At 63.1% G+C, this 56,587-nt stretch carries 53 protein-coding genes and 3 riboswitches (2 of these 56 running past the window's edge); of the genes, 38 read left to right on the forward strand and 15 right to left on the reverse strand.

The features are described 5' to 3' along the window. The 6 genes from B7H23_RS03730 to trxA all read left to right on the forward strand — a co-directional run. Nucleotides 1-463: the 3' end of a sensor histidine kinase gene (locus B7H23_RS03730; protein WP_158215756.1), read on the forward strand. Its footprint begins 1,991 nt before the window's first position; only the last 463 of its 2,454 coding nucleotides appear in the window; its start codon lies beyond the left edge, outside the window; it ends in the stop codon at nt 461-463. Then, a complete protein-coding gene (tsaE, locus tag B7H23_RS03735; RefSeq protein ID WP_094076016.1) occupies nt 460-2,010 on the forward strand; it encodes a tRNA (adenosine(37)-N6)-threonylcarbamoyltransferase complex ATPase subunit type 1 TsaE in 1,551 nt (516 codons plus the stop codon). Before B7H23_RS03730 ends, tsaE begins: the two co-directional genes overlap by 4 nt. After that, nucleotides 2,007-2,765 carry a nucleotidyltransferase family protein gene (locus tag B7H23_RS03740; RefSeq protein WP_094076017.1) on the forward strand — a complete coding sequence of 253 codons (759 nt, stop codon included), beginning with the start codon at nt 2,007-2,009 and terminating at the stop codon, nt 2,763-2,765. Before tsaE ends, B7H23_RS03740 begins: the two co-directional genes overlap by 4 nt. Nucleotides 2,766-2,886: 121 nt before the next feature. Then, nucleotides 2,887-6,006, forward strand: a complete 3,120-nt coding sequence (gene addB, locus B7H23_RS03745; protein WP_094076018.1) for a double-strand break repair protein AddB — start codon at nt 2,887-2,889, stop codon at nt 6,004-6,006. A gap of 2 nt (nt 6,007-6,008) precedes the next feature. Beyond that, on the forward strand, nt 6,009-9,542 hold the full coding sequence (gene addA / locus B7H23_RS03750; protein ID WP_094076860.1) for a double-strand break repair helicase AddA: 3,534 nt from the start codon (nt 6,009-6,011) through the stop codon (nt 9,540-9,542). A gap of 89 nt (nt 9,543-9,631) precedes the next feature. Further along, the gene (gene trxA / locus B7H23_RS03755; RefSeq protein WP_094076019.1) at nt 9,632-9,952 is read left to right on the forward strand and encodes a thioredoxin TrxA; all 321 of its coding nucleotides are present in this window, start codon (nt 9,632-9,634) and stop codon (nt 9,950-9,952) included. Between the two features lie 55 nt (nt 9,953-10,007). On the opposite strand, the gene B7H23_RS03760 is transcribed toward trxA, so the two are convergent. Together B7H23_RS03760 and hemA are read right to left on the reverse strand one after the other, a co-directional pair. Further along, nucleotides 10,008-10,295, reverse strand: coding sequence for a hypothetical protein (locus tag B7H23_RS03760; RefSeq protein WP_094076020.1), 288 nt, complete (start codon nt 10,293-10,295; stop codon nt 10,008-10,010). A gap of 162 nt (nt 10,296-10,457) precedes the next feature. Continuing rightward, entirely contained in the window at nt 10,458-11,675 is a 1,218-nt protein-coding gene (hemA, locus tag B7H23_RS03765; RefSeq protein ID WP_094076021.1) for a 5-aminolevulinate synthase, read from the reverse strand. A gap of 271 nt (nt 11,676-11,946) precedes the next feature. Here hemA and B7H23_RS03770 point away from each other — a divergent pair, with 271 nt between their 5' ends. Beyond that, nucleotides 11,947-12,660, forward strand: a complete 714-nt coding sequence (locus tag B7H23_RS03770; protein WP_094076022.1) for a hypothetical protein — start codon at nt 11,947-11,949, stop codon at nt 12,658-12,660. Nucleotides 12,661-12,741: 81 nt separating this feature from the next. Here the strand turns inward: B7H23_RS03770 and B7H23_RS03775 are convergent, their stop codons facing one another. From B7H23_RS03775 to B7H23_RS16285, 3 genes are all read right to left on the reverse strand, one after another. Next, a complete protein-coding gene (locus B7H23_RS03775) occupies nt 12,742-12,918 on the reverse strand; it encodes a CsbD family protein (protein ID WP_094076023.1) in 177 nt (58 codons plus the stop codon). A gap of 90 nt (nt 12,919-13,008) precedes the next feature. Then, nucleotides 13,009-14,157: an AI-2E family transporter gene (locus tag B7H23_RS03780; protein ID WP_094076024.1), complete on the reverse strand. Its 1,149-nt coding sequence runs from the start codon at nt 14,155-14,157 to the stop codon at nt 13,009-13,011. Nucleotides 14,158-14,251: 94 nt separating this feature from the next. Beyond that, a complete protein-coding gene (locus B7H23_RS16285) occupies nt 14,252-14,806 on the reverse strand; it encodes a tyrosine phosphatase family protein (RefSeq protein ID WP_094076025.1) in 555 nt (184 codons plus the stop codon). Nucleotides 14,807-14,897: 91 nt separating this feature from the next. Here B7H23_RS16285 and B7H23_RS03790 point away from each other — a divergent pair, with 91 nt between their 5' ends. From B7H23_RS03790 to B7H23_RS03800, 3 genes are all read left to right on the forward strand, one after another. Then, nucleotides 14,898-15,326: a DUF1636 family protein gene (locus tag B7H23_RS03790; RefSeq protein ID WP_240534959.1), complete on the forward strand. Its 429-nt coding sequence runs from the start codon at nt 14,898-14,900 to the stop codon at nt 15,324-15,326. A gap of 155 nt (nt 15,327-15,481) precedes the next feature. Next, nucleotides 15,482-15,587, forward strand: a riboswitch (glycine riboswitch). A 2-nt stretch (nt 15,588-15,589) separates the two neighbouring features. Then, nucleotides 15,590-15,704: riboswitch (glycine riboswitch) on the forward strand. 30 nt (nt 15,705-15,734) lie between these two features. Continuing rightward, entirely contained in the window at nt 15,735-17,057 is a 1,323-nt protein-coding gene (locus B7H23_RS03795) for a D-amino acid dehydrogenase (RefSeq protein ID WP_094076026.1), read from the forward strand. 65 nt (nt 17,058-17,122) lie between these two features. Then, a riboswitch (FMN riboswitch) is annotated at nt 17,123-17,286 on the forward strand. A gap of 111 nt (nt 17,287-17,397) precedes the next feature. Continuing rightward, nucleotides 17,398-17,880, forward strand: a complete 483-nt coding sequence (locus B7H23_RS03800) for a 6,7-dimethyl-8-ribityllumazine synthase (RefSeq protein WP_094076027.1) — start codon at nt 17,398-17,400, stop codon at nt 17,878-17,880. A gap of 78 nt (nt 17,881-17,958) precedes the next feature. On the opposite strand, the gene B7H23_RS03805 is transcribed toward B7H23_RS03800, so the two are convergent. Further along, nucleotides 17,959-18,765: a ferredoxin--NADP reductase gene (locus B7H23_RS03805; RefSeq protein WP_094076862.1), complete on the reverse strand. Its 807-nt coding sequence runs from the start codon at nt 18,763-18,765 to the stop codon at nt 17,959-17,961. A gap of 551 nt (nt 18,766-19,316) precedes the next feature. Here B7H23_RS03805 and B7H23_RS03810 point away from each other — a divergent pair. The 9 genes from B7H23_RS03810 to galE all read left to right on the forward strand — a co-directional run bounded on the left by B7H23_RS03810 (nt 19,317) and on the right by galE (nt 28,506). Then, nucleotides 19,317-19,667 carry a hypothetical protein gene (locus B7H23_RS03810; protein ID WP_143534720.1) on the forward strand — a complete coding sequence of 117 codons (351 nt, stop codon included), beginning with the start codon at nt 19,317-19,319 and terminating at the stop codon, nt 19,665-19,667. Between the two features lie 122 nt (nt 19,668-19,789). Further along, nucleotides 19,790-20,683: a LysR family transcriptional regulator gene (locus tag B7H23_RS03815; protein WP_094076029.1), complete on the forward strand. Its 894-nt coding sequence runs from the start codon at nt 19,790-19,792 to the stop codon at nt 20,681-20,683. Nucleotides 20,684-20,802: 119 nt separating this feature from the next. Next, nucleotides 20,803-21,276, forward strand: a complete 474-nt coding sequence (locus tag B7H23_RS03820; protein WP_094076030.1) for a formate dehydrogenase subunit gamma — start codon at nt 20,803-20,805, stop codon at nt 21,274-21,276. Then, complete coding sequence (locus tag B7H23_RS03825) at nt 21,276-22,832, forward strand: formate dehydrogenase beta subunit (RefSeq protein WP_240534960.1); 1,557 nt, start codon at nt 21,276-21,278, stop codon at nt 22,830-22,832. Before B7H23_RS03820 ends, B7H23_RS03825 begins: the two co-directional genes overlap by 1 nt. Beyond that, complete coding sequence (gene fdhF, locus B7H23_RS03830; RefSeq protein ID WP_094076031.1) at nt 22,829-25,717, forward strand: formate dehydrogenase subunit alpha; 2,889 nt, start codon at nt 22,829-22,831, stop codon at nt 25,715-25,717. Before B7H23_RS03825 ends, fdhF begins: the two co-directional genes overlap by 4 nt. A gap of 6 nt (nt 25,718-25,723) precedes the next feature. Then, complete coding sequence (gene fdhD, locus B7H23_RS03835) at nt 25,724-26,563, forward strand: formate dehydrogenase accessory sulfurtransferase FdhD (RefSeq protein WP_094076864.1); 840 nt, start codon at nt 25,724-25,726, stop codon at nt 26,561-26,563. After that, on the forward strand, nt 26,550-26,840 hold the full coding sequence (locus tag B7H23_RS03840) for a formate dehydrogenase subunit delta (RefSeq protein WP_094076032.1): 291 nt from the start codon (nt 26,550-26,552) through the stop codon (nt 26,838-26,840). The genes fdhD and B7H23_RS03840 overlap by 14 nt, the downstream gene beginning before the upstream one ends. A gap of 142 nt (nt 26,841-26,982) precedes the next feature. Continuing rightward, complete coding sequence (locus tag B7H23_RS03845) at nt 26,983-27,393, forward strand: c-type cytochrome (RefSeq protein WP_094076033.1); 411 nt, start codon at nt 26,983-26,985, stop codon at nt 27,391-27,393. A gap of 111 nt (nt 27,394-27,504) precedes the next feature. Beyond that, complete coding sequence (gene galE, locus B7H23_RS03850; protein ID WP_094076034.1) at nt 27,505-28,506, forward strand: UDP-glucose 4-epimerase GalE; 1,002 nt, start codon at nt 27,505-27,507, stop codon at nt 28,504-28,506. Between the two features lie 29 nt (nt 28,507-28,535). On the opposite strand, the gene B7H23_RS03855 is transcribed toward galE, so the two are convergent. Both B7H23_RS03855 and rocF read right to left on the reverse strand, forming a co-directional pair. Further along, nucleotides 28,536-29,597 carry an ornithine cyclodeaminase gene (locus B7H23_RS03855; RefSeq protein WP_094076035.1) on the reverse strand — a complete coding sequence of 354 codons (1,062 nt, stop codon included), beginning with the start codon at nt 29,595-29,597 and terminating at the stop codon, nt 28,536-28,538. After that, nucleotides 29,594-30,523: an arginase gene (gene rocF, locus B7H23_RS03860; RefSeq protein WP_094076036.1), complete on the reverse strand. Its 930-nt coding sequence runs from the start codon at nt 30,521-30,523 to the stop codon at nt 29,594-29,596. The genes B7H23_RS03855 and rocF overlap by 4 nt, the downstream gene beginning before the upstream one ends. A 126-nt stretch (nt 30,524-30,649) precedes the next feature. Between rocF and B7H23_RS03865 the strand changes: the two genes are divergently transcribed. Both B7H23_RS03865 and B7H23_RS03870 read left to right on the forward strand, forming a co-directional pair. Then, nucleotides 30,650-31,078: an Lrp/AsnC family transcriptional regulator gene (locus tag B7H23_RS03865; RefSeq protein ID WP_094076037.1), complete on the forward strand. Its 429-nt coding sequence runs from the start codon at nt 30,650-30,652 to the stop codon at nt 31,076-31,078. A gap of 37 nt (nt 31,079-31,115) precedes the next feature. Then, nucleotides 31,116-31,508 carry a GFA family protein gene (locus B7H23_RS03870; RefSeq protein ID WP_094076038.1) on the forward strand — a complete coding sequence of 131 codons (393 nt, stop codon included), beginning with the start codon at nt 31,116-31,118 and terminating at the stop codon, nt 31,506-31,508. Here B7H23_RS03870 and B7H23_RS03875 read toward each other — a convergent pair. The 7 genes from B7H23_RS03875 to B7H23_RS03905 all read right to left on the reverse strand — a co-directional run bounded on the left by B7H23_RS03875 (nt 31,505) and on the right by B7H23_RS03905 (nt 42,235). Beyond that, the gene (locus tag B7H23_RS03875) at nt 31,505-32,323 is read right to left on the reverse strand and encodes a peptidylprolyl isomerase (RefSeq protein ID WP_094076039.1); all 819 of its coding nucleotides are present in this window, start codon (nt 32,321-32,323) and stop codon (nt 31,505-31,507) included. The genes B7H23_RS03870 and B7H23_RS03875 overlap by 4 nt on opposite strands. 5 nt (nt 32,324-32,328) lie before the next feature. Then, complete coding sequence (gene narI / locus B7H23_RS03880) at nt 32,329-33,099, reverse strand: respiratory nitrate reductase subunit gamma (RefSeq protein WP_094076040.1); 771 nt, start codon at nt 33,097-33,099, stop codon at nt 32,329-32,331. A gap of 12 nt (nt 33,100-33,111) precedes the next feature. Then, complete coding sequence (gene narJ, locus B7H23_RS03885) at nt 33,112-33,816, reverse strand: nitrate reductase molybdenum cofactor assembly chaperone (RefSeq protein WP_094076041.1); 705 nt, start codon at nt 33,814-33,816, stop codon at nt 33,112-33,114. Further along, nucleotides 33,816-35,339 carry a nitrate reductase subunit beta gene (narH, locus tag B7H23_RS03890; RefSeq protein ID WP_094076865.1) on the reverse strand — a complete coding sequence of 508 codons (1,524 nt, stop codon included), beginning with the start codon at nt 35,337-35,339 and terminating at the stop codon, nt 33,816-33,818. Before narH ends, narJ begins: the two co-directional genes overlap by 1 nt. Continuing rightward, the gene (locus B7H23_RS03895; protein WP_094076042.1) at nt 35,336-39,076 is read right to left on the reverse strand and encodes a nitrate reductase subunit alpha; all 3,741 of its coding nucleotides are present in this window, start codon (nt 39,074-39,076) and stop codon (nt 35,336-35,338) included. The genes narH and B7H23_RS03895 overlap by 4 nt, the downstream gene beginning before the upstream one ends. A gap of 69 nt (nt 39,077-39,145) precedes the next feature. After that, complete coding sequence (locus B7H23_RS03900; RefSeq protein WP_094076043.1) at nt 39,146-40,756, reverse strand: MFS transporter; 1,611 nt, start codon at nt 40,754-40,756, stop codon at nt 39,146-39,148. 63 nt (nt 40,757-40,819) lie between these two features. Beyond that, on the reverse strand, nt 40,820-42,235 hold the full coding sequence (locus B7H23_RS03905; RefSeq protein ID WP_094076044.1) for an MFS transporter: 1,416 nt from the start codon (nt 42,233-42,235) through the stop codon (nt 40,820-40,822). 258 nt (nt 42,236-42,493) lie between these two features. On the opposite strand from B7H23_RS03905, the gene B7H23_RS03910 reads away from it, so the two are divergent. From B7H23_RS03910 to phnN, 17 genes are all read left to right on the forward strand, one after another. After that, nucleotides 42,494-43,189, forward strand: coding sequence for a helix-turn-helix domain-containing protein (locus B7H23_RS03910; RefSeq protein ID WP_094076045.1), 696 nt, complete (start codon nt 42,494-42,496; stop codon nt 43,187-43,189). A gap of 316 nt (nt 43,190-43,505) precedes the next feature. Further along, nucleotides 43,506-44,021: a hypothetical protein gene (locus B7H23_RS16320; RefSeq protein ID WP_158215757.1), complete on the forward strand. Its 516-nt coding sequence runs from the start codon at nt 43,506-43,508 to the stop codon at nt 44,019-44,021. 115 nt (nt 44,022-44,136) lie between these two features. Beyond that, nucleotides 44,137-44,604 carry a phosphonate C-P lyase system protein PhnG gene (gene phnG, locus B7H23_RS03920; protein WP_162787048.1) on the forward strand — a complete coding sequence of 156 codons (468 nt, stop codon included), beginning with the start codon at nt 44,137-44,139 and terminating at the stop codon, nt 44,602-44,604. After that, nucleotides 44,601-45,224, forward strand: coding sequence for a phosphonate C-P lyase system protein PhnH (phnH, locus tag B7H23_RS03925; protein WP_094076047.1), 624 nt, complete (start codon nt 44,601-44,603; stop codon nt 45,222-45,224). The genes phnG and phnH overlap by 4 nt, the downstream gene beginning before the upstream one ends. Before the next feature lie 2 nt (nt 45,225-45,226). Beyond that, on the forward strand, nt 45,227-46,360 hold the full coding sequence (locus B7H23_RS03930) for a carbon-phosphorus lyase complex subunit (protein ID WP_094076048.1): 1,134 nt from the start codon (nt 45,227-45,229) through the stop codon (nt 46,358-46,360). 17 nt (nt 46,361-46,377) lie between these two features. Next, nucleotides 46,378-47,274, forward strand: a complete 897-nt coding sequence (locus B7H23_RS03935) for an alpha-D-ribose 1-methylphosphonate 5-phosphate C-P-lyase PhnJ (RefSeq protein ID WP_094076867.1) — start codon at nt 46,378-46,380, stop codon at nt 47,272-47,274. Then, the gene (locus B7H23_RS03940) at nt 47,271-47,759 is read left to right on the forward strand and encodes a GNAT family N-acetyltransferase (RefSeq protein WP_094076049.1); all 489 of its coding nucleotides are present in this window, start codon (nt 47,271-47,273) and stop codon (nt 47,757-47,759) included. Before B7H23_RS03935 ends, B7H23_RS03940 begins: the two co-directional genes overlap by 4 nt. Before the next feature lie 32 nt (nt 47,760-47,791). Continuing rightward, nucleotides 47,792-48,574, forward strand: a complete 783-nt coding sequence (phnK, locus tag B7H23_RS03945; protein WP_094076868.1) for a phosphonate C-P lyase system protein PhnK — start codon at nt 47,792-47,794, stop codon at nt 48,572-48,574. Nucleotides 48,575-48,586: 12 nt separating this feature from the next. After that, nucleotides 48,587-49,300 carry a phosphonate C-P lyase system protein PhnL gene (gene phnL, locus B7H23_RS03950; protein WP_094076869.1) on the forward strand — a complete coding sequence of 238 codons (714 nt, stop codon included), beginning with the start codon at nt 48,587-48,589 and terminating at the stop codon, nt 49,298-49,300. A gap of 4 nt (nt 49,301-49,304) precedes the next feature. Next, on the forward strand, nt 49,305-49,919 hold the full coding sequence (locus tag B7H23_RS03955; RefSeq protein WP_094076050.1) for a DapH/DapD/GlmU-related protein: 615 nt from the start codon (nt 49,305-49,307) through the stop codon (nt 49,917-49,919). Nucleotides 49,920-49,997: 78 nt separating this feature from the next. Beyond that, entirely contained in the window at nt 49,998-50,867 is an 870-nt protein-coding gene (gene phnC / locus B7H23_RS03960) for a phosphonate ABC transporter ATP-binding protein (RefSeq protein ID WP_094076051.1), read from the forward strand. 99 nt (nt 50,868-50,966) lie between these two features. Continuing rightward, nucleotides 50,967-51,893 carry a phosphonate ABC transporter substrate-binding protein gene (gene phnD / locus B7H23_RS03965; protein WP_094076052.1) on the forward strand — a complete coding sequence of 309 codons (927 nt, stop codon included), beginning with the start codon at nt 50,967-50,969 and terminating at the stop codon, nt 51,891-51,893. A 97-nt stretch (nt 51,894-51,990) separates the two neighbouring features. After that, a complete protein-coding gene (phnE, locus tag B7H23_RS03970) occupies nt 51,991-52,965 on the forward strand; it encodes a phosphonate ABC transporter, permease protein PhnE (RefSeq protein ID WP_094076870.1) in 975 nt (324 codons plus the stop codon). Between the two features lie 12 nt (nt 52,966-52,977). Further along, nucleotides 52,978-54,498, forward strand: coding sequence for a phosphonate ABC transporter, permease protein PhnE (gene phnE, locus B7H23_RS03975; protein WP_094076053.1), 1,521 nt, complete (start codon nt 52,978-52,980; stop codon nt 54,496-54,498). Between the two features lie 9 nt (nt 54,499-54,507). Beyond that, nucleotides 54,508-55,227: a DUF1045 domain-containing protein gene (locus B7H23_RS03980; protein WP_094076054.1), complete on the forward strand. Its 720-nt coding sequence runs from the start codon at nt 54,508-54,510 to the stop codon at nt 55,225-55,227. Beyond that, on the forward strand, nt 55,224-56,363 hold the full coding sequence (locus tag B7H23_RS03985; protein WP_094076055.1) for an alpha-D-ribose 1-methylphosphonate 5-triphosphate diphosphatase: 1,140 nt from the start codon (nt 55,224-55,226) through the stop codon (nt 56,361-56,363). Before B7H23_RS03980 ends, B7H23_RS03985 begins: the two co-directional genes overlap by 4 nt. Continuing rightward, on the forward strand, nt 56,363-56,587 hold the 5' end (the start) of the coding sequence (phnN, locus tag B7H23_RS03990) for a phosphonate metabolism protein/1,5-bisphosphokinase (PRPP-forming) PhnN (RefSeq protein WP_094076056.1). 363 nt of this gene lie beyond the right edge of the window; only the first 225 of its 588 coding nucleotides appear in the window; the start codon lies at nt 56,363-56,365; its stop codon lies off the right edge, out of view. Before B7H23_RS03985 ends, phnN begins: the two co-directional genes overlap by 1 nt.

Consider the following 56,587-nt stretch of genomic DNA (forward strand, 5'->3'; position numbering starts at 1 on the left):
GCCGGCCCTTCTGGAGCAAAGCGGAACGGCGATTGCGCCGCGTCTGGACGAAGACGATCTGGGCCTCGTCATCGTGTCGAACCACGCGCCCGCGCAGATCAACGCCGATCCGGAACGGCTTCGGCAGGTCCTTCAGAACCTCCTCAGCAATGCCGCCAATCACGCGCCGGCGGGCAGCACGATCGAACTATCCTGCCGTCAGACGTCGAATGCCGTGGAGTTCTCGGTTCATGATGACGGACCGGGCGTCGATCCGGCCGTACTGGCCCACGTGTTCAAGCGCTTCCAAACGGGCGGACGGGCGGGCCAGAAGCATGGCGCCGGCCTAGGTCTCGCCATCGTCAAAAGTCTCGTCGAACTGCATGATGGCGAAGTGCGCGTCGAAACCGGCCCCGAACAGGGCACGACGGTAACGTGCCGCCTGCCCTACTCAGCCTCCGGCCTAACCCACGCTGCGGAATGAGCGCCGTCGTACCGACATTTCGAGCCGGTGAGAATAACGGGCCGGAGAGCTTTGCCATCGCCCTGCCGACCGAGGCGGCAACGGTGCGTCTGGCCGAGGATCTGGCGCTGTGCCTCGAACCGGGCGATCTCGTGGCCTTGTCGGGCGATCTGGGAGCCGGCAAATCCTTTCTCGCAAGAGCGCTCCTTCGAGCCCTTGCCGATGACGATTCCCTCGATGTGCCGAGTCCCACCTTCACGCTTGTTCAACATTATAACGGGCGTCTGCCGGTCGCCCATTACGATCTCTACCGGCTGGACGAGGAAGGAGAGCTGGATGAGCTGGGTCTCGACGAATGGCTGGAAGACGGCGCCGCGCTGGTCGAATGGCCGGAGCGCGGCGGCAAATCCTTGCCGCGTGCCGCGCTGGCCATCCAGATAGCCATCGAAGGAACCGGCAGGCAGGCTGTTTTGACCGCAACACCGGACTTTGCGCCGAAGCTGGAGCGAAGCCTTGGCATTCGCAGCTTCCTCAACGCAGGCGGGCGCAAGAGCGCCAAGCGCAGGTTTTTCTGCGGCGACGCCTCCACGCGATCCTACGAGTCGATCCGCCTCGACGGCGAGGAAACGGTTCTGATGAATGCTCCCGCCCAACCGGACGGGTCGCCGCTCGCCGACTATGGCGTGCCCTACAGCCAGGTGGCGCATCTGGCGGAAAATGTGCGCGCCTTCGTGGCCATTGCCGGCGAATTGCGCCGCTTCGGGCTTGCCGCACCCGCCATCTTTCAAAGCGATCTCGATGCGGGGCTCCTTCTGATCGAGCATCTTGGAACGGATGGTATTCGCAGCGCCGGCCCTTCTGGCGGGGAGCCCGTCGCCGAGCGCTACCTCGCAAGCGCGCAAATGCTGGCCCATCTGCATGCCCAGCCCGTGAGCCGGACAATCGCGCTTGATAAGGGCCACCCGTATGAGATTGCCGATTACGACCGCCGCGCCATGGTCGTGGAGATCGATCTATTGCCGCAGTGGTACATGTCCTACAGATTGCCTCAGGCCGACGCCAGCTCCTTCGCGGCAGCCTATCACAAGGCATGGGAAGCGGTCCTGAACGCCCTTTCGAAAGCCGAGAAGGGCCTCGTTCTGCGCGATTTCCATTCTCCGAACATCATATGGCGGCCGGACCGCGAGGGTCTGGGCCGGATCGGCCTCATCGATTTTCAGGATGCGGTGATCGGCCCCCTCGCCTACGATGTTGCGTCCCTTGCACAGGACGCGCGGGTGACGGTGCCGCCCGAACTGGAGCGCGCCATCATCGACGCCTATTGCGCGGCCCGCGGTCCAGACTTTGACCGGAACCGGTTCGAAACCGCCTATGCGATCACCGCCGCACAGCGCAACAGCAAGATCGCCGGCATTTTCGTTCGGCTCGACCGGCGCGACGGAAAATCGGGCTATCTGACCCATCTGCCGCGTATCGAAGCCTATCTGCGACGAAACCTGGCTCATGACGCGCTCGCCCCGCTCCGTCATATCTACGCCGAAATCGGCCTGTCGGTGAACGGCTCATGAGCGTTTCAACGCCCGCTCACGCCATCGTCCTGGCCGCTGGCCTCGGCAAGCGGATGCGCCCTCTGACCGAGACGCGGCCCAAACCGCTGGTCGAAGTGGCGGGCCGCAGCCTTCTGGACCGTGGACTCGACATGCTGGCCGCGGCGGGCGTGGAGCGCTGCGCCGTCAATGTCCATTATCTGCCGGACCAGATCATCGATCATCTGAACCGCCGGGGCGACATGGCATTCGTCGTTTCGGACGAGCGGGACCGTCTGCTCGATTCCGCCGGCGGGATCATCAAGGCCCTACCGCTGATCGACGATGCGCCTTTCTACCTGCTCAATTCCGATACGTTCTGGATCGACGCCGGAACGCCTGCTTTGTCGCTGCTGAGCCAGCGGTTCGATCCGGCGAGGATGGATATGGCGCTTCTTCTTGCCGACAGTCAGACCGCTACGGGTCATAGCGGCGGCCTGGATTTCGCCATGACCCCGGACGGCCGGCTTCTTCGCGCCGGCGCTGACGAAGCCGCCGACCTGCCAGCCTATATTTATGCCGGCGCGGCCATCGTGTCGCCAGCCATCTTCGCCGATGCCAAAGCCGAGCCGCACTCGCTCAACCTCTACTTCGACCGCGCCATTGAAGCGGGCCGCCTGTTCGGTGCCGTCCTGCAAGGGCGCTGGATTACGGTCGGCACGCCCGACGCCATTCCCCCGGCGGAAGAAGCCGTCACGGGTTCGGACAGCAAGGCGGCGCGCCGGGCCATCGGCTGAGTGCCCGCTTCGAACGGTTGTTGCAAGGATCGTGGATAGCGGGCCGAAAAGCACTCCGCGTCTGGTCCCCGCCGCCGTCACGTCCTAAGCATGAGGTCCGGCGAAGGATATGAGGCGAGGCATGGCGAACAGGGTTTTCACCATCGATGCCGGGCTGCCCTTTCTGCCGACGCTCGCCGAAGCGCTTTATGACGGCAGGCTGACGGGAGAGCCGCTCGACCCGACCGATCCGCTCGCACTGTCTGGCGTGACCCTGTTTCTGCCCACCCGGCGTGCAGCGCGTTCGCTGCGTGCCTATCTGCTCGAACGCGCCAATGGCAAGCCGGTCATGATGCCGGTCATCCGCACGCTCGGCGATCCGGATGAAGATGCAGGCCCGATCGTCGAAGGCGGTGCTCACGCGCTCGATCTGAAGCCGCCGGTCGATCCGATGCATCGAACGCTGATGCTGGCGCCGCTGGTGCAGAGTTGGCGCAAGCGGATCGCCGCTGAAGCTGCACAGCGCGGCGGACCGGCCGCACCCGTTCCGGCGACGCTGGCCGACGCCATTCATTTGGCCGGCGATCTCGGACGGCTGATCGACGAGGTCGAAACCGAGGGACTGGAGTGGGAACGGTTTCGCGACATCGTCCCGGAGGATCTAGCGGACTGGTGGCAGATCACCCTGCAATTCCTCACCATCGTCACCGAAGCCTGGCCTGCTTATCTGGAAGAGAAAGGCCGCTCCAATCCGGCCGATCATACCAACCGGATGCTCGATGCGCTGGCGGCGCGGCTCGTTGCAGCGCCGCCGCCAGGCCCGGTCATCGCAGCCGGGTCGACCGGCACGAACCCTGTTACGCGCCGGCTACTCGCCTCCATCGCCTCGCTGCCGAACGGTGCAGTGGTGCTACCGGGTCTCGACCGCCAACTCGACGACGACGCATGGTCGCTTCTTGCGACCGTTTCTGTCACGCCCGCGCTGCACGGCCACCCGCAGCAGGCGCTCGCAACCCTGATGCGCGCACTCGATACATCTCCGGAAGCCATCCGCCCGCTCGGCGAGACGGACAGGGCGCTTCATGCGCGCGGGCAGCTCGTATCGCTCGCCATGATTCCCGCGCCGCTGACCGACCGGTGGAAGGATCGCGAAGCGGACGCGGCCGGCTGGCTTGTCGCCGGTGCGCTCGACGACGTTTCGCTGATCGAGGCGGCAAGCGAACAGGAAGAGGCCATGGCCATCGCGATGGCGCTTCGGGCCGCGATCGAAGAACCAGACCATCAGGCCGCACTGATTACGCCGGACCGAGCTCTGGCGCGGCGTGTCTCGTCGGAACTGCTGCGGTTCGGCGTGGTCGCCAATGATTCCGGCGGCACGCCGCTCGAAACCACCCCGCCGGCCACGCTTCTGCTCCTTGCGGCGGAATGCGCGATGCGTCCGGGCGACGTGCTGCCGCTTCTGGCCCTTCTGAAACACCCGCTTCTGCGCCTTGGCGAAGCGCGCGCCCAGATGCGCGAAATGGCGGAGTTCTTCGAGCTTCTGCATTTGCGCGGCACGACGGCGCGGCCCGATGTCGCCCGACTGAACGATCTGCTCGACGAGATCGATGAGCGGCGGATGGACCACAAACACGAACGGCCGGACAAGCGCTACGAGGCCAGGCGGACCAGCGCCGGGCTTCCCTTCGCCGACGATGTGCTCGGCTTCAAGCTACAGGAAGCGTTCGAGCCGCTTACGGAGCTGCGCAACAGCAAAACCGTATCGCTGCACGATCTGCTGGTCGCGGCCGTCCGCGTCTTCGAAGCGCTTGGGCGCCAGAAGAGCGGCGCGCTCGACGTGCTTTACGAGGGTGAGAACGGCGCCATGCTGGCAGACAAGCTGCGCCGGCTCGTCGCCGAGAACAGCCAATTGCCAATCCAGCCCAGCGAATGGCCCGACGTTCTTGCTGCCCTCTTGGCCGGCGAAACAGTCAAACCGGCAGTCGGCGCAGACCAGCGCGTCTTCATCTGGGGGCAGTTGGAGAGCCGGCTGCAAGCGGTCGATACCGTTATTCTGGGCGCTCTGAACGAGAAAAGCTGGCCGGCCGCCGCGCGGGCCGACCGGTTCCTGTCACGCAGTATGCAGACCGAACTTTCGCTTCTGCCGCCGGAGCGGCGGATCGGCCTCGCCGCCCATGACTTTCAGCAGGCCATGGGTCATCCCCGGGTGATCCTGTCGCGGTCGGCCAAGGCCGATGGTGCACCGACCGTGCCGTCGCGCTGGCTGCAAAGGCTGGCCGTACTGGCCGGCGAGCCGGCCGCGGAAACCATGCGCAGACGCGGCGCCGCCTATCTCCGCTGGGGCGAGACGCTTGATCGATGCGGTTCGGAAGCGCCCGCCAGGCGCCCCTGCCCCGTTCCTCCGCTGGACGCACGGCCGACCGGCTTTTCGGTCACACAGATCGAGCGGCTGCGCCGCGATCCCTATGCGATCTACGCCGAGCGCGTTCTCGGCCTGCGTGCCCTACCCGAACTGATGCGCGATCACGATGCGCGCGACCGGGGCACGCTCTTTCACGCCATTCTGGAAGCCTTCGTCAAAGCGGAGGTCGACCCGTTCGCGGCGCAGGCCCCTGCCCAGCTGGAAGCCATCGGCCGAAAACTGTTCGCCGCCGAGAACCTGCCGGCCGATATCCATGCCGTCTGGTGGCCGCGCTTTGCGGCCATGGTGCCGCATGTGGTGGCGCTCGAACAGGAACGGCGGGCGCGCATTGTCCGCTCGCATGTGGAGGCGGTTGCAGAAGAGACGCCCATCGGCGAGACCGCCTGCACATTGCGCGGCACCGCCGACCGGATTGACGAAACGGTTTCGGGCAATGCTGATCTGATCGACTACAAGACGGGCGAGCCGCCTTCGGCCGCCGATGTTCGGGCGCTCACCGCCTCGCAATTGCCGCTCGAGGCGGCGCTTCTGAAACGCGGCGCCTTTGCCGAGCCTGGCGCGATGACGCCCGGCGATCTCCTCTATATCAAACTGGGTGCAAGAGGGGAGGTGACGCCGAAAAGCGCGCTTACCCAACGCGGTTCGGCGGTGGCAGGCGCGTCCGAGTTGGCCGATGAAGCCTGGGAGCGGCTGGTCGAACAGATGCGCTTCTACCGCGACCCCGCCAATGGCTATCTCGCCAGGCTGCTGCCCTTCCGCCCGGACGAGGCGCTGGGCGATTACGATCACCTTGCCCGCACGCTCGAATGGAGCGCCGGCGCCGATGGCGAGGGCGACTGACCATGCGTGGCGATTGGGACATTACCGCCTCGACCGTCGAGAGCCAGCGCAAGGCGGCCGATCCGGCGCTGTCGGCATGGGTGTCGGCCAATGCCGGCTCCGGCAAGACGCATGTGCTGGCCAATCGCGTGGTGCGCCTGCTTCTCGATGGCGTCGCGCCGAACCGCATATTGTGCCTGACCTATACCAAGGCGGCGGCCGCCAATATGAGCAGCCGCGTCTTCGATCTTCTGGGCGGCTGGACACACCTGGACGACACGACTCTCGCCACGGCGATCGAAGCCATGGAAGGCGCGCCGCCCGATACGGAACGGCTTGGCCGCGCCCGGCGGCTCTTCGCCGAAGCGCTGGAGACCCCGGGCGGACTGAAGATCCAGACCATTCACGCCTTTTGCGAGGCGGTGCTGCATCAGTTCCCGCTCGAAGCCGGCATTGCCGGCCATTTCGAGATGATGGATACCGCCATGGAGGCGGCGCTGCTGGCCAATGCTCGCCAGAGGCTTCTGGCCCGCGCGACGGCAGGGGACGATCCGGCGCTTTTCGGCGCTTTCGATCACGTAATCGCGCGGGCCGGCGAAACCGGTCTCGACCGGCTGCTGAGCGATATCGTGCGCAAACGCGATGAGCTGACGCCGATACTTGGCGCGCGCGCGGACGCGATGGCGCATTTGCGCAACCATCTGGGCATTGCGGACGGGGCGACGGCACAAACCATCGCAGGCGACGTTCTTCCGCTTCCGGGCCTCGACGACACGTTCCTCACAGCCATCGAGGCCGGCCTTTCGGAGAAGGGAACCGGGACAGCGGAGAAGCTCTGCGCGGGCCTGCGTCATGCCTATGCGCTCGACGATCCGATAATTCGCCTCGACGCGCTGGCCGCCGCGCTTCTGACCGGCAAGGGCGAACCGTTCAAGGAAGGTTCGCTGGTGACCAAGGTCATGCGGCCGATCTTCGGCGACGACGGCTATGAACGCTATCTCGAAGCCTGCCGCCATGTTCTGAAGGCGGAAGCGGCGATCAACACGCTCGACCTGCTCGATGCGACCGATGCCGCGCTGACGCTCGCCGAGGCGCTCCTCGACCAGTATGAGCGATCCAAGATCGCCCGGGGCCTGCTCGATTTCTCGGATCTTCTGACCCGCACGGCCGATCTCCTGACCCGCAACCGCGCCGCCGCCTGGGTGCAGTACAAGCTCGACAGGGGTATCGATCACCTTCTGATCGACGAGGCGCAGGATACCAGCCCGCGTCAGTGGCAGGTGATCGAGGCGCTGGCGGCGGAGTTCTTCGCTGGCGAGGGCGCGATGGAAGGGCGGAGCCGGACCGTCTTCGCCGTCGGCGACGAGAAGCAGTCCATCTATTCGTTCCAAGGGGCGCGCCCCGGCGCGTTTTCCGATGCCGGACGGCGGTTCGGCAAGCGGATCGCCGGCGCGCAAAAGCCGTTCGCCGAGGTAAAGCTGCGCCAGAGCTTCCGCTCGACGCCGGATATTCTTTCCGCTGTGGACCGCACCTTCGCCACGCCCGATTCCCGGCGTGGGCTGACACACGACGACGAGCCCGTCGAACATGAAACGGTGCGCGCCGTTCATCCCGGCGATGTCGAACTCTGGTCCTATCTCGCCGCGGAGCAGGCCGAGGCGCCGGCGCGATGGATCGAGGGGCTCGATCCGTCCGCCGCCCCTGCCGCGCAGCTGGCAGATGAGGTCGCCTCCCAGATCGCTCTCTGGATGAAGGGCGGCGAGAAACTGGCAGGCAAGGATCGCCCGATGCGGGCCGGCGACGTGCTGGTGCTGGTGCGAAAGCGCGACCGCTTCATCCACGCACTGGCCCGCGCCCTCAAACAGCGGAACGTGCCGGTGGCGGGCACGGACCGGTTGCATCTGTCCGATCATATCGCCGTGCAGGATCTCACCGCCATCGGTCGTTTCGTGCAGCAGCCCAATGACGATCTGGCGCTGGCGGGCCTCCTTAAGAGCCCGTTGTTCGATCTGACCGACGACGATCTGATGGCGCTGCTTCTGCCGCGCGATACGCGTTCGCTCTGGCAGCGTCTGCGGCAGACCGCCGACACAAATGCGCGCTTCGCAACGGCGGCCGAACAATTGCAAAGCTGGCGCGACGAGGCCGGCTATCGTCGCCCGGCCGATTTCTTCGGCGCGGTGCTGGGCCGCGATGGCGGGCGGCGAAAGCTGGCCGCGCGACTCGGATCGGAAGCCGGCGAGGTGATCGACGAATTCCAGCGCTTCGTCATGGCGCAGGAAAGGCTGGGACTCACCGATCTGGAACGCATCGTCGACGCGCTCAGCCATTCGGCGCCAGAGATCAAGCGCGAAATGGAACAGGGCCGCGACGAGGTGCGGATCATGACGGTCCACGCCTCCAAAGGTCTCGAAGCACCGATCGTCTTTCTGGTCGATAGCGGCGGCGCACCCTCCCATCACGCTCATCTGGCCGAACTGATGAAACTGCCACTCCCTGCCAGCAGGCATGGCCCCGCCGCCGACACCTTTTTATGGCGTGCGCCGGAACTCGGTCGGGAACCGCAGATAGATGAATTGAAGACCTTGGCGCTCGCTGCGCAGGAGGAAGAGTATCGCAGGCTTCTCTATGTCGGCATGACGCGGGCGGAAGATCGCCTCATCGTCTGCGGCTATCGCGGCAGGACCGAGCCAAAACAGCCGACATGGCTCCATCTTGTGCAGGAAGGGCTCCAAGCCGATGACGGTGGCAAGCCGGTAACCGGTCACCCCGTCGTGACCGCACGCGAAGTGCTGCACTATTCACCGAGCGATCATCCCCCGGTTCCGTTGGCGGCGCAGCGCGACGGCGGACCGAGGACCGAGCCATCCGGCCTGCCCTTCGATCCGAAAGAACAATTGCCGGCACCCGACCCGGCCCCGCGTCCGCTATCGCCCTCCGGCGCGGGTGGCTTGCTGGAAAGCGCCGTGGAAACCGCGCAGACGGAAGCGGCGATCGGTGTTTCGCCGGTTCTCGGAGCGGACCAAGAGCCGGTCGCCTGGCCGATCCGCAAGGGCCTTGCGGTTCACCGCCTTCTCGAACTCATGGCGGACACTCCCACAACCGAGCGAAACGCCGCCGCCGCACGCTGGCTGAGGGGGCGTGAGTTCACGGCAGCCGAGCAGGCCGCCATCGGCACCGATGTGCTGTCCACCCTCGCCCATCCGGATCTTACCGCGGCGTTCGCGCCGGGATCGCGCGCAGAGGTTTCCGTAGCCGGAACTCTCGATATCAAAGGCAAGCGACGCGCCGTCTCCGGTATTATCGACCGGCTGGCCGTTTCGGACAGCGAGGTGCTGATCGTCGACTTCAAGACCAATGCCGCGATCCCCCGTAACGAAGACGAGGTACCGGACGAATACGCTTTGCAGATGGCGCTCTACCGATCCCTCCTCCGTCCGCTTTATCCCGACCGGCCCATCCGATGCTGCCTGGTTTTCACCGGTGGGCCGCAGCTGATCGTTCTGTCCGACGCACATCTTACGAGTGCCGGCAACCGGATCGGACTGGCCGGATAGGCGGAGGACCATGAGAGATCCCGCTCGAGCCTTGACCTTGATGGTGCGGAAGGCCACATCTGGACCGACACGATAAGGAGATGCCCAAAATGGCTACGAAGACGGTAACCAATTCCAGCTTCGAAAGTGATGTTCTGAAGGCCGACGGCCCGGTGGTAGTGGATTTCTGGGCCGAATGGTGCGGCCCATGCAAAATGATCTCGCCGGCGCTGGAAGAAATTTCGGCAGAAATGGACGGCAAGGTGACCATCGCCAAGGTCAATATCGACGAAAATCCGGAGATCGCCGCGCAGTACGGCGTGCGCTCCATCCCCACACTGATGCTGTTCAAGGATGGCGAAGTGGCGGATATGAAAGTTGGCGCAGCGCCGAAGACCGCTCTGTCGAGCTGGATTTCCGGCAACGCCTGATCGGCGATGGCGATGAATGAAAACCCGGTCGCGAAAGCGGCCGGTTTTTTCATGGTCAGTCGTAATTCTCTGCCAGCGCGATCATGTGCCGGCGGCCGAGGCGCAGTCGGCCGCGCCTGCGATCGCTCTGGAATTCCGGCGCACGGGCAATCATCTTGAATGCAGGGATGCGGCGTTTGACGAACTGGCGCTGCCTCTCCGGGTCCGATGGCGCGCCCAACGTGATCAGCGCGTCCCAAGCGATGGTGACCATCATGCGATTGCCATTATCCTCCATGCGGAAGATATAGCCTTCGGACGTTTCCGTGAGCAAAATCTCGTCGGCATGTCCTGCAACGGCCATCGCTTTTCCTGCGCCTTTCTGTGTCCGAATTGTAGGATCGGCTTAAGGCGGAGGACGTAAGCAACAGGACAATTTGCATGGTGCAAATTTACTCAAATCCAAACGGAAAAGCGGCGGCGCATCAATGATGCACCGCCGCTTTTCCATTGTAGGATAGTAAGCTCAGGCGACGTGGCGCGCCAGAGCGCACTGGCTCCAAAGGCTGGAGAGCGAAGCCACGAGATGAGCGATGTCGGCATCGGTGTGCAGCGGGGTCGGCGTGATACGCAGCCGTTCGGCGCCGCGGGCCACCGTTGGATAATTGATCGGCTGGACGTAAACGCCATGCTGATCCATCAGAATGTCGCTGATCCATTTGCATTTCTTGGCATCGCGGACCATCACCGGCACGATATGCGACGGATTGTCGAGCCAGGGAATGCCGGCTCGGGTCAGACCCAGACGCACCTTCGCGACGTTGTCCTTGTGGCGGCGACGCTCCATCTCACTCTTTTTCAGATGGCGAATGGAAGCCAGCGCGCCAGCCGCCAGCGTGGGTGGCAGGGCCGTGGTGAAGATGAAACCGGAGGAGAAGGAGCGGATCCAGTCGATCAACGCCGTCGAGCCGGTGATGTAGCCGCCCATCACGCCGAACGCCTTGCCGAGCGTGCCCTCGATGATCGTCAGGCGATCCATGATGCCTTCACGCTCGGCAACGCCACCGCCGCGCGGACCGTACATGCCGACCGCATGAACTTCGTCGAGATAGGTCATGGCGCCGAATTCATCGGCAATGTCGCAGATCGCTTCGATGGGGGCGATATCGCCATCCATGGAATAGACGCTTTCGAAGGCGACGATCTTCGGCGCATCGGGATCGGCCGCAGCGAGCTTGGCGCGCAGATCGTCCAGATCGTTGTGCTTCCAGATAACCTTGCGGGCGCGCGAATGGCGAATACCCTCTATCATGGATGCGTGGTTCATTTCGTCGGAGAAGACCATCACGTCCGGTATACGTCCAAGAAGCGTGCCCAGCGTGGCCCAGTTGGAAACATAGCCCGAGGTGAAAAGCAGTGCGGCTTCCTTGCCGTGCAGATCGGCCAGTTCGCGCTCGAGCAGCACGTGATAATGGTTCGTGCCGGAAATATTGCGTGTGCCGCCAGCGCCGGCGCCGCATTTGTCGATGGCCTCATGCATGGCGGCGGTCACGATCGCGCTTTGTCCCATGCCGAGATAATCGTTGGAGCACCAGACGGTGACATCCTGCGTGTCCGTGCCGTCAACGTGGTGATGGGCCTTCGGGAACGAGCCTGCCCGGCGTTCGAGGTCAGCGAACACACGGTAGTTGCCGTCTTCTTTCAGCTTTTCGAGGTCGGCTCGAAAAAGGCGCTCAAAATCCATTTCTGTTCTCCCCGCCCCTATTCGGTCGGCATATCGCATTTCATTGAGGAACGATCAAAACCATCTAGCCTTATGGCAAAACACCGACTGGAATCCAACCCTTTGCGGCGGTTTTCGTCCTTGCCCCTTCGGCTGCTACGCCGCCTGGATCGCCCATTCAAGCAGATTGCGAACGCGTTTCGTTTGACCTTGGTCAATCGGGCTGGCGAAAAAGACCCGGAACGGCCATCTTCGTCCGATAACCCCCGGCACCCTGCAGGAGATGTCGCCCATGCGCCCAATCGCGCGCATCGATACCGTACTTGTCGCGATTCTGGCCCCGCTCCTCCGTTGGGCGGTCGTCGGTATGCAGGTGGGTCTTTACGCGACCGCCGTGCTCGCAGGCATTCTCGCCTATGGCAGTTTCGTCGCCCAACGCGTCTATCCCTTCATAGAAACGCTCCTGCACTTCTCGCTGGCGCTGCTGATGGCGACGGCGGTTCCTCTCCTGTTCGATATTTCGGTGAAGCGTCTGCGGCGGCGGGCCGCTGAGAGCGAGCGGGTTTTCTGGCCGGCCGTTCTGACGATCCTGCTGTCGACCTGCGCGGTCGGCGCGGTATTCTGCCTGCCGCTTCTGGAACCACTGTACGATGCGGGCCGCGCCGTCATAAGCGATACGCTGGACGGTCGCCTCCGAAGCCAAGATCCGGCACGGATGCCGCTCTCGGCGCTGATGACTTTCCTGTCCTTCAGCTTCTTCCTTCTGGTCGGTCTGCTGCTCTCGCTCCGCCACAGCTTCGCATTGATGGCCGATCTGAATACGCCGGACGAACCCGTTTTCGAAGCGCCGACCGCTCGAGAGGATGATGAGGAGGTCGCAGCGCCTATCGCCCCCCCAAAGGCGATGCCGACCAGGCAGCCGCCCTCGCCCTGGAGTCCGGATATCGGCCAGGCCGATGTCGATACAAAAGCCGAAAACAGCCCGGCCGACCGAAGCGCCCTATAAAGCGGCGCCAACGAAAAACGCGCATCCGAATAGGGATGCGCGCTCTATTTTGCTTTTTCACATCAAAGATCGAGAACCGGATCAGTCCTTCTTGATCTTTTCCTCAATGTCACCGGTTGTCTCCTGAACCTGGCCACCGGCCTTCTCCAGCTTACCTTCGGCTTCCATCTTCTCGTTGTCAGTCACCTTGCCGGCGACTTCCTTGACGGTGCCCTTGGCCTGATGGCCCAGACCTTCGCGCTGATTCTCATTCGTCATCAGTCGTCTCCTTCCGAGGCGTGCCGCATCATGACGGCGATTGCCTGCATTTCGTATCGTTCAATCAACGCGTGACCCGATCAGCGGTTCCTATGCCGCCTTCTTGGGAGGCGGTCCAACATCGTCTTTTTCCTTGGCGTCTTCTGTCGGCGCCCGCTCCTCGTCCTGGGCGGGCGATGCGAGGAAATTGCCGAAGCTCGACATGGATTCGATGTTGTCGCTCATCACTTTGAGGATGACCAGAATCGGCACGGCCATGAGAGCGCCGGCAAAACCCCACATCCAGCCCCAGATAACCACCGAAACGAATACCGCCACGACGTTCATTTCCAAACGGCGGCCAAGCAGCAGCGGGGTGACGATATTGCCTTCGATCGCGGTCATTGCGTAGTAGATCAGCGGCACACCGAAGGCCATGCCGAGCGTCGGGAACTCGGCAATCGCCGTCAATCCGATCGCAAAAGCGCCGATCACCGCACCGATATAGGGCAGGAAGTTCAGCAAGGCCGCGATCGTGCCCCAAAGAAACGGATTGCTCATTCCGTAAAACCACAGGCTTACGCCCACGGCGATGCCGAGACCGATATTGATCATGGTGATCGTAAGCAGATAGCGCGAAACGACCTTCTCGACGTCGTAGAGAATACGTACGGCAATCTTCTTGTCCGTCAGGGTCGGCGCCATCTTCACGATGCCCTCGTAGAAGAGCTTGCCATTCGACAGAATGAACAGGGACAGGAACATCGCAATGGCGATCTGGCCGACCGTGCCGGCGACGGAAGATGCCAGTCCGGTAAAAACCGGTGGGCCATCGACCACGACCTTTTCCTGGCCGTTGGCGGACTGGCCCGTGACCTCGGCGGCCTCCTCGCTGACACGCTGCAGGGATTGCAGATGGGTCTGCAGGCTCGACAGCTTTTCGGTAAGCGAAGCCTTGATCTGCGGCGCGGAATTGACGAGATCCGTAAACGGGCCACTCAAGGAATAGAGCAATAGCGCCACCAGCATGCCGAAGCCGGTCATGACCAGAAGCGCGCTGAACCATTCCGGAATGCCGATACGCCGACCGAGGCGGACCAGCGGGCTCAGCGTAAACGCTACCAGAATGCCGAGCATAAGCGGCATGATGACGTCCTGAGCAAAATAGATGACCTGAGCGACGAGAATCAGAAAGATGCCGAAGAGCAGCTTGCGGATCTTTGGAAGGTGAATTTCGAAAGGGGTCGGTTCTGCGCTCATCGGTTGGGCATTTCCATCTATGGGATGGCGTTGCAACGTCCCCACAGCCGTCTCGTTCCCCTGCCATACGGAACGGACTAGAAAACCCGAACGCTCAGACGACCCAGAAGAAGGCCCTGCCTTCACTGCATTCCGCGCCTCGTCCGATTGCGGCGATCGCTCCAATCATCGCTCCGCGGCGGCCCAGAATATCGTCGGCCAGTGCAATCATCGCAGCGTTGGGCGTGGCTTCGGGCGAATGGGCGCGCAGACTGTTCGCCAGCCGTTTTTCGTCCCCCGGCAGTTGGCGGTCGCAGGCGATGATGTAGGCTGCCGCGGGCGATCGGCTGACGCCGGCGAAACAGTTCAGCGAAAGCGCCTCACCGTCGGCGAGCGCCTGCCGACCGACCTGCAGGATCGTCACCACATCGCGCGCCAAGGGCATCTGCAGACCGGCACGTTCTTCCGCAATGTCGTTGAAAACCAGTCGGGTCACCTGGCAATCGCGTGCCAGCAGCTTCTCCGGCGCGGCTTCGGCCTGGCTCCCCATCATCAGCACATGGCGCACTTCATAATGGCGGACCGCTTCTTCCAGCTTGCGCCGCGGGCAGACAATCAGCGGCGACCGGCCATATCCGGCCTTCTTCGCAAGGTCGGTTCCTTCCGCCATTCCAGCGCCCTTCACTTCGGTCTTCCGACGACCGTGGCGTCATTTCTCGCACGGTGTTGACCAGCCGTCGATGGGTGGGCAGAGAAAAGCCATGACCGAACTCCGTCCTTCCCTCGACGATTCCCTTATGCCGATGGCTGGCCAAAGAGATGTTGTCGTACTCGTCTGCAGCACTTGCAAGAAGCCCGACAGCGCCGACGGCGATAACAGTTCGGGCGCCATGCTGGCCGACGCCGCCGTTCAGGCGATAGGCGCCGAACCGCCTGTCAACCGAATCAAGGTTCAGGCTGTAGAGTGTCTTGGCAATTGCAAGCGCGGCTGTTCCGCGGCGATCCTGTCGCCGGGCGACTGGCACTATGTTTTCGGCAATCTTGATGCCGGCAGCGCCGGCGATCTTCTGGTGGGCGCGCGTCTGATGGGAAGTGTGGCCGAAGGACCCCTGCCCTGGCGTGGCCGACCGTCCTCCCTAAAGACAGGTATGATCGCCCGTATTCCGCCGATAGCGGAAACAGGGTCCTGAGACTTTTCAGCCGACTGACCATCAAACTTACCGCGCTATCCGGGGATACATTTCGCTTATCAGGTCATTGCCGCTTGCTATCGGCGTCAAATACCGTCACAATTGAACGGCTTTTGGAGGAATAGCAAAGCTAAGTCTTTTTTCCGGAAGCATGAAATTGCCATGCGGGAGAGATCGGTCGAGCACTTTATCGTGTTTGGATCGGCGCCGAAGGAGCAACCGCCCCCGGAAACTCTCAGGCAACGGGACCGTGTGGCAAGGGTCGGAACTCCGAAGAGTGGTCGTGTCTGAAAGACGCGGCCCGCCGAAGGAGCAAGTCGGGGCGGGCATGGTGCCAGCCTTGGCGAATCTCTCAGGTTCGATACGGGAGGGGGCACGCGGCCGGAACGATCCGGCAAGGAGATACGCGTGCCTAACAGACAATCCTCATCTTCGTCCGTTGCCGTCATCGGTGGCGGAATCACGGGTGTTACCACCGCCTACGCTCTCGCCAGCCATGGTCATGATGTGACGCTTTTCGAGCGGCATGCCTATGCAGCCATGGAAACGAGCTATGCCAATGGCGGCCAGCTTTCGGCGTCCAATGCCGAGGTCTGGAACCAGCTTTCGACGGTCGGCAAGGGCATCAAATGGATGCTGCAGCCCGGCGCGCCACTGCTGGTGAACCCGACGCCGACCTGGCATAAAATGTCATGGATGGCAGAATTTCTACGCCATATTCCCGAGTACGAAAACAACACCGTCGCGACGGTGCGGCTGGCTATTGAAGCGCGCAAGCACCTCTTCCGCATGGCGGATGAAGAGAATATCGACTTCGACTGCGTCAAGCGGGGCATTCTGCATGTCTACAAGACGCAGGCCGAACTCGATCATGCAAAGGATGTGACCGGCCTTCTCAATCGCGGCGGTCTTCAGCGCCAGCAGGTCGGTCCGGCCGAAATCCGCCAGATCGAACCGAGCCTGCATGGACGCTTCATCGGCGGCTACTTCACCGAATCCGACTTTACCGGAGACGTTCACAAATTCACCAACGGTCTGGCGAAGGCATGCGTCCGCAAGGGTGTCACCATGCGGATGCAAACCGAAATCGCGGATATCAAGACCGGGCCGGATGGCGTGGCCGTCAGCTATCGCGATATCGATAGCGGCAAGGCAATCGCGACGCACCGGTTCGACAATGTGGTGATCTGCGCCGGCGTCGGCTCGCGCAAGCTGGCCGCCATGGTCGGCGACCGGGTCAATGTCTATCCGGTGAAGGGCTATTCGATCACGGTGCGGATGAACACCGACGACGACCGCGCCGCCGCGCCTTGGGTCAGCCTTCTGGACGACGACGCCAAGATCGTGACGTCGCGCCTTGGACCGGACCGCTACCGCGTGGCGGGCACGGCGGAGTTCAATGGCGAGAATCGCGATATTCGCGATGCCCGCATCCGCCCGCTGGTCGACTGGGTGCGGCGTCACCATCCGGGTCTTTCGACGCGCGACGTGCAGCCCTGGGCCGGCCTGCGGCCGATGATGCCGAACATGATGCCGCGCGTGATGGCCGGCAAGCGCCCGGGCGTCTTCTACAATACCGGGCACGGCCATCTCGGCTGGACGCTTTCGGCGGCAACGGCGGAACTCGTCGCCGGTCTCGTCGCCGATCGCGCCGAGACGAAGGCCGGATCGGTCTCCGCCCCTCGTCCGGCCATGAAGGCGACTGCACCATCCTTCGCGCTCGATACATAGGGGTTCGTCCGGCGCCGGCTTTGGCCCTGATGGCTTGACTCCGGTGCCGATCCCACCAATCTAGGCGATGTTCTCAGGGCGGGGTGAAACTCCCCACCGGCGGTGATGAGCGATGGGCCACAAGTCCGGAGCGACGAGCCCGCGAGCGCCTTTGCCAAAAGGTGAAGGGTCAGCAGATCCGGTGCGATCCCGGAGCCGACGGTCATAGTCCGGATGAAAGAGGACGGGAAATGGCAGCGGAACGGCGCGTCGGTTCGATAGACCGATGGAAGTGCCCGGTCGGCGGCCCAGTCCCGAAATGCGCCCTGGTTCACTGTGCTCGAACCCAAGGGATACGCAGATGAATCAGATGACCCACCCCGAAAAAGGCAATCGCCGCGTTGCCATTATCCGTGCCCGCTGGCACGCAGACATTGTCGACCAGGCCGTCGAGAGCTGCCAGTCCGATCTGGAGGCTGAAAGCTACGACGTCGATGTTTTCGACGTGCCCGGCGCGCTCGAAATACCGCTCACCGCCCAGAAGCTGGCAAAGACCGGGCGCTATGACGGCGTCGTCGCCATCGCCTTCATCGTCAATGGCGGCATCTATCACAATAATTACGTATCGACCTCGGTGTCCGACGCCATGATGCGGGTCAGCCTCGACACGGACACGCCGGTCTTCTCGGTTGCGCTGACACCGCATAATTACCAGGAAGTCGAGCCGCTCAACGACTTCTTCGTCAGGCATTTCGTCAAGAAGGGCCATGAGGCCGCCAGCGCGGTGAAGGAAACGCTGGACCTCTATGCGCGCATCGAGGCCGGTGAAACCGCCAAGGTCTGACGTCTTTCTACAAAAAAGACCGCCCTCAAAGGCGGTCTTTTCCAATTCCGTTCAGTCGGACCCGGCTGTGATGCCGTCCTAGCCGACAAAGGCGCGTTCGATCACGAATTCGCCCGGTTGGGCATTGGAGCCTTCGGTTAGCCCGGCTTCTTCCAGAAGCGCCTTGGTCTCCTGAAGCATTTCCATGGAGCCGCAGATCATGCCGCGATCGACCGCCTTGTCGAATGGCTCGACGCCGAGATCGGCGAAGAGTTCACCGGAGCGGATCAGATTGGTGATGCGCCCCATCTTGCCGTAATTTTCGCGCGTCGTCGTCGCGTAGAAGCGCAGCTTGGACGTGTCGCACAATTCATTGAGCAGTTCGTCCGACTTGATGCTTTCAACCAGATCGAGGCCAAACTTCAACTCGTCCACCTGGCGGCAGGTCTGGGTCAGGATGAGTTCGTCGAACTTGGCATAGCTTTCCGGGTCGCGGATCAGCGAAGCGAAGGGCGCGATGCCCGTTCCCGTCGAGAACATCCAGAGCCGCTTGCCGGGGATCAGCGCATCATGCACCAGCGTGCCGGTGGGTTTCGGCCGCATCAGCACCGTATCGCCCGGTTCGATCTGCTGCAGATGCTGTGTGAGGGGGCCTTCCGGCACCTTGATGGAAAAGAATTCCAGATCGTCCGCCCAGTTCGGCGAAGCGATGGAATAGGCGCGGTAGATCGGCTTTTCGCCGACCATCAGGCCGATCATGACGAACTCGCCGGAGCGAAAGCGGAAGCTGGCCGGCCTGGTCGTGCGAAAGTGGAACAGCCGGTCGGTATAATGCGTCACCTCGGTAACGGTAAGGCCAAGAGCGCCCTTCGGCAGTTCTGTCGGTGCGGCTTCGAATTCAGTCATTGCGATCGTCATCTTTTCTTCGACCTTTGCATCCGCCCAAACCCACGGAAGCCAGACGCCTCCTGTTGCCGGTTCCTATGCCATGGATATGCACCAATCGAAGGGAACCGCTTTGCGCGGGATCAAGGCGCGGAGAAAAATTCTCCTGCGAAAGAGGACCTCTTCCATGCCGCCTCCTCGCTCTGTTGGCAAGTCTGCGATTGTCTTCCTGACGGCGATGGCGCACCAGGGCCGGCCCCGACAATGCGATGCGACAAAAAGACAACACCTATACTGATCTTATAGTCCAAGCGCCAAGACAAGCTGCGTTTATCGCCCAGAATGCGAAATAGCTGTTAAGATGACATTCGAGTGGGACGCGATTCGCTCGGCAAACAGAAGTGTCATGCCTGAGTGCCGCCGTCACCATATGGAGGCTTACTGATCGGTCCTCCTCCCAAGCCGATCAGTTAAACTGTGGCCGGTGATCCGAAAGGATACCGGCCTCTTTTTTGTCTACGATTGTCCATGGATCGCATCGCTGCGCCAATCGTTTCATTGGAAGAGATGGAATGGGAGACCGGACGATGCGCGCCAGCCAGGCAGTATGGATCGCCGCTGCTCTTCTATCCGGCGTGCCGAATTCGGCCCTTGCCCAATTCACGATAGACAGTCCCGTAATCCTTTCGCCGAAACCCAGTCTCACCGGTCCCCGCTACGCCGCGCCGGATCGTCTGGATCGCGACCGGCGTTTCGATCCCAACGCCACGCCGGAAAAAGGCGTTTCGAACTATGCCGACCGCGATTTTCTCGAAGAAAACATCTCGCCCTTTCTCCGCTGGGGCGCGGAGCGGCAGAAGCTGAACGATCCTCGCGGCCAGCGTTTGCCGCGTCCGAGCGTACCGACCTTCGATACACGATAGGCGTAGGACGTCGCATAACGGGCGTGTTGCTGGTGGATCGGAACCGGGCATCGAGCCATCGAAGTCTTTTCCTGCCAGCCGAACCCGTCTAAGGCTCGATCCGTTCGCCTGATGGAGCCGTCATGCAAGATCGCCTCGAAATGCTGATTGCCCTTGTTCGGGAAGAGCATTTCGGTCGGGCAGCCGAAGCGCTCGGCATCACCCAGCCCAGCCTCTCCTTCGGCATTCGCGCATTGGAGGACCGACTCGGCGCGCCGCTCGTGCGGCGCGGCTCGCGCTATCAGGGGCTGACGGCGGAGGGCGAGCGCGTCTATGAGCGTGCATTGCGCATCGTCGCCGAAACGCGCGCGCTGCGCGACGATGTGCGCGGATCGGCTGGTGAACTGAGTGGGCTCGTCCGCTTCGGCGTCGTGCCGACGGCGTTGCCGCTGGCAGCCGAGCTTGTTGCCCGGACGCAGGGCAAGCATCCGGGACTTCGTTTCCGCATCCTCTCGCGGACCGCTTCGGAGATCGCCGAAGGGCTGGAACGGCTCGAACTGGAGGCCGGCCTGTCCTACACGATGGGTTTGGAAGACCGGCCCTTAAAGGTTCATCCGATCCATGCCGAGCATTCCTGTCTTCTGGTCCATGAGGACCATGAACTGGCGTCCCGTAAAAGCGTGGGTTGGGCCGATGTGGGTGCGGCCGCCCCATGTCTCCTGACGCCCGGCATGACCAATCGCGCCATTGTGGAGGCACGACTGCGCGAAGCCGGCATCACGCCGTCGCCGAGCGTGGACAGCAATTCCATCATGGCTCTGGTCACGCTGGTGGCGCTGGGCGGCCATTCTCTGGTTCTGCCAGAACGGCTCGCCGGCGCCATCGCCGGCGCGGGGCCCATCCGCCGTATCGCGATCAAGGATCGTCAGTCCACCACAAGCGATCCGCAGATCGCCCTTCTGCTACCCAGCCGGCACAAGCTGCCCGGATCGCTGGTCGCGCTCCGCGAAGCCGCAAATCGACTGGCTGCGGTATGATCGATTCTCTCTATCATACGACGGGCACTTGCGATTGAAATACGGCGTGATGAAGCGTAATATGTGGTTCGTTCCGTAGGCCTCCGACAAGCGCCAACCGGTCGCGGATGGGAGGATGGATGACGATATTACCGGACACCTCCGTTGCGTCCCGCGTTCAGGCGATTGTCTCCGAACACGCCGATCTGGACGGGCCGCTGCTGCCGATCCTTCACCGGGTTCAGTCCGAATATGGCTATGTGCCGGAAAGCGCGATACGCCCGCTGGCCGATGCACTCAATATCAGCCGCGCGGACGTCCACGGCGTCGTCAGCTTCTACCACGACTTTCACACTGCGCCGCGCGGCAGGCACGTCGTGAAGATCTGCCGCGCGGAAGCCTGCCAGGCGCGGGGTGGGCAGGCGCTCGAGGATCATATTCGCAAGGTGCTGCGGCTGAACTGGAACGAAACCTCATCCGATGGCGCGATCACGCTGGAGCCGGTTTATTGCCTGGGCCTTTGCGCATGCGGTCCGGCAGCGCTGATCGACGAGCGTCCCGTCGCGAAGCTGACCGGCGAGAAGGTCGAGCGTCTCGTACGGGAGATGGTCTGATGGGTTTATCGATGAATGGCGTCACTCGGATTTTCGTGCCGGGCGATATGGCGGCGCGGGCGTTGGGCGCGGACGATGTGGCAAGGGCGATTTCACGTGAATCCGACGAGCGCGGCCTCGATATCCGCGTCACACGGAATGGCAGTCGCGGCATGGTCTTTCACGAGCCGCTGGTGGAAATCGAACGAGACGGCGTTCGCTACGGTTTCGGCGCGATGGAAGCATCCGACGTCGCGGCTCTCTTCAACGATCCCGACACCCACCCCAAGGCGCTCGGCCCGGTCGACGATCTGGACTGGATGAAGCGTCAGACCCGCCTCACCTACGCAAGGTGCGGAGTAATCGACCCGCTCGACCTCGACGAGTACGAAGCCTTTGGCGGCCTGGCAGGGCTGCGTGCCGCGCTGAAGCGGGCGCCACAGCGGATCATCGACGAGGTGAAGGCCTCCGGCTTGCGCGGGCGCGGCGGGGCGGGCTTTCCGACCGGCATCAAATGGCAGACGGTTCACGATGCCGAAGCGCGCCAAAAATACATCGTCTGCAACGCCGATGAGGGCGATAGCGGCACCTTCGCCGACCGGATGCTGATGGAGGGCGACCCGTTCTGCCTGATCGAAGGCATGGCGATCGCCGGGCTCGCGGTCGGCGCGACCAAGGGCTACATCTATCTGCGCAGCGAATATCCCGACGCCATCCGGATGATGGACGCTGCCACCATAATTGCGCGGCAGAACGGGCTTCTGGGCGCGGACATTCTCGGATCGGGCAAGACCTTCGATCTGGAAATTCGCGTCGGTGCGGGCGCTTATGTCTGCGGCGAGGAAACCGCGCTTCTCAACAGCCTGGAAGGAAAGCGCGGCGTGGTGCGCGCCAAACCGCCATTGCCGGCGCTGGAAGGGTTCTTCGGCCAACCGACCGTCGTCAACAATGTGATCAGCCTTGCCGCCGTGCCGTTCATTCTGGCGGAAGGCGGAGAAGCTTATGCGGCGCATGGCATCGGCCGTTCGCGGGGCACGATCCCGCTGCAGATCGCCGGGAACGTCAAATATGGCGGGTTGTTCGAAGCGGCTTTCGGCATGACGCTCGGCGAGATCGTGAACAAGATCGGCGGCGGTACCGCTTCGGGCAAACCCGTTCGCGCCGTGCAGGTGGGTGGGCCGCTCGGCGCGTATTTTCCGCCGGACCTTTTCGACACGCCCTTCGGCTATGAGGACTTCTCGTCGAAAGAGGGGCTGATCGGCCATGCCGGCATCACCGTCTTCGACGACAGCGTCGATATGGGCCGGATGGCGCGCTTCGCCATGGAGTTCTGCGCCATCGAAAGCTGCGGCAAATGCACGCCCTGCCGGATCGGCGCGGTGCGCGGCGTCGAGACCATCGACCGTATCCGCGATGGCGATGCGGGCGCGATGGCCCTTCTCACCGATCTCTGCGACACGATGAAAGCCGGCTCGCTCTGCGCGCTCGGCGGCTTCACGCCCTATCCGGTGATGAGCGCGCTCAACCATTTTCCGGAAGACTTTCTACCCGAGGGCCATAAGGAGGCCGCGGAATGACGATTCCCCTTTCGCTCACCGAAGATCACGGCACGAAGCTGGCCAAGGCCGAAGCGATGGTGACGCTTACCGTCGACGGCGTGGATGTGACCGTCCCTGCCGGCACATCGATCATGCGCGCGGCGTCGGAAGCGGCGATCAATGTGCCGAAGCTTTGCGCGACCGACATGCTGGACGCGTTCGGTTCGTGTCGGCTCTGCCTCGTCGAGATCGAAGGGCGGCCCGGTACGCCGGCCTCCTGCACCGCACCGGCGGCCGAAGGCATGGTGGTCAGGACGCAGACCGAGCGGCTGAAAAAGCTCCGACGCGGCGTGATGGAGCTCTACATCTCCGATCACCCGCTGGACTGCCTGACCTGCGCCGCCAATGGCGATTGCGAGTTGCAGGACATGGCCGGCGCGGTCGGCCTGCGTGATGTCCGCTACGATACGGTTGCGGAGAAGGAGAACCATTTCTCCGTCCGCAACACCAGCGGCGAGAACAACCCGTTCTACCTGCCGAAGGATCAGTCGAACCCCTATTTCGATTACGATCCCAGCAAATGCATCGTCTGCTCGCGCTGCGTGCGGGCCTGCGAAGAGGTGCAGGGCACCTTCGCGCTCACCATCGCCGGGCGCGGCTGGGACAGCCGGGTGTCCGCCGGCGCCGCCTTCGACGATTTCCTGTCGTCCGAATGCGTTTCCTGCGGGGCCTGCGTGCAGGCCTGCCCGACCGCCACGCTGGTCGAGAAGAGCGTGGTCGAGACCGGCACGCCGGAGCGCAGCGTCGTGACGACCTGCGCCTATTGCGGCGTCGGCTGCTCGTTCGAAGCGCAGATGCGCGGCGACGAGCTGGTGCGCATGGTGCCTTACAAGGACGGCAAGGCCAATCGCGGCCATTCCTGCGTCAAGGGCCGCTTCGCCTACGGCTATGCCGAGCACAAGGACCGCATCCTGTCGCCGATGATCCGCGAGCGGATCGACGAGCCGTGGCGCGAGGTCTCGTGGGATGAAGCGCTCGCCTTCGCCGCCGACCGCCTGAAAGCCATTCAGGAAGAGAAGGGGCGGCGCTCCATCGGCGTCATCACGTCGAGCCGCTGCACCAATGAGGAAACCTATCTGGTGCAGAAACTGGCCCGCGCCGTCTTCCGCAACAACAATACCGATACCTGCGCTCGCGTCTGCCATTCGCCGACCGGCTACGGCCTCGGTCAGACCTACGGCACCTCCGCCGGCACGCAGGATTTCGATTCGGTCGAAAACGCCGATGTGGTGCTCGTGATCGGCGCCAATCCGACAGACGGCCATCCGGTGTTTGCAAGCCGGCTGAAGAAACGGCTGCGCGAGGGCGCCAAACTGATCGTCGTCGATCCGCGTCGCATCGATCTGGTGCGAATGCCGCATGTCGAGGCGGCGCATCACCTGCCGCTGCGGCCCGGCACCAATGTCGCGGTCGTCACGGCCATGGCGCATGTGATCGTGACGGAGGGCCTGCACGACCAGGCCTATATCACCGAGCGCTGCGATACCGAGGCCTTCGCCGACTATGTCGAGTTCGTCAGCGATCCCCGCCATTCGCCGGAAGCCGTCGAAGAGCTGACAGGCGTACCGGCCGCCGAGTTGCGCGCCGCCGCGCGGCTCTATGCGACGGGCGGCAATGGCGCGATCTATTACGGGCTCGGCGTGACCGAACACAGCCAGGGTTCGACCACCGTCATCGGCATCGCCAATCTCGCCATGCTGACCGGCAATGTCGGCAAGGTCGGCGCCGGGGTGAACCCGCTGCGCGGCCAGAACAATGTGCAGGGCTCCTGCGATATGGGTTCGTTCCCGCATGAACTGCCGGGCTACCGGCACGTCAAGAACGCCGATGTGCGGGCTATCTATGAAGAGCAATGGGGCGTCGAAATCGATCCCGAGCCAGGTCTGCGCATCCCGAACATGTTCGATGCCGCGCTCGACGGCTCATTTGGCGGCCTCTACTGCCAGGGCGAGGACATCGTGCAATCCGACCCCGACACCAAGCATGTCGTCGCGGCGCTTTCCGCCATGGAGTGCGTGATCGTCCACGATCTCTTCCTGAACGAGACCTCGAACTACGCCCATGTCTTCCTGCCAGGTTCGTCCTTCCTGGAAAAGGACGGCACCTTCACCAATGCGGAGCGGCGCATCAATCGTGTGCGCAAGGTCATGGCGCCGAAAGCCGATTACGCCGACTGGGAAGTCACGCAGATGCTCGCCAATGCGATGGGAGCCAACTGGACCTATCGCCATCCGAGCGAAATCATGGCGGAAGTCGCGGCGACCACGCCCTCTTTCGCCGGTGTGACCTACGATCTTCTAGATGAGAAAGGCTCGGTGCAGTGGCCCTGCAACGAAGCGCGCCCGGAAGGCACGCCCATGATGCATGTCGATGGATTTGTGCGCGGCAAGGGCCGGTTTATCCGCACCGACTATGTCGCGACGGAAGAGAAATCGGGTCCGCGTTTTCCGCTACTGCTTACGACCGGCCGTATTCTCAGCCAGTACAATGTCGGCGCGCAGACACGGCGCACCGCCAACACTGTCTGGCACGACCGGGATGTCCTCGAAATCCACCCGCACGATGCGGAGAACCGCGGCATCTACGAAGGCGACTGGGTGCGCCTCTCGTCTCGCGCCGGCGAGACGACGTTGCGCGCGACGATCACGGACCGGGTTTCCCCCGGCGTGGTCTATACCACCTTCCACCACCCCGACACGCAGGCCAATGTGGTGACGACCGATAATTCCGACTGGGCAACCAACTGCCCGGAATATAAGGTGACTGCGGTTCAGGTCGCGCCTTCCAACGGCCCGTCCGAATGGCAGGAAGACTATTCGGATCATTCGGAATCGTCGCGGCGCATCATTCAGGCGGCTGAATAAGTGACGATGGAAAGCTGGCGCAGCAGGCAGAGCATGGGCTTCGAAGCCGGCAAAGCGGTTGCGCCACGCCGGCACGATCTGCCCGAAGAGGTGGCGATCGCACTGACCTGCAACGGCACGACGCAGGCCGTGATGATGGGCACGCCCGCCGATCTGAACGATTTCGCCACCGGTTTTCTGCTGACCGAGGGTCTGGCGCAACCGGACGAGATCGAAGCGATCGAGCCGATCGAAACAGAGCACGGTCTCGACCTTCAGATCCGGCTTGTCGGAGACGCAGAGGCTAGGCTGGCGAAACGCCGGCGTTCGATGGCCGGTCCGGTCGGTTGCGGTCTTTGCGGCATCGAGAGCCTCGAAGCGGCGATGGCGGCCTCGCCATCGGTCGGCGCTATCGCAGGACCGGCATTCTCACCTGAAGATGTTTCGCGGGCCATTGCGCTGCTGCCGACCTTCCAGCCGCTCCACGATGCGACGCTGGCGGTCCACGGCGCAGCCTTCTACACGCCCGAAGGCGGTATTGCCCTCGCACGGGAGGATGTCGGCCGCCATAACGCGCTCGACAAGCTGGTCGGTGCCCTCATCGCCAACAATTGCGATCCAGCGTTGGGGGCGATCCTGATCACCTCGCGTGTTTCGATCGACATGGTGCAGAAGGTGCTGCGCGCCGGCGCGCCCATTCTCATCGCCGTCTCCGCGCCGACGGCTTCGGCACTCGATCTGGCGGAGCGCCATGGCCTGACGGTGGTCGGCCTCGCAAAGGGATCGCGCTTCGAAATCTTCACTCATCCGGAGCGCATCCGGTCCGATGACGCCACGCAGAAAGCGCCGTCCCATGCAGCCCGATAAGCTTGTCCGCATGGCCAATCAGATCAGCCTGTTCATGGAAAGCAAGCCGAAAGACGAGGCGCTGGCGGGACTTGCGGCGCATATCAACGATTTCTGGGATCCGCGCATGCGGCGGCAGTTTGTCGATGCAATGGCGGCCGATCCCGATCTGCCGGCCCGCGAACTCGTGCGCCAGGCGACGCCTCTGATCCGAATGGCCGGAGAGGACGGGCAAAAGCCGTCCGCTCCTGCTTCGCCACCCGGTTCCGAACCGATCAATCCGGCCCATCGCGGCTGAACCCGTGGCCGGCCCGGAACAAATATTAGGCTCCGCTATTTGATTTCGATCAAGGCATGGAGACTGGCCTAAAGGCCACTAGTTATCGTCGGGACATCATCTACTATCAAAACAAGAACGACATTTCTTGAGGGAACCCATCATGATCAAACTTCTCACGGCGATTGCGCTATCTACAGGCGCGCTGGTCGCGACCGCACAGGCGCAGGATCTGACGGGAGACGCCGCAGCGGGCGAAAAAGTGTTCAACCGCTGCAAGGCTTGCCATGCCGTCGGCGAAGGCGCCAAGAACAAGGTCGGACCGGAACTGAACGACATTTTCGGCCGGGTGCCCGGCGAGATCGAAGGTTTCAAATATTCCGACGCCATGACCGAGTATGGCAAGGAGCATGTCTGGGATGTCGAAACCCTGACCGCCTATCTGGCCGCGCCGCGCAAGGTCGTGAAAGGCACCAAGATGGCCTTTGCCGGCCTCAAGAAGGAAGAGCAGATCGACGACGTGCTTGCCTATCTGGCCACTTTCGATCCGGATGGCGCCAAGGTCGGGGAATAAGTCCTCCAGCAATCTGAACGAACAAAGCCGCGCCGTCCCAGCTTAATCAGTTGGTGACGGCGCAGCTTTATGATCCGGCCCGTGTGGTAAAAGAGCATGCGGAGCCGAGACATGGGCAGACACGTTCTGGTAACCGGCGGCGCCGGCTATATCGGTAGCCATGCCGCGAATGCCCTCATCGATCGTGGCGATGACGTCACTGTGATCGACCGGCTTTCGACCGGGTTCGACTGGCTGGTGCCGCCCGCCGCCGATCTGGTCGTCGCCGATATTGGCGACACGGGCACGCTGGCCAACCTGCTTTCCGATGGACGGTTCGATGCGATCCTGCATTTCGCTGGCTCCATCGTGGTGCCGGAATCCGTCGCCGATCCCCTCACCTATTACGAGAACAACACCGTCAAATCGCGTGGGCTGATCGAATGCGCGGTGCGAGCCGGCGTACCGCATTTCATCTTCTCATCGACTGCGGCGGTCTATGGATCGGTCGGCGCCGACCCCGTTACCGAGGATGCGCCGCTGCGGCCCGAATCGCCCTACGGTTTCAGCAAGCTGATGACGGAGATAATGCTGGCCGACGCAGCGGCAGCGCATTCGATCCGCTACGGCGTCCTGCGCTATTTCAACGTTGCCGGCGCCGATCCGAAGGGCCGAACCGGTCAGTCCACCAAGGGCGCGACACATCTGATCAAGGTCGCGGCAGAGGCCGCCAGCGGAAAACGCGACGGTATCGAGATTTTCGGCGAGGATTATCCCACGCCGGACGGCACCTGCGTTCGCGATTATATCCACGTCACCGATCTGGTTGCGGCCCATATCCTGGCTCTCGACCGGCTGCGGGAGGGGGGCGACAGCCTGACCGCCAATCTCGGCTACGGGCACGGTTTTTCCGTACGTCAGGTGCTCGATACGGTCGACAGCGTGGCAGGCGGGCCGATCCGCCGGACGATGGGGCCACGTCGGCCGGGCGATGCGGCAAGCATCGTCGCCGATCCGTCGAAAGCCCGGAGCGAACTGAACTGGCAGCCAAAACATGACGACCTGACCGGTATCGTCGAAGATGCGCTGCGCTGGGAGCGCCATCTGCAGACCCGCAATGATAGTGCCGGCTGAACGCTTCACGCCCGCCGGCACGTCTTGCTTCAGGCCGCCTCGGCTCCAGCCCGCTGCAACATTCCGAAGAGATCGCGCGGATCGTCCGGATCGGCCAGAAGATCGAGCTGGACGCAATAATCGGTGCCGGCGGTCTTTTCGAGTACGAAACGCAGGGCGCTGAAATCCTCGATGGCAAAGCCGACACTGTCGAACAGGGTGATCTGCGCGTCGCCCTTCCGGCCGTCCGCTTCACCCCGCATGACCTGCCAAAGCTCGGTGACGGGATGGTCCTCATCCAGCTGCTGGATCTCCCCCTCAATGCGGGTCTGCGGTGGAAACTCGACGAAGATGTCCGAGCGCAAGAGGATGTCGCGCTGCAATTCGGTCTTGCCGGGACAGTCGCCGCCAATCGCGTTGATGTGAATCCCGGCGCCCACCATGTTGTCGGTCAGGATCGTCGCATATTGCTTGTCGGCGGTGCAGGTCGTGATGATCTGCGCACCCTCGACGGCCGCTTGCGATGTCCGGCAGGCCGTAACGTCGAACCCGACGGCGCGAAGATTGGCTTCCGCCTTCTTGGTCGCGGCCGGATCGACATCGTAGAGCCGTACCGTTTCGATGCCGCATAGCGCACGAAACGCAAGGGCCTGGAATTCGCATTGCGCGCCATTGCCGATCAACGCCATGGTCGTGGCGTTCTTCGGCGCGAGATACCGGCCGACCAGAGCCGACGTCGCGGCGGTGCGCAGCGCCGTCAAAACCGTCATTTCTGTGAAGAGCAGCGGATAGCCCGTCGCGACCGAGGAAAAGACGCCGAAGGCGGTGACGGTCTGGTAGCCCTCGCGCGTGTTCTTAGGATGGCCGTTGACGTATTTGAAACCGTAATGGGCGGTATCGGCCACGGGCATCAGCTCGATGACGCCCTCGCGCGAATGGCTGGCGACCCGCGCGATCTTGTCGAATTCCGGCCAGCGCTTGAAGTCGGCCTCGATATAGTCGGCCAGCTCTCGCATGAAGGCCTCCGCGCCGACATCGTTGACGAGCCGCATCATGTTCTCGACACTGACAAAGGGGACATGCGCCAGTTCGGACGGTTCCAGAATGCTCATCGCATGCTCCTCGTCGGGCGGTCGAAGATATGGCGGCCGAACAGGCTGGCCGCGAGGTCGGTCATGAGTTCGGCGGTGCGTCCGCGCTCATCCAAGAAGGGATTGAGTTCGACCAGATCCAGCGAACGGACAAGACCGCTATCGTGGAGAGTCTCCATGATCAGATGCGCTTCGCGGAACGTCGCCCCGCCCGGAACCGTCGTGCCGACCGCCGGCGCGATCGCGGGATCAAGGAAATCGACATCCAGGCTGACATGAAGGACGCCATTCGCGGCGACCACGCGGTCCAGAAAGGCGCGGAGCGGGGTCAGAACGCCCATCTCGTCAATGGCGCGCATGTCATAGGCTTCAAAACCATCGGAGGTGATGCGCCGACGCTCGGCATCATCGACCGAGCGCAGTCCCATAAAGCAAACCTGTTCCGGGGGAACCGGCACGGCGAGCGGCGGATAGGCCTCGCAATCGGGCCGGCCCGTGAAATAGGCGACCGAGGTGCCGTGCAGATGGCCGCTCTCGGTGCTCTGCAAGGTGTGCAGGTCGGGATGCGCATCGAGCCAGAGGACGAAGAGCGGCCGGTCGCCCTGCGCCGCATGGCGCGCCAGACCGGCAACCGATCCCGCCGACATGGAGTGATCGCCGCCCAGAAAGATCGGAAAGTTGAAACGTTCGGCGGCGTCGAACGCCGCCTTTTCGACCGTCTCGATCCAGGCGCTGGTCTCCGCCAGGCGTTTGATCGCGCCGTTCGAATGGTCCTTCGGCTGCGGATCGCCGATGGAAAGGTCCCCAAGATCGGTAACTGTCCATCCAAGTCCTGTCAGCGCAGCAGCGAGGCCGGCCGTTCGCAGACTTGCCGGACCCATCAGACATCCCGGTTGCGATGCGCCGGCCTGCACCGGCGCGCCAATCAAAGCGCATGTTCGTTCCATCTCGACCTCTCACGAAGGAAAGCGGCCATCATGCCGGGTTTCGTCGATATTTTGCTATATTAATTTGCTCAAAACACCGGCTTGTTTTATCGTTTCGTCGGCGGTTTCGAACAGAATGGTTAGATCATGCGCGAGTTGAACGATGTCGACCGCAACCTGCTTTCAGCGCTCAGAAGCAATAGCAGGGCGTCGATCACCGAGTTGTCCCATACGATCGGCGTGTCGCGCGCTACCGTGAAGTCACGGTTGGAAGCGCTCGTGAACGAGGGGCGTATCCGCCGCTTCACCATCGAGACCGATGTCGATGTGGAGGGCGAAGTGAAGGCGATCACCATGATCGAACTTCAAGGCGAAATGTCGCGCGCGGTGATCCGTACGCTGCGCCGCATCCCTGAAATCTCGGTGATCCATTCCACGAACGGGCTGTGGGATCTGGTGGTGGAAATCAAGACGGACAGTTTGGTACGCTTCGACGGGGTGTTACGGGAAATACGGGAAATACCCGGCGTCACCAACAGCCAGACCAGCCTGCTTCTAGCGCCGGTCGTGGGTTAGGAACACTCATCTCATGCCCCATGAAAGGACGAATCGCATGGACCGGTTCACTGGTGGCTGCCTCTGCGGCGATGTGCGGATAGCAGCGACGGGGCAGCCCGATCGCGTTGGAATCTGCCATTGTCTGGATTGCCGTAAACATCACGGCGCGCTCTTCTATGCCGCCGCCATCTTCCCGGAAGACGCCGTGACAGTGGAAGGCGAGGTCCGCGACTATGAGGGACGATTCTTCTGCCCGCGCTGCGGCTCGTCCGTCTTTGCACGCAGCGGCGATGAGGTCGAACTCCATCTCGGTTCGCTCGATGCGCCCGATCAATTTACACCCAGTTATGAAAGCTGGACCGTCCGGCGCGAAGGCTGGCTGCCGCCTTTTCCCGTCAACCACCGCTATGAGCGCGACCGCGATGAAAGCGGAGCAAAAGAGGGCTAGGGTTCGAGCGGCCCCTCACCCTTGACCGAAAGGTCGGCGCCCTCGATCTGCGCCACGGCGACGAGCCCGTCGACAAAGCTGCGCGCCTGCCGCGCCCAGTCGGCGCGCTCCATGGCGCTCGCCACCGCCTCCCTGACGGCTTCGAAGGGCAGCACCCGGCCCTGGGCGATCGCGTCCATGCGAATGACGTGAAAGCCGTGCCGGGTCTCCACGGGCTTCGGCGCGACCTCGCCATCGCCCAGATGGCGCAGCGCCGCCTCGAATTCCGGCACCGTGTCGCCGGGACCGAGCTGGCCGAGCGCGCCGCCGGACGTTTTGGAGCCGCAATCGCTCTGAACCGCCGCGACCGAAGCGAAGCTTTTCGGATCGTCCTCCACCGTGGCGAGGATGTGCATCGCGCGATCGAACGCCTTTCGCCGGTCCTGCGGATCGTTCGAGGCGCATGCGCACAGAATGTGCGACACCTCCCAGAGGGGCGGGCTGCGAAAGCGATCCGGATTCTTCTGCCATTCCGCCCGGACCTCGTCCGGCGTCGGTTCCGGCACGTCGATCACCTGGTCGAGAAGGCCCCGGATCAGGGCCTCATCCTCCGTTTCGAAGCGGCCGGGACCGACCTGCCGGCAATCGGCCTCGATACCCCGCGCGCGCGCCTCCTGAAGGAGCAGAGTGCGGATCGCCACGGCATTGGCCGCCTTGCGCCATGCCATGGCGGCCTTTGCCCTCGGCGCATTCTGGTTCTGGGTCTCGGCGGCAATGGCGGTGTGCGGAACACGTTCGCCATTGATCACGAGGTCCTGAAAGAGAGGCGCTTCCATCGCTCTCACTCCGCCGGCTGGCGGGCCGCATCGCGCATATGCGCATCCGCTGCCGCGCGGGCCGAGGCCCGGCTTCGCCGCGAACGGACCAGCTGGTAGCCGGGCCGCAGCAGATAGCGGAACGGCACGGCCAGACCGGACCAGATATGCACCAGCCGCGTGAACGGGAAGAGCGCCACGATCACCAGGCCCAGCAGGATGTGGAACTTGTAGAGCCAGTGGACGGAGACAACGTCGGTCCAGGCGTTCAGCTCCAGTGTGACAACGCTCTGGCTCCAGGTCATGAACCGCACCATCTCGCCGCCATCCATGTGCTCCATGGTCAGGATGATCGTGCCGAGGCCGACGAAGAGCTGAATCCAGATCAACACGAGGATCAGAATGTCGGCAAAGCTGGAAGTGGCGCGGATGCGCGGATCGATAAGGCGACGGTGCAGCAGCATGGTCGCACCTATCAGCGAGACGATGCCGAACGCCCCGCCCAGCAAAACCGCGAACCATTGCTTCAGGCCGTATGGCACGCCGAGCAGGTCCAGGACCCAGATCGGCGTGAAGAGGCCGATCAGATGGCCGAAGAAGACGACCAGGATGCCGACATGGAAAAGGATCGATCCCCAGACGAGCTGTTTTCGCCGAAGAAGCTGGCTGGATGACGATTTCCACGTGAACGGATCGCGCTCATAGCGTGCTATCGAACCGATGATCAGCACCGTCAGCGCCACATAGGGCATGATGCCGAAGATGAAGAAGTCGAGGTTGAAGTTGGAAAAGAACATGATGCGTTCTCCCTATTCGGCCGCGGAATGCGGAGCGGGCGTTGCGAGGGCGTCCATCCGCGCGAGCATCTCGCGCGCCTGGGGGCAGCCGGCGCCAGGGTCGGGGCCGAAACGGACCTCGGCTTCTTCCCAGACCTCGTCGAGCGCCTCCAGATCGGCCGGATCGACATCCGGCTGCGCCATCAGTTCGGCCACGGCCTGCCGATCGATGCTGGCTTCCGAAAGCTGCACCAGCGCAGCGAAGACGGACGCATAGGCGCTTTCGCGCCGGACGAGGCGCTCGTTCAGCGCCTCGAAGATGTGCGCCGCATCGGCCAGCACCGCGCGGGCTTCCGCCCATGGACGGGTCGCCAGGAACTCCAGAAGCACCGGCAGATGGTCCGGCAGCTCCGATGTCGCGGGGTCGAACCCGCCCTCGCGATAGGTCTCGACCAGGGAGACCATCGCGCCGCCCCGGTCACGACTTTCGCCGTGAACGTGTTCGAAAAGGTTCAGCGACAGGGTGCGCGAGCGGTCGAAGAGCATCACGTAGCGCTCTTCGAGATCGTAGATGTCGTCCGCCTCCATTTCGCCGATGAGCGGGCGCAGATCGCGCCGCGCCGCCGCCGTCAGCCGCGTATCGGAGGCCAGCACCGCGCCGACCTCCGCCATGGCGCCCTGCAATTCGCGGGTCGGATAGCTGAGGACAAGCGAGAGCGCTTTGAGTGTGCGGTCCATCACGCCACCTCCTTGGGCATTTTGAGCGGCCGTTTGGCCGAGCCGAAGAGCGAAGTCTTCGACGTGCCGGTCGAGCAGCCATTGCCATCGGTAAAGCCGCATCCGCCGCGCAGATCGTAGGCATCCTCGACCTGCTCGCGATGGGTGGTCGGGATAACGAAGCGATCCTCGTAATCGGCCAGCGCCATGATCTTGTACATGTCCTCGATGGTGCGCCCATCGAGACCGACGCGGGTGGCGATCGCCTCGTCGGTGACGCCCTCCACGTTGCGGGACCGCATGTAGGCGCGCATGGCCAGCATCCGCTCCAGCGCCGTGACGATCGGCGCTTCGTCGCCCGCCGTCAGCATGTTGGCGAGGTAGCGGACGGGGATGCGCAGATTGCGGACGTCCGGCATGGCGCCATTCATGCCGATCGCGCCCGCCTCGGCGGCGTTCTGGATCGGCGACAAGGGTGGCACGTACCAGACCATCGGCAGCGTACGGTACTCCGGATGCAGCGGGAAGGCGATCTTCCAATCCATCGCCATCTTCCAGATCGGGCTTTCCTGGGCGGCCTTGATCCAGTTCTCGGCGATGCCCTCGGCGCGCGCCTGGCGGATCACCTCCGGATCGTTCGGGTCGAGGAAGACGCCGAGCTGGGCGTCGTAGAGGTCCTGCTTCTCCTCCATATTGGCCGCCGCCTCGATCTTGTCGGCGTCGTAGAGCATGACGCCGATATAGCGGATGCGCCCGACACAGGTCTCCGAACAGACGGTCGGGTTGCCGCTCTCGATCCGCGGATAGCAGAGCGTGCACTTCTCCGACTTGTTGGTCGACCAGTTGTAATAGACCTTCTTGTAGGGGCAGCCTGACACGCACATGCGCCAGCCGCGGCACTTCTCCTGATCGATCAGGACGATGCCGTCCTCCTCGCGCTTGTAGATCGCTCCGGAGGGGCAGGACGCCGCGCAGGCCGGGTTGAGGCAGTGCTCGCACAGCCGCGGCAGATACATCATGAAGGTGTTTTCGTACTCGCCGTAGATCTCCTTTTGGATGCCCTCGAAATTGTAGTCTTCGGAGCGCTTGGAGAATTCGCCGCCGAGAATCTCTTCCCAGTTCGGACCCTTCTCGATCTTTTCGATCCGTTCGCCGGTGATCTTGGAGCGGGGGCGCGCCGTCGGGAATGCCTCCATTTCCGGGGCCGACTTCAGATGGTCGTAGTCGAAGTCGAACGGCTCATAATAGTCGTCGATCTGCGGCAAATCCGGGTTGGCGAAGATATTGGCGAGGATGCGCCATTTGCCGCCCTGTTTGGGGTGCAGCTTGCCCGATGCGGAGCGTTCCCAGCCGCCGTTCCAGCGCTTCTGGTTTTCCCAATCGGTCGGATAGCCGGTGCCGGGCTTGGACTCCACATTGTTGAACCAGGCATATTCGACGCCGTCGCGGCTGGTCCAGACGTTCTTGCATGTGACGGAGCAGGTGTGACAGCCGATGCATTTATCGAGATTCAGCACCATGCCGATCTGTGCGCGGATTTTCATTCTGCCGCCTCCTTTGCGGGCGCTGTCCATGCCTTTTCGGCATCGAGCCAGTCGACCTTTTTCATTTTCCTGACAACGACGAACTCGTCCCGGTTCGAGCCGACGGTTCCGTAGTAGTTGAAGCCGTAGGATTGCTGGGCGTAGCCGCCGATCATGTGCGTCGGCTTCGGCACGGCCCGGGTCACCGAGTTGTGAATGCCGCCGCGATGGCCGGTCTTCTCGGAACCGGGCGTGTTCACGATCTTCTCCTGGGCATGATACATGAACGTCGTGCCGTCCTTGATCCGCTGGGAGACGACCGCACGGGCGGTCAGCGCGCCATTGGTGTTGTAAAGCTCCACCCAGTCATTATCGACGATGCCTGCCGATTTCGCGTCGTTCTCGCTGACCCAGATGACCGGGCCGCCGCGGTTGAGCGTCAGCATCAGCAGATTGTCGGTATAGGTGGAGTGGATGCCCCATTTCTGGTGCGGCGTGATGAAGTTCAGCACCAGGCTGTCGCCTTCGTCCTGAACGTCGGCCGTGATGGTCTTCAGATCGACCGGCGGGCGGTACGACATGAAGCCCTCGCCGAAGGCCCGCATCCACAGATGGTCCTGATAGAGCTGCTGGCGGCCCGACAATGTGCGCCATGGGATCAGCTCGTGCACATTTGTATAGCCGGCATTGTAACTGACCTTCTCGCTCTCGATGCCCGACCAGGTGGGCGAAGAGATGATCTTGCGCGGCTGTGCGGCGATGTCGCGGAAGCGGATCTTGTTGTGATGCTCGCCCGCCGCCAGATGGGCGTGTTCGCGCCCTGTGGCCTTCTCCAGCGATTCCCAGGCCTTGACGGCGACCTCGCCATTGGTTTCGGGCGCCAGCATCAGCACTACTTCGCAGGCGTCGATCGCCGTTTCGATCTTCGGCCGACCGGCGGCGGCGCCATCGCGCTGCACGCCGTTCAGCGCCGCCAGATTGTCGACCTCGTCCTGCGTGTTCCAGGAAATTCCCTTGCCGCCATTGCCGAGCTTGTCCATCAGCGGGCCGAGCGCGGTGAAGCGGTCGTAGATGGCGGTGTAGTCCCGTTCCACCGGAACATAGGCCGGCGCGGTCTTTCCGGGGATCAGGTCGCATTCGCCCTTCTTCCAGTCCTTCACCTGGTCCTGCGCGATCTCGGCAGGGGTGTCGTGGAGGATCGGCAGCGCAACGACGTCGGTCTCCTTGCCGAGATAGCCCGGAACGATCTCCTGGAACTTCCTGGCGATGGATTTGAAGATCTCCCAGTCGGACCGGCTTTCGTAAGCGGGATCGACCGCCGCCTGCAGCGGGTGGATGAAGGGATGCATGTCGGAGGTGTTGAGGTCGTCCTTCTCGTACCAGCTGGCCGTCGGCAGGACGATGTCAGAATAGACCGCCGTGGTCGACATGCGGAAGTCGATCGTGACGAGCAGGTCGAGCTTGCCGCGCGGGGCCTCCTCGTGCCACTTCGCCTCCTTCGGCAGCGTCCGCCCTTCCTCGCCGACATCCTTGCCCATCACACCGTGATCGGCGCCGAGCAGGTGCTTGAGGAAATATTCATGGCCCTTGCCGGACGAGCCGAGCAGGTTGGAGCGCCAGACGAACAGGTTGCGCGGCCAGTTCGCCGGATCGTCCGGGTCCTCGCACGACATTTCCAGATCGCCGGATTTCAGGTTCTCGACGATGTAGGCGGGCACTTCCTTGTCGGCGGCCTTGGCGGCCTTCACCACCTCCAGCGGGTTGGTCTTCAGCTGCGGCGCGGACGGCAGCCAGCCCATCCGCTCGGCGCGGATATTGTAGTCGATGAGGCTGATGTCCCAGTCGCCCTCCGGCGCCGTCGGCGAGAGGATTTCACTGGCTGTCAGCGTCTCGTAGCGCCACTGGTCGGTGTGCGCGTACCAGGCCGAGGTCGAGTTCATGTGGCGCGGCGGACGGCCCCAGTCCAAAGCGAAAGCCAGCGGCTGCCAGCCGGTTTGCGGACGCAGCTTTTCCTGGCCGACATAATGCGCCCAACCGCCGCCGGACTGGCCGACGCAACCGCACATCACCAGCATGTTGATGACGCCGCGATAGTTCATGTCCATGTGGAACCAGTGGTTCATGGCCGCGCCGATGATGATCATCGACTTGCCCTGCGTCTTCTCCGCATTGTCGGCGAATTCGCGGGCGACATGGATGATCTTGTCGGCGGAGACGCCGGTGATCTTCTCGGCCCAGGCGGGCGTGCCGGGCATGTCGTCGGCGTAGTCCGACGTCACCCAATGGCCGCCGAGGCCACGATCCAGCCCGTAATTGGCGGCGAAGAGATCGAAGACGGTGGCGACCAGAACCTCGCCCTTTCCGGCCTTGATCTTCTTGACCGGGATGTTGCGGGTCAGAACCTCCGGATGGTCGATATCGGTGGCGAACTGGCCAAATGCCTGGCCGCCGAAATAGGGGAAGTCGACGCCGACGACGTCGTCATGGTCCTCTTCGAGGATCAGCGACATCTTCAGATTGGTGTCGGCGTCCTGGGCCCGTTCCTCGAGGTTCCATTCGCCGTCCTCGCCCCAGCGATAGCCGATCGAGCCGTTCGGCGCGACGAGGCCCTTGGAGACTTCGTCGAAGGCGACGGTCTTCCATTCGGGATTGTTCTCTTCGCCGAGCTTGCCGTCCAGATCGTCGGCGCGGAGGAACCGTCCCGGCACGTAGTGGCCGTTCTTGCGCTCCAGCCGCACCAGCATCGGGAAGTCGGAATAGCGGCGCGTATAATCCTCGAAATAGGCGCATTGGCGGTCGAGATGGAACTCGCGCAGGATCACGTGGCCGAAGGCCATGGCCAGCGCCGCATCGGTGCCCTGTTTGGCGTTCAGCCAGACATCGCCGAACTTGGCCGCTTCAGAATAGTCCGGGCAGATGACAGCGGATTTGGTGCCCTTGTAACGGGCCTCGGTGTAGAAATGGGCGTCCGGCGTGCGGGTCTGCGGCACGTTGGAGCCCCAGAGCAGCAGATAGCCGGCATTGTACCAGTCGGCCGATTCCGGCACGTCGGTCTGCTCGCCCCACGTCATGGGCGAAGCCGGCGGAAGGTCGCAATACCAGTCGTAGAACGACATGCAGACGCCGCCCAGAAGGCTGAGATAGCGCGAGCCGGCCGCATAGCTGATCATCGACATAGCCGGGATCGGCGAGAAGCCGAACACGCGGTCGGGGCCGTAAGTCTTCGCGGTATAAGCGTTGGCGGCGGCGGTGATCTCGGTCGCCTCGTCCCAGGTGGCGCGCACGAAGCCGCCCTTGCCACGGGTCTCCACATAGGAGGCGCGCAGGATCGGATCGTTCTGGATCGCCGTCCAGGCTTCAATCGGGCCCATCGTCTGCCGCATCTTGCGCCAGACCTTCATGAGGCGGCCGCGCACCAGCGGGTTCTTCACGCGGTTGGCCGAATAGAGATACCAGCTGTAGCTGGCGCCACGGGCGCAGCCGCGCGGCTCGTGATTGGGCAGATCGGCGCGGGTGCGCGGATAGTCGGTCTGCTGGGTTTCCCAGGTCACGATCCCGGATTTGACGTAGATCTTCCAGCTGCACGACCCGGTGCAGTTCACGCCATGGGTCGAGCGCACGACCTTGTCGTGGCGCCAGCGGTTTCTGTAGGTGTCTTCCCAGTCGCGGCTTTCATTCGTGACCTGGCCGTGACCGTCGGAGAACCGTTCCACTTCCTTGGACTTCAGAAAGTTCAGTCTGTCGAGAAGGTGACTCATCGCGTTGTTCCTCGCCGAGTTTTCTTGTTGAGGGCACGCGCCGAGCGGTCGGCGCGTGCCAGCCGTCGCTTACGGGTTTTTGATGTATGCGCCGGGTCGCAGGTAGAACCACCAGTTGATGGCGATGCAGAGCACGTAGAAGGCGGCGAAACCGTAGAGCGCGTATTCCGGTGTTCCGGCGCTCATCTGCTCGCCGAAGACCTTCGGGATGATGAAGGCGCCATAGGCGGCGACAGCGGCAGTCCATCCGAGCACCGGACCGGCCTGCTCGCGATCGAAGGCAACGGCGATGGTCCGGAAGGTCGAGCCATTGCCGATACCCGTCGCGGCGAACAGGATCAGGAACAGAGCCAGGAAGGGCAGGAAGTACTGCTCGGGCGTTGCCGATGCGTAGGCCGCCTGGATGAAGTAGGCCACGCCGAGCGCCGAGGCGACCATGACGATGGAGATCCACTGCGTCACGCGCGCGCCGCCGAGCTTGTCGGCCATCATGCCGCCGATCGGCCGGATCAGCGCGCCGATGAACGGGCCCATCCAGGCGTACATCAGGGCCGACGGTCCGTTCGGGTTGACGGTATCATGCGTCAGCGCGCCATCGACCATCAGATGCTGGAAGCCGAACACCACCTTGATGGTCAGTGCGAGCGCCGCCGAGTAGCCGATGAAGGAGCCGAACGTCATGGTGTAGATGACGGTCATCGCCCAGGTGTGCTTGTTGCCGAAGATCCTGTACTGGCGGGTCAGGTTCTGGCCGACCTGGCCGGGGATCAGCTTGAGCAGCAGAACCGTAGCGGCGATGACCAGCGGCAGGACGATCCACTTCGATACGTTCCAGCCGGAGCCGCCCGTGCCTTCCGGCAGCATCAGCCAAAGACCGGCGGAAGCCGTCACGAAACCGATCGCGAGCATGAAGGCGATGATGCCGAAAGCGCCGATCGGGCTGCCGATATTGGGCGAGACATGCTCATCGCGAATATTGTTCATGCCGAACCAGCCGGCGACGGCCAGCGGGATCAGGAAGACCAGCCAGATATAGCCGGCATTCTGAATCCAGGTGGTGGTGCCGGCCGGGATCTTGCCGATCAGCGTGCCGCTGGTGTTCTGCAGGATCAGGCCCTCGCCGCCGAAAATGCCGAGCGTCATGACCAGCGGGATGACGATCTGCATGGTCGTCACGCCGAAATTGCCGAGGCCGGCATTCATGCCCAGCGAATAGCCCTGCATCTTCTTGGGAAAGAAGAACGAAATGTTCGACATGGAGGAGGAGAAGTTGCCGCCGCCAATGCCGGACAGGAGCGCCAGAAGCTGGAACTGCCAGAGCGGCGTATCGGGGTCGGAGAGCGCCAGCCCCGTAAAGAAGGCCGGGATCATCAGCAGCGCGGTGGTGAAGAAGATCGTGTTGCGCCCGCCGGCAATGCGAATGAAGAAGGTGGACGGAATGCGCAGTGTCGCGCCGGTCAGACCGGCAATGGCCGTCAGGGTGAAGAGCTGAGCCTTTTCGAACGGAAAGCCCAGATTGATCATCTGAACGGTGATGATGCCCCAGTAGAGCCAGACCGCAAAACCGCAGAGCAGGCTCGGAATGGAAATCCAGAGGTTGCGCCGGGCAATGGCTTTGCCCTCGCTTTGCCAGAAGGCTTCGTCCTCCGGATTCCAGTTTCTTAGATCTTGTCCCACCATTTGTCTCCTGATTGGTATTACCGGGCAGTACGCCGCGCCCCGGTGCGGGGCGCGGCCGCCTCGTCATTGCGCGGGGATGGAAGCGTTCCGGTTGCGCTTTTCGATAAGGGCAAGCGCTTCTTCCAGTTCACCCATGGACTTGTCGGCGCGGGCGCGAAGCGTCTCGATATTGGCCTCGACGAAGTTCGCCTTCTCTTCTTCCTCCTGTTCGGGGCTGAACCGGACGAGGAAGGCGAGGAAGGAAGCGACCGTCACGATGATGCCGAGGATGAAGAAGGCTTCGGACCAGTCGATCACGTTCTTGAAGAGGAAGCCCGCCAGGACCGCGCCGGCATTGCCGCCCGCGCCGACCACGCCGGCCACCGCGCCGAGCGCCTTCTTGTTGATGAAGGGAACGACGGAGTAGGTCGCGCCCTCCGCCATCTGCGTGAAGAGCGAGAAGACAATCAGCGCCGGCAGAGCCAGGAAGAGGACGTGCATCTGGCTGAAGACCATCAGCGCACAGCCTTCGAAGAAGATGCACATGAACAGCCAGAACGCCCGGCCCCTAAGTCCCCAGAGCGAGCCGAAATTGTCGCCGAAAATTCCGCCCAGCGTGCGGGCGAACAGGTTCATCAGACCGAAGGACGCGGCGACGAAGCCTGCCGTTACAAGTGTCAGGTCGAAATAGTCCATGAAATAGAGCGCAGCGACGTTGTTCACCGTGAGCTCAATGCCGAAGCAGGCGCCATAGATGACGAACAGCACCCAGACCCGGCCATCCTTCAGGGCGTGCATGTAGTTGCCGGTGACCTTCTTCTTGGCCTCCAGCTTTCCCTGCGCACGCAGATCGTCGAAATTGCCGTCGGGCGCGTCCTGCGTCAGGAAGTAATATCCGATGCCGATCAGGAAGATGATGGTGCCGACGACGATCATCGACAGGCGCCAACCGACCGCTTCGGAAAAGCCGAAGCCAACGACCATGACCGAAAAGAGCAGCGGCATGACGAACTGTGTGACGCCGCCGCCGAGATTGCCCCAGCCGGCGCTTGTCGCATTGGCCTGGCCGACCACATTGGGCGCGAACATGACTGAGGTGTGGTACTGCGTGATCACGAAGGACGCGCCGATGCAGCCGATCAGCACACGGAAAAGCAGGAACGTCTCGAAGGTCTGCGCAAGTCCGATGCCCATGACCGGCAGCGAGCCGAGGATGAGCAGCCAGGTATAGGATTTGCGCGGGCCGATCCGGTCGCAGAGCCAGCCGATGAACAGCCGTGCGAAGATCGTCATCGACACCGAACCGATGATCGCCCAGCCGATCTGATCGGGTGTCAGTTTCAGTTCGTCGCGCACGACGCTCATTAGCGGTGCGATGCCGAACCAGGCGAAAAAGCAGGAGAAGAACGCAAACCACGTCATGTGGAAGGTTCTGATCTGCACCATCTTCACATTGAGGAAGTTGGACCACAGTGCCGTGGCTTTGTTTTGCAATTCCATAACGGTCCCTCCGCCATTGGCAGCGAAAAGAGGCTGCCTTATTGGAATGGGGAGGGAATGCGCACTCTCCGGTTGCGGTCAGTTGATCTGGGTCAAGAAACCGCGAAAAGGGTAGTGAAATAATTGGGTTAGCAAGAAATTTCGTGCCTCTCCTTGACACCTTTCAACCGTTTGAACGTTGCATGTCAATTGGCGCCTTGATATATATCAAGCTAAGATCCGACAATTATCAACCTAAGCGCGAAAGCTGTTTCGACGATGATCGACACCTATCGTAAAGACATTCGCGGCCTCGACCTCTTCGCGGACATGGAGCCGGAGAGCTTCGACGCGCTCATGCGCGGCGCCTATGTGCAGAGCTTTCCGCCTCAGATCCAGTTGATCAGCGAGGGCGAAGCGCCCGACTTCCTGCATGTGGTCCTGTCCGGCTCGGTCGATTTGTTCTCGACATGGAACGGTCGTGAAACCAGCATGGCGACACTCTATCCCATCTCGACCTTCATCCTTGCGGCATCGGTCAAGAACGCGCCTTATCTGATGTCGGCGCGTACGCTGGAGCGCAGCCGTATCGCTCTGCTGCCGTCAGAGGATGTGCGGGCGATCTTCGACACCGACAATTCGTTCGCGCGCACCATCGTGACGGAGCTTGCCCAATGCTACCGCTCCGTCGTCAAGAACACCAAGGACCTGAAGCTGCGGACGTCGCTGGAGCGGCTGGCCAATTATCTGCTGCGCCAGCGCAGGCGGACCGGCAGCGACGAATTCGATCTGCGGATGGAAAAGCGCCGGCTGGCCTCGTTTCTCGGCATGACGCCGGAAAACCTCAGCCGCGCCTTCAAAGGTCTCGAACCCTATGGCGTCAAGGTGAAGGGTAGCCATATCGCGATCACCAATCCGGACGATCTGCTGCAATTCGCAAAGCCCGATCCACTGATCGACGATTATTCGATCTGACGAGACCCGCCGGAGCAGCCTGACCTGGTCCCGCTCCCACCAGCCGATCCCATTCGGAGGCAGCCATTGCCGGCGCGGATACAATGCCTGCGGTTGCGACGGAACAGGCGCATGTTTCTCATCGTACCGGCTCTTCTTCCGAAACCCTTGTGTGCTGATGCTCGGTGAGCCCAACACCATTCCGATGGCGATTGCCCGATGTCGGGCATCTCTGCCATGGCCCTGTCGCCGATGGGCGTTCTGGCGGACGCAGGAAGCGCCGGGAGAATGGTCGCGGCACCTTTGTAGTCGCTGACCTAAACCTTCGGTGAGCAGCATGATGACCGGTCGTCCGATCTGGTCGCAGAGCGCATGGAGCTTCGAGTTCAGACCGCCTCTGGTTCGCCCGATACGTCTGGGAACCCCCTCCCCGTTTTTTAAGGCTGGCGGCAGTGCGGTGCGCCTTGAGATGCGTCGCGTCGACCACCAGCTCGTCCGGCTCGACCGACCCATCGCCAAAGCACGCAGACGCCTGCCTGCAGTTTCGCTGCAGCCGAACGTGACGGACCCGCTCGAGATCGAGCGGCTGGTTCTGGAGCTGAAGATCCATGCCGGCATCCACACCTTTCCCAATCATGCACCCGGGTCGCGATACCTGCCGCTCTTTAGGGAGAAGCAGATTCTCTGCCGCGACCGGCGAAATGAAATCGGTTCTGCCTGGGGAGATGTCCTACAAGACACTGTTCGAATGCGTTCTGCCGGCCGGTTCGCGATCCTCACGCGCCCAGGCGTTGATCGAGGAGATCATCACCAGGCCGCCAATCACGCCGTGGGTCGGTCCGAGACGCCGTAAAGGTCGACCGCAGCGCGGTCAGCCATCGCACATCTGCAAAAAACGTCGCCTTACATCTCTTTGTCACCCGACTGTCACGGAGCCGCACTAGTCCGGCATCGATTTCGGAAAGGGGATGGCCATGCTTGACGGTGCGGGAACAGACGCAAGACGAAGAGACCGGTTTGCGGTTCTGGCGCGCTGCGATTTCACCGAACTGGAGCAGAGATTCCGCACGCTGGATCTCGATCCGGACGTCACCTTCCTGCGGCCGGTCGAAACCGGCCTCGTCATGCTGCGTGGCCGCGCGGGCGGTACGGGAGCAGCCTTCAATATTGGTGAAGCGACAGTCACCCGCGCATCCGTCAGGCTTGGCGACGGGCGTATCGGCCATTCGGTGGCTCTCGGTCGCGACCGGAAACGGGCAACGCTCGCTGCGGTTGTCGACGCGCTCGCCAGCGATGCCGATGAGGAAATCCGCGTCGAGGAAGCGATCATTGCGCCATTGCGCCGTGCGCTGAGCGAAGCAGACCGCCACGAGGTCGAACGGGTCGCGGCCACCAAGGTCGACTTCTTCACCATGGTGCGCGGGGAAGACGAATGAGCCTTTCACCCCATCACGATACGAACGCGTCTACGCTTTCCGGCGGGTTTTTCGATCCGGTTCGTCAGGCCCAGCAGGCCTTTCATGCGCTGATGAACGCTCTGGCGCGGCCCGGAACGGTTCAGCCTATCGAGGCGGTCGAAGCGCCGGCGGCACTGCCCCGCCTCTTCGGGACCATCGCCTGTACCCTGCTCGACCCCGACACCCGGCTGTTCCTCGATCCAATGCTGGCTGGCGATCCGCATGTCGCCGAATGGATGACCTTCCAGACCGGCACGGCTATCGTCGGCCATGAATCGGAGGCCATGTTCGGCATGATTTCCGATAGCCGCGAGGTCGAGCTGGCCGCGTTCTGCGCCGGCGATCAGGCCTATCCGGACCGCTCGACCACGTTGTGCCTGTCCGTGTCGTCGTTTTCCGGCGGTAAAGCGCTGCGCTGCACCGGCCCGGGCATCGAGACCAGCCACACTATCGCGCCCGCCGGTCTGCCGGCAGATTTCGCCGAGCAATGGGCCGCCAATCACGTGCTCTTTCCGCGCGGCGTCGATCTGTTCCTCAGCTGCGAGGGCGAAGGCGTGATCGGCCTGCCGCGCTCCATCCAGATCGCTTCGGAGACCTGATCATGTATGTCGCCGTCAAGGGTGGCGAAACCGCCATCGACAACGCCCACCGTCTCCTCGCCGAGAAGCGCCGTGGCGACCGCCGCCTGCCCGCACTGACGCTGGGTCAGATCGCTGAACAGCTTGCCCTTTCCGTCGCGCGCGTCATGGCCGAAGGCGCGCTTTACGACACCCAGCTCGCAGCGCTCGCCGTAAAGCAGGCGCGAGGCGATCTGATCGAGGCGATCTTCCTCCTGCGCGCCTATCGCACGACCTTGCCACGGCTTTACGACAGCGTGCCGGTCGATACCGGCGCGATGCTGATCGAGCGGCGCATCTCGGCCTGCTTCAAGGATCTGCCGGGCGGGCAGCTTCTCGGCCCGACCTTCGACTACACCCATCGGCTGCTCGATCCCAACCTCGTCGGCGAGGAAGAGCAGACGACCGATCTGCAGACCGGTCCGGTGGGCGACGCCGTCGTCCGCGTCTCCGACCTTCTGGCCAATGACGATCTGATCGAGGGCGAAGAGCCTGTCACGAACGGGCATGGCGTGGAGCCGGAGCCGGGCGACATGACGCGCGAGCCGCTCTCCTATCCGCTAACGCGCGAGCAGCGATTGCAGGCCCTGGCGCGCGGCGATGAGGGCTTTCTGCTCGCGCTCGGCTATTCGACCCAGCGCGGCTATGGCCGCAACCATCCCTTCGCCGGCGAAATCCGTATCGGAGCGGTGGAGGTGGAGATCGATCTGCCGGAGCTGGGCCACGCGGTGCCGATCGGCCGCGTGCAACTGACGGAATGCCAGATGGTCAACCAGTTTCGCGGCTCGTCCGAGATGCCGCCGCAATTCACCCGCGGCTACGGCCTCGTCTTCGGCCAGAGCGAACGCAAGGCGATGAGCATGGCGCTGGTGGACCGGGCGCTGCGGGCGCGCGAATTCGAGGAAGACATCATCGCACCGGCGCAGGACGAGGAATTCGTCGTCAGCCATTGCGACAATGTACAGGCGACCGGTTTCGTCGAGCATCTCAAACTGCCGCACTATGTCGATTTCCAGTCCGAACTGCAGCTCATCCGCACGCTCCGCAAGGAATGGGCGGACGGTGCCGGGACGGACGACGACGAGGATACGGGCTTCTCGCAGGAGGCAGCGGAATGAGCACGATCCTCGATCTGATGGCGGAGCAGCCCTCCAGCGACCTGGCGCATTACAATTTCGCCTATCTGGACGAACAGACCAAGCGGATGATCCGCCGCGCGATCCTCAAGGCCATCGCCGTGCCGGGCTATCAGGTGCCGTTCGGCAGCCGCGAGATGCCGATGCCCTATGGCTGGGGCACCGGCGGCGTGCAGGTGACGGCTTCGATCCTCGGGGCCGAAGACGTGCTGAAGGTGATCGACCAGGGCGCGGACGATACGACCAATGCCGTCTCCATCCGCAAATTCTTCGAGCATGTCGCCGGCGTGAAGACCACGACCAGCACCGAAGAGGCGACGGTGATCCAGACGCGGCACCGCATTCCGGAGCGGCCTCTGGAGCCCGGACAGACGATCGTCTTCCAAGTGCCGATCCCCGAGCCTCTGCGCTTTCTGGAGCCGCGCGAGACCGAAACGCGGGCCATGCACGCGCTCGAGGAATACGGGCTGATGCATGTGAAGCTCTACGAGGACATCGCCCGTCACGGCCACATCGCGACGACCTATGCCTATCCGGTCAAGGTCGCCGGCCGCTATGTGATGGACCCCTCGCCGACCCCGAAATTCGACAATCCGAAGATGCACCGGAACGCCGCCCTGCAGCTTTATGGCGCCGGCCGCGAAGCGCGCATCTATGCGATCCCGCCCTATACCGAGGTCGTCAGCCTCGACTTCGAGGATCACCCTTTCGAGGTGAACCGGTTCGATCGGCCCTGCGCGCTCTGCGGCGCGGAGAACGTCTATCTCGACGAGGTCGTCACCGACGATGCCGGCGGGCGCATGTTCGTCTGTTCGGACACCGACAATTGCGAGAGCCGCCGCGCCGACGGCCATGTGGGCGAAATGGGCGTACCGGCGGCGGAGGCAGCGGAATGAGCCTTGCGCAAACGCTTCCGCTGGAAGACGCCCTGCAGTGCCGGCAGGCGGGCGCGGACGATGCGGCCGCGCTTCTGCGGCTGATCGGCCAGCCCGACTACAATGGCGAGGCGATGGACGAGGCGGGCGCCCGCCGGGTGCTGGACGCCATGGCCGCCTACCCGTTCTACCGCGCCTATCTGTTCGAGGATGCGCTGGGCGTGGCAGGCATGGTGTGCCTCATCGTGATGGACAATCTGGGCCACAGGGGCGCGCCCGTGGCGCTGGTGGAGAATGTCATCGTCGCCGAGGACCGCCAGGGACAGGGCCTCGGCCGCGCCATGATCGCCGAAATGGCGACACTGGCCGAACGTCAGGGCGCCTACAAGCTGATCCTCGCCACCTCCATGAAGCGCGAGGGCGCGCATGGCTTTTACGAGCGGCTCGGTTTCGAGCGCTACGGCTATTCCTACGGCCTGCCGCTGCAATTGGAGGACGAGGCATGAACCAGCAGCTCTCGACGGATGAAAGGGCCCGCATGGCGGCTCATGACGGCCCGCTGCTCAGCGTGCGCGACCTGACCAAGCGCTACGGGCAGCGCATCGGCTGCGACGACATCTCCTTCGATGTGTGGCCGGGCGAAGTGCTGGCCATCGTCGGCGAAAGCGGTTCGGGCAAGACGACGCTGCTGAACTGCATCTCGACCCGCCTGCCGGCCACGTCGGGCACGGTGACCTACCAGATGCGCGACGGTCAGCCCCGCAATCTCTTCGAAATGGAAGAGGCGGAACGGCGGCACCTGCTGCGCACCGACTGGGGCTTCGTGCATCAGAACCCGGCCGACGGGCTACGCATGACGGTCTCCGCCGGCGCCAATGTCGGCGAGCGGCTGATGGCCGTCGGCAACCGGCATTACGGTCAGATCCGCGAAACCGCCACGGACTGGCTGTCGCGGGTGGAGATCATGGCCGAGCGGATCGACGATCAGCCGCGCGCCTTTTCCGGCGGCATGCGCCAGCGGCTTCAAATCGCACGCAATCTCGTCACCGCGCCGCGTCTGGTCTTTATGGACGAGCCGACCGGCGGGCTGGACGTCTCGGTGCAGGCGCGGCTGCTCGACCTGTTGCGCGGCCTCGTCGCCGATCTCGGCCTCGCCGTCATCATCGTGACGCACGATCTCGCCGTGGCGCGGCTTCTGTCCGACCGCATCATGGTGATGAAAGACGGCCATGTGATCGAAACGGGGCTGACGGATCGCGTCCTCGACGATCCGCAGGCGCCCTACACCCAGCTTCTCGTCTCTTCCATCCTGCAGGTCTGACCCGTGATCACCATACCCACCGAGCAGCAGCCGCTCATCGTCCGCGATCTGGCCAAAAGCTTCACCATGCATCTGCAGGGCGGTCGTTCTCTGCCGGTGCTCGCCAATGCCGGCTTCGCTCTGAAGGCAGGCGAATGCGCCGTGCTCGCCGGGCCCTCCGGCGTCGGCAAAAGCTCCATCCTCAAGATGATCTACGGCAATTACGCCGTGAACAGCGGCTCCATCGCTGTCTGGCACGAAGGCGCCGTGATCGATCTGGCCACGGCCGAGCCGCGCGCCGTCATGGCCGTGCGCAAGCGGACCATCGGCTATGTCAGCCAGTTCCTGTCCGTGGTGCCCCGCGTCTCGACGCGCGACATCGTCGCCGAACCGATGATCGCCCGCGGCATCGACAGGCAGGAAGCCCGCGAGCGCGCCGAAACGCTGCTGGCGCGTCTCAACCTGCCGTCGCGCCTGTTCGACCTGCCGCCCGCCACCTTCTCGGGCGGCGAACAGCAGCGCGTGAACATCGCCCGCGGGTTCTCGACCAACCATCCGATCCTGCTGCTCGACGAGCCGACCGCCTCGCTCGACAGCGCCAATCGCGATGTGGTCCTCGAGATTATTTCGGAGAAGAAGGCCGAAGGCGTGGCCCTCCTCGGCATCTTCCACGATCTCGATACGCGCGAACGGGTCGCCGATCATTTGATCGACGTTTCGGCCTTCGCGCCGGCGCAAGCCGCCTGATCCAGTGGCTAAACTCTCCGAAGCGCCGCTGATCCATGAGACGGCGACGGTGGAGCAGTCCACGCTGGGCCGCTACACCGAAGTCGCCGAGCGCTGCCGCATCTCGGAGACCGAGATGGGCGACTACTCCTACATCATGCAGGATGGCGGCGTCTGGTGCGCCCGGATCGGCAAGTTCGCCAACATCGCCGCCGCGGTGCGCATCAATGCGACCAATCATCCAACATGGCGGCCGACGCTGCATCATTTCACCTACCGCGCCGGCGACTACTGGGACAGCGAGACGAACGAAGACGCGTTCTTCGAATGGCGGCGCGAGCACGCGGTGACGATTGGACACGATGTGTGGATCGGCCATGGCGCGACCGTTCTGCCGGGCGTGACGGTCGGCGACGGGGCCGCCATCGGCGCGGGCGCTGTCGTCAGCCGCGATGTGGCGCCCTACGCGATTGTCGGCGGGGTGCCGGCCAGGCCGATCCGCCAGCGGTTTTCGGCCGAAATCGCCGAGCGGTTTCAGGCTCTGGCCTGGTGGGACTGGGATCATGACCGGCTGCGCGAGACCCTCGGCGATTTCCGTCGACTGGGGGCTGAAGAATTCCTGGAAAAACACGAGGGCTGAGCCGATGAGCAGCGCGTTTGTCATGAGACTGTTAACTAGCCTGCCTAGGGTCCGGCTCAACGAAAACGGAGGCCCGACGTGCTGACGATTGAAGGCGTGACGAAACGGTTCGGCGAGGCGGTTGCCGTCGACAAGGTCGAGCTGAACATTCCCGAAGGCCAGATGGTGGGAATCATCGGCCGCTCGGGCGCCGGAAAATCGACGCTGCTGCGGATGATCAACCGGCTGATCGACCCTTCGGAAGGCAATATCCTCTTCGACGGCACCGACATAACAGCCCTGAAAGGCAGCGCCCTGCGACGCTGGAATCGCGACTGCGCGATGATCTTTCAGCAGTTCAATCTGGTGCCCCGCCTCGACGTGCTGACCAATGTCCTTCTGGGTCGCCTGAACCACAAATCGACTTTCGCCAGCCTTGCCGGTCTCTATTCGCGCGAGGAACGGCTGATGGCGATAGCCATGCTGGAGCGGCTGGGCGTCGTCCAGAGCGCGCTTCAGCCCGCCGGCACCTTGTCCGGCGGCCAGCAGCAGCGCGTCGCCATCGCCCGCGCCATGATGCAGGAGCCGCGCGTGGTGCTTGCCGACGAGCCCATCGCCTCGCTCGATCCGATGAACGCCAAGGTGGTGATGGACAGCCTCGCCGACATCAACAAGCGCGACGGCATCACGGTCGTGACCAATCTGCACACGCTGGATACGGCGCGCACCTATTGCGAACGCATCATCGGCATGTTCGAGGGCCGGGTCGTCTTCGACGGCACGCCCGCCGAACTGACCGCTGCCGAGGCGCGGCGTCTGTATGGCGTGCAGAACGAAGGCTTCTCCGAAGCGATGACGTCCACATCGCTGTCGGCGGATGAGGACGAACGGCCCGCCCCTATGCGGCCCCTTCCAGGAAACCGCGCCGATACGCAGCTTGCCGAGGAGCGAGCCAGAGCGCTCGCCTGACGCCTTATTTCCTTTAGCGTTTCCGTTTCGCTGCATGCCGGACCGGGCGGCGTGGACGGTGCATCCAAAAAAAACCGGTTCGTCCTACGGAGTGTCACAATGATCCGGAATCTTCTGCTCGCCTCGGTCGCCGCCTTTTCGGTGGGCCTGGCTGCTTCTGCCCAGGCAGAGGAAAACGCCAATGCGGATACCAAGGTGTTTCGCATCGGCATTATCGGCGGCGAAAACGAAGCCGACCGCATTCGCAATTTTCAGTGCATGATCGACCAGCTTCCCGAAGCCATCGGCGTCGAAGAAGTCAAACTCTTCCCGGCGGCCGACTATGACGGCACCATCCAGGGTCTTCTCGGCGGCACGCTCGACTATGCCGAACTCGGCGCATCGGGCTATGCGAAGATCCATCTGACTGATCCGGATGCAGCCGAGCCGATCCTCACGACCGTCCAGACCGACGGTTCGACCGGCTATCACTCGGTCATGGTCGCCCGCAAGGATAGCGGTATCGAGTCGCTGGAAGACATGAAGGGCAAGAAGCTCGGCTTCGCCGACCCGGACTCCACCTCCGGCTTCCTTGTGCCGTCCGTCACCCTGCCGGAAGCCGTCGGCGCGCCGATCAACGAATATTTTGCCGAGACCGGCTTCGGCGGCGGCCATGAGAACCTGGTTCTGGAAGTCGTCAAGGGCACGTTCGACGCCGGCACGACCTGGGCGTCGGGCGTCGGCGATTTCGAAGACGGCTACACCTCCGGCAACCTCCACAAGATGGTCGAGAAGGGCATTCTCGACATGGACGATCTGGTCGAGCTCTGGAAGAGCCCGCTCATTCCGAACGGCCCGATCGTCGTCCGCTCATCCATGTCCGACGACATGAAGACCAAGTTCAAGGACTTCATGATGGCCCTGCCGGAGAACGATCCGGAGTGCTTCTCCGCCATCCAGGGCGGCGATTACAAGAGCTATACGGAAGTCAATTCGGACTTCTACAAGCCGATCATCGACGCGCGCCGCTCCACCATCGGCGGCTGATCGACGCATAACCCGAAACGCCATCGCCAGCCATTGCGGCTGGCGATGGTCTTTGCGTGGTATGCCGCCTGCCGGCGACCACCGATACAGGCGTTCCATGACCGCTTCATCCACCATTCGCCCGGCAGACGCGACCGGACACAGGCGGGCCGACGGCCCACTCGTGGACCGTTGGGAAAGCGAGATCCGCAAGCGCCGCCTCTATACCGCGCTGACCGTCGGGCTGATCGCGCTGCTGACATTGGCATCGCTGATCTTCGCCAACGAGACCAATGCCGGCAAATTCTTCGACCGGCTGCCATATTTCTTCGATTTCTTCGGCGATCTGGTGCCACGCGATGCGCTCGAACCGGTTCGCGCCCTGTTCGACCTGCCCTCGCCCTACGACAATGGCAGCTTCAAATACGACTACCCGATGGGACGGCACGACTTTATCGGTACGCTCTACATCCCGGAATATTTCATGGCGATGCTGGAGACACTGAACATCGCCATCCTGTCCACGCTGATCGGCTTTACCTTCGGCTTTCTTCTCTGCTTTCTCGCCTCGCGCAATCTGGTTCGCAATTTCTGGCTCCGCGGCACGGTGCGCCGCCTGATGGAACTGCTGCGCGCCTTCCCCGAAATCGTCATTGCCGGCTTCTTCGTCGCGATCATGAGCCTCGGGCCGATTCCGGCAATCGCCGCCGTCGCCATCCATACGATCGGCGCGCTCGGCAAGCTGTTCTTCGAAACCGTCGAGAATGCGGACATGAAGGCCGATGAGGGGTTGCGAGCCGCCGGCGCAAGCTGGGTCGAGCGCGTCCGCTTCGGCATCGTGCCGCAGGTCATACCCAATTTCATGAGCTACACCTTGCTGCGGCTGGAGATCAATGTACGCGCCTCGACCATCATCGGCGCGGTCGGCGGCGGCGGCATCGGCGAATTGCTGCGCCTTTCGATCTCGCGCGGCCACGAGGCCAAGACGCTCGCCATCGTCTTCCTGCTGTTCTGCACGATCGTCGCCGTCGACCAGTTTTCCGCCTGGCTTCGTCGCCGCCTGATCGGCGATCAGGCCTTTGCGGTTGCGTAAGGAGACGGTGCAATGACCGCCATCGACTATCAATCCCTTGCCGAACGCCATGGCGATCTGCTGCGCGCCCGTCCGCTCAAACGGGTAGCGCCATTCATCGTTCTGGCGGCTGTCATTCTCTATTCGGTCTATTGCTGGTGGTTCTTCGCCATCGGCGAGACGCTGCGGCGTGTCGACCTGTCCATTGCCGGCAACTATCTTGCCGATTGGGTGTCCTATGAAGCGCGGCCGGATATCGACATCGACCCCGATGGCGCAATGCAGATCACCTTTCCGCGCTTTTCGCCGCTCGGAAGGAACCCCGCGCCGGATTGGATCACCGTCAAGCGTGGCACGATGGAGCGGTCGACGGGCGGAGCATCGGCAGCTGATGGTTCGGCAGCGACTGAAACATCGGCGGAAACGGAGCTTCCGCTGACGGGCTTCATGGGCACGGGCGCGCAGCTGGGCACGACGACGACCGGCCCCGACGAGACCGCCATCCCGCCCGTGGAAGGCACGGAAACCATCGAGACCGTGATGTCAGCGCGTGTCGAATTTGGCGGCGCCGGCACGGTCGATGTGACGCCCGACCGCGTGACCGTCACACGCGAAGGCGAGACGCTGACGCTCGCTATCGAACCGGACGTCGCAGTGCGGCCGCAGAGCGCATTGCCGGAATGGGCTTCTCAGAAATATGAGGACGGCAAGGTGATCGTCCGGTTCGGCTTCGACGGTCGGGCGGAGATTCGGGACGATGCGGTGAAGATCCGCCGCCGGTTCCTCGGTTGGGAAAACTTCCTGTTCGACATCAATTCGCCCTTCTTCGGCATGAGCGCCGGCGAGGTCGTCACGGCCATTGCGGGCGGCGAGCGCCTCGATCCGTCCCGCTCGAACCTTTCGCTGGCGTGGAACAATATTCTCTACAATGCCAGCTGGCAGCACTACGACGTCTGGATCAAGCTACTGCAGACCATCGTCATGGCCTTTGTCGGCACGCTCTTCGCCGCGATCATCGCCTTTCCGCTCGCCTTCATCGCCGCGCGGAACATCACCCGCAACACGCTCGCCAATCAGGCCACCAAGCGGTTCTTCGACTTCCTGCGCTCGGTCGACATGTTCATCTGGGCGCTGTTCTTCACCCGCGCCTTCGGGCCCGGCCCGCTCGCCGGCATCTCGGCGATCTTCTTCACCGATACGGGCACGCTCGGCAAACTCTATTCGGAGAGCCTGGAGAATATCGACAACCGCCAGCGCGAGGGCGTCCGCTCCGTCGGCGCTTCGCCCAGCCTCGTTCAACGGTTCGGTGTGCTGCCACAGATTCTACCGGTCTTTGCCAGCCATGCGCTCTATTTCTGGGAAAGCAACACCCGCTCGGCGACCATTATCGGCGCGGTCGGCGCCGGCGGTATCGGCCTGAAACTCTGGGAGGCGATGCGCACCAATCAGGATTGGGAGAATGTCGCCTATATGGTGCTTCTGATTCTCATCACGGTCTATCTGTTCGATCGCATCTCCACGACGCTGCGCATGCGTCTGATGCGGCAAAGCTAAAACGGTATCATGCGATACGCGATTTATTTCACGCCCCCGCGGAACCATCCGCTGACACTCGCCGCATCGGACTGGCTCGGCCGCGATGCCTTCTCGCACGACGCCGATACCGAATGGATGCCGCACGAGCGCGGCGTTCTGTCTGTCGATGAATGGCGGTCGCTGACTCAGGAACCTCGCCGCTACGGTTTTCACGGCACCATCGTCGCGCCGTTCCGCCTCTCCGAACAGCAGAGGGAAGACGCGCTGTTCGATGCATTCGACGCTTTCTGCGCAAGCCATTCGGGTTTTGCGGTCACGCTGGAAGTAGCGGCCCTCGGTAATTTTCTGGCCTTGTTGCCCGTCAATTCGCTGTCGGCGCTCAGCCGGCTCGCGCGCCAGGCCGTGGAAACCTTCGACGATTTCCGTGCGCCGCTGACCGAGGTCGAACGTGCGCGACGCAAGCCCGAAGCCCTGACGGACAACCAGCGCGCCATGCTGGACCGCCACGGCTATCCCTATACGATGGACGAATTTCGCTTTCACATGACGCTGACCGACCGGATCGACGACACCGGGCTGCGCAACGAGGTGCGTGCCCTGTTGGAAGAGCGGTTGGGTAATTCCATCGCCGAGCCGGTTCTCTTCGAAGACCTGGCGATCTTCATGCAGCCGGCGCCGGACCAGCCCTTCCAGGTCGTCAGACAAATGAAGCTTGGCAGCGAAGCCAAAAGGAGACAGGCACCGTGACCGGTGAACAGATCTACACCAATGCGGCCATCATTCGCCGCGACGCCGTCGTTCATGGCACGCTCGTCGTGCGTGACGGCGCAATCGCCGAGATCGCCGAAGGACGCAGCGAAAAGGGCATCGATTGCGAGGGCGATTATCTCCTGCCCGGCCTGATCGAACTGCACACCGACCATCTGGAGGGGCACTACTCGCCCCGTCCCGGTGTGCGGTGGGACAGGACCGCCGCGATCCAGGCCCACGATGCGCAGGTCGCCGCATCCGGCATCACCACCGTCTTCGACTGCCTGCGCCTCGGCTCCGACGAGGAAGGCGGCTTCGAGGTCGGCGAGATGCGCGCCATGGCGGACGCGCTGAAGGGCGCACAGACGGACGGACGGCTGCGTGCCGATCACCACATCCATCTGCGCTGCGAAGTGTCCGCCCCGGACGTGCTCGATCATTTCGAGCCGTTTCAGCATGAGGCGATGGTGCGCCTGGCCTCGCTGATGGATCACGCGCCCGGCCAGCGGCAGTTCCAGACCATGGAGCAGTACATTCTCTATTATAAGACCAAGAAGGGTATGAGCGACGACGCGTTCGACCGCTTCGTGGAAAAGCGGCGGCACAATTCCGCGACCCATGCCGACCGACACCGGCGCATCCTCGCCGAGCGCTGCGCCGAGCGGAATATCACCCTGGCGAGCCATGACGATGCGACCGCCGAACATGTGGCGGAAGCGTGCGATCTCGGCACGCGGCTGGCTGAATTTCCGACCTCTCTTGAGGCGGCTCGCTCCTCTCACGAGACCGGGATGAGCGTTTTGATGGGTGCGCCCAATGTGGTGCGCGGCAAAAGCCATTCCGGCAATATCGCCGCAACCGATCTTGCCGATGCGGGCGTCCTCGACGTTCTGTCTTCCGATTACGTGCCGATCAGCCTGATTACCGCACCCTTCGTCCTGCACGATCGCGGCATGGCGCTGTCGGACGCCATCGCCTTGGTGACGGCGACGCCGGCCAGAGCCGTCAGCCTTGACGATCGAGGCGAAATGCAGCCTGGCAAGCGCGCCGATTTCATCCGGGTGCGCCGCACGGGTGAAGGCGACATGCCCTTGGTGCGCAGCGTCTGGCGTCAGGGCGCTCGGGTGGCTTGATGCCGCCGCCGCCCTGCACAACCGAACGGGCTGGCGGATGCCTCATTCCGATTGTCGGGCCGAGCGGCGTCGGCAAGGATACGTTGATCGAAAAAGCGCGCCGAGCGTTCGGCGATCGGCACGATATCATGTTCGTGCGACGCACGATCACGCGGCCCGCCGATGCCGGCGGTGAAGACCACGAAGCCGTCGACCAGGCAACATTCCAACGTCGGCTCGCCGAT

Source organism: Notoacmeibacter marinus, assembly GCF_002238045.1.
Taxonomy (GTDB): Bacteria; Pseudomonadota; Alphaproteobacteria; order Rhizobiales; family Rhizobiaceae; genus Notoacmeibacter; species Notoacmeibacter marinus.

Excerpts from the sequence above, each read along its gene's own strand:
- B7H23_RS03760 (WP_094076020.1), bottom strand. The coding sequence starts at position 10,295 with ATGGCCGTTGCAGGACATGCCGACGAGATTTTGCTCACGGAAACGTCC.
- B7H23_RS03895 (WP_094076042.1), bottom strand. The coding sequence starts at position 39,076 with ATGAGTCACCTTCTCGACAGACTGAACTTTCTGAAGTCCAAGGAAGTG.
- addA (WP_094076860.1), top strand. The coding sequence starts at position 6,009 with ATGCGTGGCGATTGGGACATTACCGCCTCGACCGTCGAGAGCCAGCGC.
- phnH (WP_094076047.1), top strand. The coding sequence starts at position 44,601 with ATGAGCCTTTCACCCCATCACGATACGAACGCGTCTACGCTTTCCGGC.
- B7H23_RS03930 (WP_094076048.1), top strand. The coding sequence starts at position 45,227 with ATGTATGTCGCCGTCAAGGGTGGCGAAACCGCCATCGACAACGCCCAC.
- B7H23_RS03980 (WP_094076054.1), top strand. The coding sequence starts at position 54,508 with ATGCGATACGCGATTTATTTCACGCCCCCGCGGAACCATCCGCTGACA.
- B7H23_RS03780 (WP_094076024.1), bottom strand. The coding sequence starts at position 14,157 with ATGAGCGCAGAACCGACCCCTTTCGAAATTCACCTTCCAAAGATCCGC.
- B7H23_RS03770 (WP_094076022.1), top strand. The coding sequence starts at position 11,947 with ATGCGCCCAATCGCGCGCATCGATACCGTACTTGTCGCGATTCTGGCC.
- hemA (WP_094076021.1), bottom strand. The coding sequence starts at position 11,675 with ATGGATTTTGAGCGCCTTTTTCGAGCCGACCTCGAAAAGCTGAAAGAA.
- phnG (WP_162787048.1), top strand. The coding sequence starts at position 44,137 with ATGGCCATGCTTGACGGTGCGGGAACAGACGCAAGACGAAGAGACCGG.
- B7H23_RS03775 (WP_094076023.1), bottom strand. The coding sequence starts at position 12,918 with ATGACGAATGAGAATCAGCGCGAAGGTCTGGGCCATCAGGCCAAGGGC.
- tsaE (WP_094076016.1), top strand. The coding sequence starts at position 460 with ATGAGCGCCGTCGTACCGACATTTCGAGCCGGTGAGAATAACGGGCCG.
- B7H23_RS03935 (WP_094076867.1), top strand. The coding sequence starts at position 46,378 with ATGGCGGAGCAGCCCTCCAGCGACCTGGCGCATTACAATTTCGCCTAT.
- B7H23_RS03740 (WP_094076017.1), top strand. The coding sequence starts at position 2,007 with ATGAGCGTTTCAACGCCCGCTCACGCCATCGTCCTGGCCGCTGGCCTC.
- trxA (WP_094076019.1), top strand. The coding sequence starts at position 9,632 with ATGGCTACGAAGACGGTAACCAATTCCAGCTTCGAAAGTGATGTTCTG.
- fdhD (WP_094076864.1), top strand. The coding sequence starts at position 25,724 with ATGGAAAGCTGGCGCAGCAGGCAGAGCATGGGCTTCGAAGCCGGCAAA.
- B7H23_RS03845 (WP_094076033.1), top strand. The coding sequence starts at position 26,983 with ATGATCAAACTTCTCACGGCGATTGCGCTATCTACAGGCGCGCTGGTC.
- galE (WP_094076034.1), top strand. The coding sequence starts at position 27,505 with ATGGGCAGACACGTTCTGGTAACCGGCGGCGCCGGCTATATCGGTAGC.
- phnE (WP_094076870.1), top strand. The coding sequence starts at position 51,991 with ATGACCGCTTCATCCACCATTCGCCCGGCAGACGCGACCGGACACAGG.
- B7H23_RS03865 (WP_094076037.1), top strand. The coding sequence starts at position 30,650 with ATGCGCGAGTTGAACGATGTCGACCGCAACCTGCTTTCAGCGCTCAGA.
- B7H23_RS03805 (WP_094076862.1), bottom strand. The coding sequence starts at position 18,765 with ATGACTGAATTCGAAGCCGCACCGACAGAACTGCCGAAGGGCGCTCTT.
- phnK (WP_094076868.1), top strand. The coding sequence starts at position 47,792 with ATGGCGGCTCATGACGGCCCGCTGCTCAGCGTGCGCGACCTGACCAAG.
- B7H23_RS03815 (WP_094076029.1), top strand. The coding sequence starts at position 19,790 with ATGCAAGATCGCCTCGAAATGCTGATTGCCCTTGTTCGGGAAGAGCAT.
- B7H23_RS03800 (WP_094076027.1), top strand. The coding sequence starts at position 17,398 with ATGAATCAGATGACCCACCCCGAAAAAGGCAATCGCCGCGTTGCCATT.
- B7H23_RS03825 (WP_240534960.1), top strand. The coding sequence starts at position 21,276 with ATGGGTTTATCGATGAATGGCGTCACTCGGATTTTCGTGCCGGGCGAT.
- fdhF (WP_094076031.1), top strand. The coding sequence starts at position 22,829 with ATGACGATTCCCCTTTCGCTCACCGAAGATCACGGCACGAAGCTGGCC.
- B7H23_RS16285 (WP_094076025.1), bottom strand. The coding sequence starts at position 14,806 with ATGGCGGAAGGAACCGACCTTGCGAAGAAGGCCGGATATGGCCGGTCG.
- B7H23_RS03790 (WP_240534959.1), top strand. The coding sequence starts at position 14,898 with ATGACCGAACTCCGTCCTTCCCTCGACGATTCCCTTATGCCGATGGCT.
- B7H23_RS03905 (WP_094076044.1), bottom strand. The coding sequence starts at position 42,235 with ATGGAATTGCAAAACAAAGCCACGGCACTGTGGTCCAACTTCCTCAAT.
- narI (WP_094076040.1), bottom strand. The coding sequence starts at position 33,099 with ATGTTCTTTTCCAACTTCAACCTCGACTTCTTCATCTTCGGCATCATG.
- B7H23_RS03910 (WP_094076045.1), top strand. The coding sequence starts at position 42,494 with ATGATCGACACCTATCGTAAAGACATTCGCGGCCTCGACCTCTTCGCG.
- B7H23_RS16320 (WP_158215757.1), top strand. The coding sequence starts at position 43,506 with ATGATGACCGGTCGTCCGATCTGGTCGCAGAGCGCATGGAGCTTCGAG.
- B7H23_RS03875 (WP_094076039.1), bottom strand. The coding sequence starts at position 32,323 with ATGGAAGCGCCTCTCTTTCAGGACCTCGTGATCAATGGCGAACGTGTT.
- narJ (WP_094076041.1), bottom strand. The coding sequence starts at position 33,816 with ATGGACCGCACACTCAAAGCGCTCTCGCTTGTCCTCAGCTATCCGACC.
- phnE (WP_094076053.1), top strand. The coding sequence starts at position 52,978 with ATGACCGCCATCGACTATCAATCCCTTGCCGAACGCCATGGCGATCTG.
- B7H23_RS03820 (WP_094076030.1), top strand. The coding sequence starts at position 20,803 with ATGACGATATTACCGGACACCTCCGTTGCGTCCCGCGTTCAGGCGATT.
- addB (WP_094076018.1), top strand. The coding sequence starts at position 2,887 with ATGGCGAACAGGGTTTTCACCATCGATGCCGGGCTGCCCTTTCTGCCG.
- B7H23_RS03900 (WP_094076043.1), bottom strand. The coding sequence starts at position 40,756 with ATGGTGGGACAAGATCTAAGAAACTGGAATCCGGAGGACGAAGCCTTC.
- B7H23_RS03840 (WP_094076032.1), top strand. The coding sequence starts at position 26,550 with ATGCAGCCCGATAAGCTTGTCCGCATGGCCAATCAGATCAGCCTGTTC.
- B7H23_RS03855 (WP_094076035.1), bottom strand. The coding sequence starts at position 29,597 with ATGAGCATTCTGGAACCGTCCGAACTGGCGCATGTCCCCTTTGTCAGT.
- rocF (WP_094076036.1), bottom strand. The coding sequence starts at position 30,523 with ATGGAACGAACATGCGCTTTGATTGGCGCGCCGGTGCAGGCCGGCGCA.
- B7H23_RS03810 (WP_143534720.1), top strand. The coding sequence starts at position 19,317 with ATGGGAGACCGGACGATGCGCGCCAGCCAGGCAGTATGGATCGCCGCT.
- B7H23_RS03940 (WP_094076049.1), top strand. The coding sequence starts at position 47,271 with ATGAGCCTTGCGCAAACGCTTCCGCTGGAAGACGCCCTGCAGTGCCGG.
- narH (WP_094076865.1), bottom strand. The coding sequence starts at position 35,339 with ATGAAAATCCGCGCACAGATCGGCATGGTGCTGAATCTCGATAAATGC.
- phnD (WP_094076052.1), top strand. The coding sequence starts at position 50,967 with ATGATCCGGAATCTTCTGCTCGCCTCGGTCGCCGCCTTTTCGGTGGGC.
- B7H23_RS03870 (WP_094076038.1), top strand. The coding sequence starts at position 31,116 with ATGGACCGGTTCACTGGTGGCTGCCTCTGCGGCGATGTGCGGATAGCA.